This window comes from Microbacterium sp. F2, from assembly GCF_052274505.1.
GTDB lineage: Bacteria > Actinomycetota > Actinomycetes > Actinomycetales > Microbacteriaceae > Microbacterium.
Map to the genome: position 1 here is coordinate 1 of NZ_JBNVBV010000010.1, position 57,209 is coordinate 57,209.

Annotated in this window: 54 protein-coding genes and 1 tRNA gene (1 of these 55 running past the window's edge); 22 read left to right on the forward strand and 33 right to left on the reverse strand. The window is 65.9% G+C overall.

The genetic code is table 11. From position 1 onward, the window contains the following. Positions 1-1,023: 1,023 nt before the first annotated feature. The 7 genes from ACQVDU_RS14125 to ACQVDU_RS14155 all read right to left on the reverse strand — a co-directional run bounded on the left by ACQVDU_RS14125 (position 1,024) and on the right by ACQVDU_RS14155 (position 8,233). Entirely contained in the window at positions 1,024-1,779 is a 756-nt protein-coding gene (locus tag ACQVDU_RS14125) for a PP2C family serine/threonine-protein phosphatase (RefSeq protein WP_366214727.1), read from the reverse strand. A 1-nt stretch (position 1,780) separates the two neighbouring features. After that, positions 1,781-2,467, reverse strand: a complete 687-nt coding sequence (locus ACQVDU_RS14130; protein ID WP_366214726.1) for a vWA domain-containing protein — start codon at positions 2,465-2,467, stop codon at positions 1,781-1,783. Between the two features lie 36 nt (positions 2,468-2,503). Next, complete coding sequence (locus ACQVDU_RS14135) at positions 2,504-5,215, reverse strand: CFI-box-CTERM domain-containing protein (protein WP_443477485.1); 2,712 nt, start codon at positions 5,213-5,215, stop codon at positions 2,504-2,506. A gap of 13 nt (positions 5,216-5,228) precedes the next feature. Beyond that, a complete protein-coding gene (locus ACQVDU_RS14140) occupies positions 5,229-5,516 on the reverse strand; it encodes a hypothetical protein (protein WP_443477486.1) in 288 nt (95 codons plus the stop codon). 408 nt (positions 5,517-5,924) lie between these two features. Further along, positions 5,925-6,542 (reverse strand): hypothetical protein, encoded by a 618-nt coding sequence (locus ACQVDU_RS14145; RefSeq protein WP_443477487.1) that lies wholly within the window; start codon positions 6,540-6,542, stop codon positions 5,925-5,927. A 171-nt stretch (positions 6,543-6,713) separates the two neighbouring features. Then, positions 6,714-7,430, reverse strand: a complete 717-nt coding sequence (locus ACQVDU_RS14150) for a helix-turn-helix domain-containing protein (protein WP_443477488.1) — start codon at positions 7,428-7,430, stop codon at positions 6,714-6,716. Further along, on the reverse strand, positions 7,427-8,233 hold the full coding sequence (locus ACQVDU_RS14155; RefSeq protein WP_443477489.1) for a TIGR04255 family protein: 807 nt from the start codon (positions 8,231-8,233) through the stop codon (positions 7,427-7,429). The genes ACQVDU_RS14150 and ACQVDU_RS14155 overlap by 4 nt, the downstream gene beginning before the upstream one ends. A 140-nt stretch (positions 8,234-8,373) precedes the next feature. Here ACQVDU_RS14155 and ACQVDU_RS14160 point away from each other — a divergent pair, with 140 nt between their 5' ends. Continuing rightward, positions 8,374-8,658 (forward strand): helix-turn-helix transcriptional regulator, encoded by a 285-nt coding sequence (locus tag ACQVDU_RS14160; protein ID WP_443477490.1) that lies wholly within the window; start codon positions 8,374-8,376, stop codon positions 8,656-8,658. Here ACQVDU_RS14160 and ACQVDU_RS14165 read toward each other — a convergent pair. The 4 genes from ACQVDU_RS14165 to ACQVDU_RS14180 are packed head-to-tail and all read right to left on the reverse strand — an operon-like array spanning position 8,612 to position 14,956. Beyond that, positions 8,612-11,005 carry a TniQ family protein gene (locus ACQVDU_RS14165; RefSeq protein ID WP_443477491.1) on the reverse strand — a complete coding sequence of 798 codons (2,394 nt, stop codon included), beginning with the start codon at positions 11,003-11,005 and terminating at the stop codon, positions 8,612-8,614. The genes ACQVDU_RS14160 and ACQVDU_RS14165 overlap by 47 nt on opposite strands. After that, positions 11,002-12,123, reverse strand: a complete 1,122-nt coding sequence (locus ACQVDU_RS14170; RefSeq protein WP_443477492.1) for an AAA family ATPase — start codon at positions 12,121-12,123, stop codon at positions 11,002-11,004. Before ACQVDU_RS14170 ends, ACQVDU_RS14165 begins: the two co-directional genes overlap by 4 nt. Further along, entirely contained in the window at positions 12,120-14,237 is a 2,118-nt protein-coding gene (locus tag ACQVDU_RS14175) for a hypothetical protein (protein WP_443477493.1), read from the reverse strand. The genes ACQVDU_RS14170 and ACQVDU_RS14175 overlap by 4 nt, the downstream gene beginning before the upstream one ends. Beyond that, positions 14,234-14,956: a TnsA-like heteromeric transposase endonuclease subunit gene (locus ACQVDU_RS14180; protein ID WP_443477494.1), complete on the reverse strand. Its 723-nt coding sequence runs from the start codon at positions 14,954-14,956 to the stop codon at positions 14,234-14,236. The genes ACQVDU_RS14175 and ACQVDU_RS14180 overlap by 4 nt, the downstream gene beginning before the upstream one ends. A gap of 252 nt (positions 14,957-15,208) precedes the next feature. On the opposite strand from ACQVDU_RS14180, the gene ACQVDU_RS14185 reads away from it, so the two are divergent. From ACQVDU_RS14185 to ACQVDU_RS14235, 11 genes are all read left to right on the forward strand, one after another. Then, positions 15,209-15,562 carry a MarR family transcriptional regulator gene (locus ACQVDU_RS14185; protein ID WP_347425228.1) on the forward strand — a complete coding sequence of 118 codons (354 nt, stop codon included), beginning with the start codon at positions 15,209-15,211 and terminating at the stop codon, positions 15,560-15,562. A gap of 53 nt (positions 15,563-15,615) precedes the next feature. Then, a complete protein-coding gene (locus ACQVDU_RS14190; RefSeq protein ID WP_347425229.1) occupies positions 15,616-16,011 on the forward strand; it encodes a hypothetical protein in 396 nt (131 codons plus the stop codon). Positions 16,012-16,039: 28 nt separating this feature from the next. Further along, the gene (locus ACQVDU_RS14195) at positions 16,040-16,447 is read left to right on the forward strand and encodes a hypothetical protein (RefSeq protein WP_347425230.1); all 408 of its coding nucleotides are present in this window, start codon (positions 16,040-16,042) and stop codon (positions 16,445-16,447) included. Positions 16,448-16,789: 342 nt separating this feature from the next. Further along, entirely contained in the window at positions 16,790-17,191 is a 402-nt protein-coding gene (locus ACQVDU_RS14200; RefSeq protein WP_443477495.1) for an NYN domain-containing protein, read from the forward strand. Between the two features lie 2 nt (positions 17,192-17,193). Then, positions 17,194-19,146 (forward strand): N-6 DNA methylase, encoded by a 1,953-nt coding sequence (locus ACQVDU_RS14205; RefSeq protein WP_443477496.1) that lies wholly within the window; start codon positions 17,194-17,196, stop codon positions 19,144-19,146. Next, a complete protein-coding gene (locus ACQVDU_RS14210) occupies positions 19,143-20,642 on the forward strand; it encodes a type I restriction-modification system subunit M (RefSeq protein WP_347425233.1) in 1,500 nt (499 codons plus the stop codon). Before ACQVDU_RS14205 ends, ACQVDU_RS14210 begins: the two co-directional genes overlap by 4 nt. Then, positions 20,639-22,132 carry a type I restriction-modification system subunit M gene (locus tag ACQVDU_RS14215; RefSeq protein ID WP_347425234.1) on the forward strand — a complete coding sequence of 498 codons (1,494 nt, stop codon included), beginning with the start codon at positions 20,639-20,641 and terminating at the stop codon, positions 22,130-22,132. The genes ACQVDU_RS14210 and ACQVDU_RS14215 overlap by 4 nt, the downstream gene beginning before the upstream one ends. After that, positions 22,129-23,271 (forward strand): hypothetical protein, encoded by a 1,143-nt coding sequence (locus ACQVDU_RS14220; protein ID WP_347425235.1) that lies wholly within the window; start codon positions 22,129-22,131, stop codon positions 23,269-23,271. The genes ACQVDU_RS14215 and ACQVDU_RS14220 overlap by 4 nt, the downstream gene beginning before the upstream one ends. Continuing rightward, positions 23,271-26,207, forward strand: a complete 2,937-nt coding sequence (locus ACQVDU_RS14225) for a type I restriction endonuclease subunit R (protein ID WP_443477497.1) — start codon at positions 23,271-23,273, stop codon at positions 26,205-26,207. The genes ACQVDU_RS14220 and ACQVDU_RS14225 overlap by 1 nt, the downstream gene beginning before the upstream one ends. 100 nt (positions 26,208-26,307) lie before the next feature. Continuing rightward, positions 26,308-27,123: a hypothetical protein gene (locus tag ACQVDU_RS14230; protein WP_300590734.1), complete on the forward strand. Its 816-nt coding sequence runs from the start codon at positions 26,308-26,310 to the stop codon at positions 27,121-27,123. Positions 27,124-27,496: 373 nt separating this feature from the next. Further along, complete coding sequence (locus ACQVDU_RS14235; RefSeq protein ID WP_443477499.1) at positions 27,497-28,186, forward strand: reverse transcriptase family protein; 690 nt, start codon at positions 27,497-27,499, stop codon at positions 28,184-28,186. A 316-nt stretch (positions 28,187-28,502) separates the two neighbouring features. On the opposite strand, the gene ACQVDU_RS14240 is transcribed toward ACQVDU_RS14235, so the two are convergent. The 3 genes from ACQVDU_RS14240 to ACQVDU_RS14250 are packed head-to-tail and all read right to left on the reverse strand — an operon-like array spanning position 28,503 to position 30,757. Then, on the reverse strand, positions 28,503-29,726 hold the full coding sequence (locus tag ACQVDU_RS14240; protein WP_101305188.1) for an MFS transporter: 1,224 nt from the start codon (positions 29,724-29,726) through the stop codon (positions 28,503-28,505). After that, positions 29,723-30,103 (reverse strand): ArsR/SmtB family transcription factor, encoded by a 381-nt coding sequence (locus ACQVDU_RS14245; RefSeq protein WP_067121069.1) that lies wholly within the window; start codon positions 30,101-30,103, stop codon positions 29,723-29,725. The genes ACQVDU_RS14240 and ACQVDU_RS14245 overlap by 4 nt, the downstream gene beginning before the upstream one ends. A 48-nt stretch (positions 30,104-30,151) precedes the next feature. After that, the gene (locus ACQVDU_RS14250) at positions 30,152-30,757 is read right to left on the reverse strand and encodes a TetR/AcrR family transcriptional regulator C-terminal domain-containing protein (RefSeq protein ID WP_067121071.1); all 606 of its coding nucleotides are present in this window, start codon (positions 30,755-30,757) and stop codon (positions 30,152-30,154) included. Positions 30,758-30,850: 93 nt separating this feature from the next. Between ACQVDU_RS14250 and ACQVDU_RS14255 the strand changes: the two genes are divergently transcribed. Then, positions 30,851-31,792, forward strand: a complete 942-nt coding sequence (locus ACQVDU_RS14255; RefSeq protein WP_067121073.1) for a cation diffusion facilitator family transporter — start codon at positions 30,851-30,853, stop codon at positions 31,790-31,792. Between the two features lie 45 nt (positions 31,793-31,837). Here ACQVDU_RS14255 and ACQVDU_RS14260 read toward each other — a convergent pair whose 3' ends face one another. After that, complete coding sequence (locus ACQVDU_RS14260) at positions 31,838-32,224, reverse strand: four-helix bundle copper-binding protein (RefSeq protein WP_067121088.1); 387 nt, start codon at positions 32,222-32,224, stop codon at positions 31,838-31,840. 129 nt (positions 32,225-32,353) lie between these two features. Between ACQVDU_RS14260 and ACQVDU_RS14265 the strand changes: the two genes are divergently transcribed. The 3 genes from ACQVDU_RS14265 (at position 32,354) to ACQVDU_RS14275 (ending at position 34,381) form a co-directional block, all read left to right on the forward strand. Further along, complete coding sequence (locus ACQVDU_RS14265) at positions 32,354-32,779, forward strand: DUF6153 family protein (protein WP_067121074.1); 426 nt, start codon at positions 32,354-32,356, stop codon at positions 32,777-32,779. Between the two features lie 79 nt (positions 32,780-32,858). Further along, positions 32,859-33,470, forward strand: a complete 612-nt coding sequence (locus ACQVDU_RS14270) for a DUF305 domain-containing protein (protein ID WP_067121076.1) — start codon at positions 32,859-32,861, stop codon at positions 33,468-33,470. A 71-nt stretch (positions 33,471-33,541) separates the two neighbouring features. After that, positions 33,542-34,381, forward strand: a complete 840-nt coding sequence (locus ACQVDU_RS14275) for a F510_1955 family glycosylhydrolase (RefSeq protein WP_082914452.1) — start codon at positions 33,542-33,544, stop codon at positions 34,379-34,381. A gap of 29 nt (positions 34,382-34,410) precedes the next feature. Here ACQVDU_RS14275 and ACQVDU_RS14280 read toward each other — a convergent pair. The 16 genes from ACQVDU_RS14280 to ACQVDU_RS14355 all read right to left on the reverse strand — a co-directional run bounded on the left by ACQVDU_RS14280 (position 34,411) and on the right by ACQVDU_RS14355 (position 51,024). After that, positions 34,411-34,481: transfer RNA gene (locus ACQVDU_RS14280), tRNA-Cys, on the reverse strand. 58 nt (positions 34,482-34,539) lie between these two features. Next, complete coding sequence (locus tag ACQVDU_RS14285; protein ID WP_067121078.1) at positions 34,540-34,854, reverse strand: metal-sensitive transcriptional regulator; 315 nt, start codon at positions 34,852-34,854, stop codon at positions 34,540-34,542. A gap of 18 nt (positions 34,855-34,872) precedes the next feature. Further along, positions 34,873-37,047 (reverse strand): heavy metal translocating P-type ATPase, encoded by a 2,175-nt coding sequence (locus ACQVDU_RS14290; RefSeq protein WP_067121080.1) that lies wholly within the window; start codon positions 37,045-37,047, stop codon positions 34,873-34,875. An 18-nt stretch (positions 37,048-37,065) separates the two neighbouring features. Beyond that, a complete protein-coding gene (locus tag ACQVDU_RS14295) occupies positions 37,066-38,271 on the reverse strand; it encodes an FAD-dependent oxidoreductase (protein WP_067121082.1) in 1,206 nt (401 codons plus the stop codon). Positions 38,272-38,333: 62 nt separating this feature from the next. Then, complete coding sequence (locus tag ACQVDU_RS14300; protein WP_067121084.1) at positions 38,334-38,546, reverse strand: YHS domain-containing protein; 213 nt, start codon at positions 38,544-38,546, stop codon at positions 38,334-38,336. 143 nt (positions 38,547-38,689) lie between these two features. Beyond that, entirely contained in the window at positions 38,690-40,210 is a 1,521-nt protein-coding gene (locus ACQVDU_RS14305; protein ID WP_101305190.1) for a multicopper oxidase family protein, read from the reverse strand. Then, entirely contained in the window at positions 40,207-41,451 is a 1,245-nt protein-coding gene (locus ACQVDU_RS14310) for an MFS transporter (protein ID WP_067119687.1), read from the reverse strand. The genes ACQVDU_RS14305 and ACQVDU_RS14310 overlap by 4 nt, the downstream gene beginning before the upstream one ends. Further along, a complete protein-coding gene (locus ACQVDU_RS14315) occupies positions 41,448-42,599 on the reverse strand; it encodes an FAD-dependent oxidoreductase (protein WP_067119688.1) in 1,152 nt (383 codons plus the stop codon). Before ACQVDU_RS14315 ends, ACQVDU_RS14310 begins: the two co-directional genes overlap by 4 nt. Positions 42,600-42,654: 55 nt before the next feature. After that, positions 42,655-42,951 (reverse strand): metal-sensitive transcriptional regulator, encoded by a 297-nt coding sequence (locus ACQVDU_RS14320; RefSeq protein ID WP_067119691.1) that lies wholly within the window; start codon positions 42,949-42,951, stop codon positions 42,655-42,657. Positions 42,952-43,006: 55 nt separating this feature from the next. Further along, positions 43,007-43,249: a YHS domain-containing protein gene (locus ACQVDU_RS14325; RefSeq protein WP_067119694.1), complete on the reverse strand. Its 243-nt coding sequence runs from the start codon at positions 43,247-43,249 to the stop codon at positions 43,007-43,009. Between the two features lie 49 nt (positions 43,250-43,298). Then, positions 43,299-45,572 carry a heavy metal translocating P-type ATPase gene (locus ACQVDU_RS14330; RefSeq protein WP_067119698.1) on the reverse strand — a complete coding sequence of 758 codons (2,274 nt, stop codon included), beginning with the start codon at positions 45,570-45,572 and terminating at the stop codon, positions 43,299-43,301. Positions 45,573-45,607: 35 nt separating this feature from the next. After that, positions 45,608-46,570, reverse strand: coding sequence for a heavy metal-binding domain-containing protein (locus ACQVDU_RS14335; RefSeq protein WP_067119702.1), 963 nt, complete (start codon positions 46,568-46,570; stop codon positions 45,608-45,610). Further along, positions 46,570-46,779 (reverse strand): heavy-metal-associated domain-containing protein, encoded by a 210-nt coding sequence (locus ACQVDU_RS14340; protein ID WP_067119704.1) that lies wholly within the window; start codon positions 46,777-46,779, stop codon positions 46,570-46,572. The genes ACQVDU_RS14335 and ACQVDU_RS14340 overlap by 1 nt, the downstream gene beginning before the upstream one ends. Before the next feature lie 499 nt (positions 46,780-47,278). Beyond that, positions 47,279-47,995, reverse strand: a complete 717-nt coding sequence (locus ACQVDU_RS14345; protein ID WP_062633823.1) for a class II aldolase/adducin family protein — start codon at positions 47,993-47,995, stop codon at positions 47,279-47,281. Between the two features lie 95 nt (positions 47,996-48,090). Beyond that, complete coding sequence (locus ACQVDU_RS14350; RefSeq protein WP_062633824.1) at positions 48,091-49,296, reverse strand: thiamine pyrophosphate-dependent enzyme; 1,206 nt, start codon at positions 49,294-49,296, stop codon at positions 48,091-48,093. A gap of 273 nt (positions 49,297-49,569) precedes the next feature. Beyond that, on the reverse strand, positions 49,570-51,024 hold the full coding sequence (locus ACQVDU_RS14355) for an aldehyde dehydrogenase family protein (RefSeq protein ID WP_062633835.1): 1,455 nt from the start codon (positions 51,022-51,024) through the stop codon (positions 49,570-49,572). Positions 51,025-51,289: 265 nt separating this feature from the next. Between ACQVDU_RS14355 and ACQVDU_RS14360 the strand changes: the two genes are divergently transcribed. Genes ACQVDU_RS14360 through ACQVDU_RS14385 form a run of 6 tightly spaced genes read left to right on the forward strand, consistent with a single transcriptional unit; the run spans position 51,290 to position 55,920 of the window. Next, positions 51,290-52,732: a Rieske 2Fe-2S domain-containing protein gene (locus ACQVDU_RS14360; protein ID WP_228164524.1), complete on the forward strand. Its 1,443-nt coding sequence runs from the start codon at positions 51,290-51,292 to the stop codon at positions 52,730-52,732. Then, a complete protein-coding gene (locus ACQVDU_RS14365; protein WP_062633826.1) occupies positions 52,729-53,319 on the forward strand; it encodes a 3-phenylpropionate/cinnamic acid dioxygenase subunit beta in 591 nt (196 codons plus the stop codon). Before ACQVDU_RS14360 ends, ACQVDU_RS14365 begins: the two co-directional genes overlap by 4 nt. Further along, entirely contained in the window at positions 53,316-53,660 is a 345-nt protein-coding gene (locus ACQVDU_RS14370) for a hypothetical protein (RefSeq protein ID WP_085603657.1), read from the forward strand. Before ACQVDU_RS14365 ends, ACQVDU_RS14370 begins: the two co-directional genes overlap by 4 nt. After that, positions 53,641-53,835, forward strand: a complete 195-nt coding sequence (locus tag ACQVDU_RS14375) for a ferredoxin (RefSeq protein WP_062633830.1) — start codon at positions 53,641-53,643, stop codon at positions 53,833-53,835. The genes ACQVDU_RS14370 and ACQVDU_RS14375 overlap by 20 nt, the downstream gene beginning before the upstream one ends. 10 nt (positions 53,836-53,845) lie before the next feature. Continuing rightward, entirely contained in the window at positions 53,846-55,084 is a 1,239-nt protein-coding gene (locus ACQVDU_RS14380; protein ID WP_062633832.1) for an NAD(P)/FAD-dependent oxidoreductase, read from the forward strand. Continuing rightward, complete coding sequence (locus ACQVDU_RS14385) at positions 55,081-55,920, forward strand: aldo/keto reductase (protein WP_005050739.1); 840 nt, start codon at positions 55,081-55,083, stop codon at positions 55,918-55,920. The genes ACQVDU_RS14380 and ACQVDU_RS14385 overlap by 4 nt, the downstream gene beginning before the upstream one ends. 99 nt (positions 55,921-56,019) lie before the next feature. Here the strand turns inward: ACQVDU_RS14385 and ACQVDU_RS14390 are convergent, their stop codons facing one another. Both ACQVDU_RS14390 and ACQVDU_RS14395 read right to left on the reverse strand, forming a co-directional pair. Next, positions 56,020-56,802 carry an IclR family transcriptional regulator gene (locus ACQVDU_RS14390; RefSeq protein WP_039712028.1) on the reverse strand — a complete coding sequence of 261 codons (783 nt, stop codon included), beginning with the start codon at positions 56,800-56,802 and terminating at the stop codon, positions 56,020-56,022. Between the two features lie 180 nt (positions 56,803-56,982). Next, positions 56,983-57,209 carry the 3' portion of a hypothetical protein gene (locus ACQVDU_RS14395; RefSeq protein WP_062633834.1) on the reverse strand. The gene runs 139 nt beyond the window's last position, so the window shows 227 of its 366 coding nt (coding positions 140-366); its start codon lies off the right edge, out of view; its stop codon occupies positions 56,983-56,985.

The window sequence follows — 57,209 nt, forward strand, 5'->3', positions numbered from 1 at the left end:
GAGATCACCGCCGCCTAAACTAACGACAGCTGATCATCGCAACGAAGCGAAAGACCACCACTCAAACGGACGCGGCCCTACCGGGAGTCGAAGGTCCGAGTCTCGGAACGGCACCGGCGCCAGGTTGTCGTCGAGATCACGTTCGCTTCCCCCCATGACCTCATCCGGTGGGAGGACAGTAAGGAGCGGCAGGCGCACCTGCAACAGGCCGTGCCGCTCACGATCGGGCAGGCCCGTCCACTGACTCCGGACGCCCTCACCGGTGCAATCCCGACGGCCGGTCCCGCGCGCCCGCGGTGGTGGACGGCGCGATAACGCTGCACCCGAGCGCCCCGCCGAGACGATCCGGCGGGGCGCTCCCGTGTCCACCCCCCGTGTAGGGACCGCTCGGAGATGTCCGCGGACTCCGCGGCGGGATGCGGCAATCCGTCGCGAAATGTCCACCGGTCCCAGCACATCGAACTGACCGAGATGTCCATCGCTGGAGAGCTGTCCTTCGTTGGGACTGGTCGGGTCCGCATCAACGTCCTCGTCGCAAGAAATGAGCTACGCCCCGCTCCGGCACCCAGCGCTGCCTGTGGGCGCAGGCCGAGTGCTTCAGTCCCGGGCGGACGCTGTCAGCTCCATCATCCTCTGTGCATAGGTGTCACTGTCGATCTCCCCCTCGTCGTACTGGCGCATCAGCTCATCAATCTGGGCCTTTAATTCAGCTCGATCCATCCTTGACTCCAAACTCGTCGTTCGTGAAGAAGCTGACCCCAGAAACGTCTACTGAAGAGGGGGACGTACCCGCCGGCCGAAGCTGCACTACTCATCCATCTCGTCCTCGTGTTCGCACCAGTGGTCACCGTCGTGGCCAGCCGGCAGGCGACAGAACACGCCGCCAAACTTCCGTCGGCCGTGCGGGAAATAGAGCGCATTGCACCACTCAACTGAATCTGTCACGGACTCCCCAATCTCACGTCCACTCGATGCTCGACGGTCGCATGGCTCCACGACGGCCATACGTCCGAGACCAACGCCTCATCGGGCCGCCGGCAACTCACGAGCCAGTACCGCCAGGCTGCAGTCATCCTTCGTCGCGTTCCTGATGGTCGTGCCCAACAGGCGCCGAATCTGGAGTCTGGAGACCGGAACGGAGAGCCCCCCGCCGGCGCCAAGCAAGTTGATCATTTTCCGGCACGCGGTCGCTAGCTGCTGCGTCTTCTGGTGGTAGAGGCTGGTCTCGGCTCCGTCGCTCATCAACACGAAGCCGGCTACTTCAGCTGTTGACCCACGGAGGAGCCTCATCGACGCGACAGCGGCTTCGGAGGTCACAAAGGTGGTTTGGTTTGCTATCTCCACGTTGTCAGGAGCGGAGACGACCTTGAGCACTCCGGTTTTCAAGTACCCAATGACGCCATCACCCACGTGCACAGCGATGAACCGATCTCCGCACACCGCTACGGCTAGGAATGTAGAGGCGAGATCCCGAACTTCGCATCGCTGCCGCCTCGCCGTCTGATCCAGTCGTTGGCGTAGCTGGTGGACGATCTCTCGCTTGACCTGTGCGCCGTCGTCTCGAGAGTTGAGTTCGTGGAAGCGTTCAACGAGCAACCTGGAACCTTCACGCACTACCGCTTGAGCTCCATACTCAGACCTGGCAGCCGACCCAGCCCCGTCGGCAAGGCACACAACCTGGACACCGGAGCGCGCTAGGTAGGCCGTCCGGTCCTGGCAGGGCTTTCCTTCGGCGGTGTGTCCACGACCGCGAACCTGATGATGGAACTCGCGGAACAACCTAGAGTTCCGCCCAACCAGCGAGGCCCTCCAGGTCGAGCTTTGGTGCCGCCGCCCCGGGGCTCGACCGGGACACTCGGGACACCGACTTTGATAGCCACTCGAAGAACTCCTTGAAGCTCAGGCCTTGGAGTCGGAGGGGAGGCTTCGACGGACTGAAGCGGGCGAGAACGTTCATGTCGGCGTTCGCGCCGATCCCAATTGGAAAGATCGTCAGCTTCTTGTTCCCGATAAGGTCTGTCACTCGCTGCACTGCCCGCTCAAGCTCTGCTGCGCTTCCGTTTGGTGCGCCATCCGTCATGAGGACGAGCCAAGGCTGGTAGTAGAGAACACCGTTGTCCGAGTAGACCCGCTTGCGTGCGTCGAGGGTGTCGAGGGCGAGATTCACTCCTTCGCCCATTGAGGTGCCACCCGTCGCGCGAATGGAACTGATCCGCTGGACCCGGTCTACGCTCGCGAATTCCTGGATGACCTTCGCACCCGAGTTGAACTCGATGATGGAAACTTCGGCGGCATCGTGTGCATCGTCATCGTCGTTGATGGCGTCGTAGAACTGATTCACGCCATTGATCAGTTCGAGAATCGGAGCGCCGTCCATCGACCCACTCGTGTCTATGCATAGCGCGACAGGCACTCTCGGGGTCGGGTTCTCAATTAGGTCGTCTGTTCCGATGTCGAGCTTCGCCATGAGGGCTCCGTTCTTGTTGCCAGTCGAGGTAGGGGGTTAGTTGTCCGTGTACGGAGTGTCGGAGTAGCCGATCCGCTGCAGGCGACTCACAAGTCTGTTCAGGATTGCTTTCACAGGAACCGCAAACACACGCCTGGTTCCCAACACTGCGACGAGCCTCGGGCTCACGACGTAATAGGCGCGAATGAATGCGCGACCCGAAGCCGATGAACTCAATGCCGAGTCCCGCCACCGACGCAGGACCCAGACGGGCCCACAGTCGTATGAGCCGTAGACGGCGGTCGCAAGATAGCAACCTCCCGACTTCTTCTCATCGGTGGAATCCGAGGATGTGGAACTCGAGGTCGTGGCCGGCGAGTTCCTAGAGGACGTCGGCAACGGAACACACTCGGGCGGATAGGTGTATCCGTAGCCCGGCTTATGGGTTGTTGGGACCGTCTTCCCAAGGCGCTGATGCCACGCGACGTTCCCACGGCTGATGAAGGGCTTGCCGCACCGCGTACAGAGTCGTCCGGGATCGAGTTCGGCGTCATGCTTTGCCTTCGCTGCCGACTCTGCTCTCGCGCGCGCGGCTCGCTCCACGTCTTCCTGGTGGCATTCGGCGCACCGCCCATATGTCAGAGAGGACTTCTTGAACTTGAGGCCACAGTCCTTGCAGGCAACTGGAGCGCATCGGTCGCACAGCCCGTCTGTGAGGTATCGCTTCGGTATGGCTCGGCCGCAGTCATCGCACTCACCCTGATTGCAGTCGTAGCACCGACCCTCGATCAGGGACGACTTCGGCTTCTCCTGCCCACACTGCGCACAGTGGGCGAAGTTGCGCTTTCGGTTACAGTCCCAGCAGACTCCATCCCTGAGGGACGACTTCGGCTTGCCGCAGTCGTTGCACCTGGGAAGCCTTGCGCGGCACTCGTTGCAAAGCTTGGGAGTCGCGTACTTGCCGGTCTCTCCGTTGTATATGCCGACCATCGACTTGCCACACTCGGCGCAGTCGTAGATGGGGGTGGTCCTCGCCATCGCCTTGAAGCGGGTCGGATAGACATCACTCGACATCGGGTCGAAGTTCTCAGGACCTCGAAGCCAGCGCCGGTAGTTTCGGAATGCCTCAAGCCACTCGGCGTCAGTGGGTCGGTCGCGGTAGCGACTGCCTTCACGGTGGAAGGTGTTCCAGAACAGTCCCTTAACCGTCGGCTCGATGTGACTCCACATGTACTTCCAGTTGCCAGCGGGCTGATCCTGATTCGAGTACTCCTTGTATTGGAAGGCGAAGTTGCCGTCCTTGATCAGTCGGACGATGTCGCCGTCTGATCCGGAGCGGGCATAGGGGAACTGGCCCGTGATCAGGATCATGAAGGCCATAGTCGCGATGGCGAAGTTTTCGTGCTCCAGCGTGCGCAGGAAGTCGGGGTAACGCAGCCCTATCACTTCTGGAGCACTAAACATCTCGGTTCCCACCGGGCAGGGGAAGCCTTCGATCTGCCACGAGTCAGCATCAATGATCCAGATCTGCTTGTTGGCGTCGACCTGCAGATTCTTCGGATTGATGTCACCGAGAATGATGTTCAAGGAGTGAAGGTAGGCGACCTTCTCGAGAAACCCGATTGCCACCTCCACGAGATCCGACTTTGTCCACGTTGGGAACTCTGCCTTGAACCGTCGAGGGCTGAAGAGGGCCTTCGAGAATTCTCGACCAGAGGCTCTCGGCATCGCGTAACCGACGAACTCCCCGTGTGTATTGTTGGCGACCGCCTGCGGGAAGCAGATACCTTCTGCAGTCAGATCGCGGGACACCAAGAGTTCGATCTTCGCTCGACGATGTGTGGTTATGTTCGACGCGTCGAAGATCTTCACGACAGCGGTGTCGGATATCGAGTAAACGCTGCCTTCACCGCCCTCTCCAAGCTTCTCGCCGAGGCGAACGACCGTGCTCTCGCCGAGTGTGGTGAGGACTACCTCATCGCCTTCGCCAGGCACATCAATCACAGCGAGCACCTCATCCGGACCCATGAAGGTCGCGGTTGAGGAGAACGGGGCCCCGTGCGGCGCGGCCGCCGCGGGCGCATTCACGGCGGGGATCGATTCGGGCTCGTCGGACGCGATTGCCCCGAAGTACTCCGCGAACTCGCTGAGCGCTACCTCCAGGGTGGCGACCTCGAGGTGGTCCTTCGCGTTCTCCCGCCCTTCGGCGATGCGCTTCTGAATCCGGCGCAACTTTGCGAGTCCCCGCTCATAGAGCGCCTGGGGTGGAGAGCACTCGATCATGCCTTCAGTCGTTAGTCGCCCCGCAACGATCCAAGCGTTGCGTCGGACACCCAATGCATTGATCCTCAGAGAAAGCGTGATGTCGTTGGTGACCAGCGCCATCGCGTACTTGCCTGCGTAAGCGTCAAACAAATCGACGAAGAGATCATCCGCGTAGGGATTCGAGCCGTCGCCGAGGTTTGTCCGAACGAGGCCTCGTTGAGTCGCTGCCTCTAGAAAGTCCAGCGCGTTCGCTGCCTTCTTGATCGCCTCGGCGCGCTCCTCGTCTTCGCCCGACGGATCCGCCTGGCTCTGCTTGGCCAACTCAGACATGACCTTCGTAGGAACAACAACCGGGCTTCCGCCGGATCGAACCCTCTCATCGATGCGCAGAAAAAGCTGCTGTAGCCCGCCCTTTCGTGTTCGGTCGGTGTCCATGAAGACGTTGGTGTCAATGAACAGCCTCGCATCTGGACCGACCAAGTCTGCTGGATCGAATTCGAGCAATTGCTCAGTAGCGCTACTCATCGAACCGAACGCCGCTCTGGAAAGACGGGCTTCGCGATACGGGCGCCTCGTCTCCAAAGGTGACGTTGCTGACGAACCGCACGCTGACCTCTGGATCTCCCGTGTAGTCGCGGCTACGAATCACCTCGGCCTCGAATACGATCCGCGGGGTGCGCGGGTCAGACTCATCCGGAGCAACGTTGAAGGTCACGGCCCGTACCGCATCCTCGCCGGTCGCATCCGCCGACGCGGAGTGCTGTTCCAGGGCGGCTGAGAGAATCGACTGGAGATCGTCAGGCACCCCCAAGAGCTGCGACAGAAATGACGACGGCGAGTACGAAGGCGAAAACCTCGTGGGGTAGGAGTTGCTGTCAGAACCGGCCTGCCTCGGTGATCCGCCAGACGAAGAGCGACCTATCGCTTGACTCGCCCTGCCCATCGAGTAGTACTTGCCGTCGTAGTTGCCATGCGCCTTGAGCGCCGCGATCTGTCGACCCGTGGCCGGACGAGACCAGCGCGCCGAACTTCCTTTGCCCATCTCGCAACCCCAAACCTGTCGGGCAGACCCCATGATGCTTCACTGTAGCGGCGGTGCGGGACGTTGCCCTCTCCCGTGGTTGGCTCCCGCGATCGAGCCTGTTCGCGCACTCCAACCGCCGGCGTGCTGATGTTGGGAATGTCGACGCAACTCTGCAACAAAGCTCATGGATTACTCGATCACAGGGAAGACGGCTTCGTCGCTGTCACGATGACTCAGCGATTCGTAATCCCACCGCGCGTAGATCCGCAGGTGCGCCAGGTTGATGTCTCGTTCCGAGACGGTCTTCAACGACGCCAAGCTGATTCCATCCGCTGAGCCCACGAGCTCGGCGACATCATCACCGGCGCTACTCACCTCTGCGAAGAGCTCTGGCACGTCGAAATCATCGGTCGTCATCGTGAACGCCATCACCACTCGATATGGAGTCCCAGCGGGGAGCTCTTCCAGAGTCGTGGCCACGTAGATCCCGGAGATGTGCTTGCCAGCGACCTTGAGAATCTTTTCGATGCCTCGACGAGCAGGCTCGAGGCGACGATTGAACTCGTCAGCGAATGCCGGTCGTGCATACCTGGCCGCCAACCAGGATGCCAACATCCGGCGCTGCGGTTCGGCGATGGTGAATTCCGGCATCATGCGGGTGAGAATGGTGCGGTCGACGGTGAAGATCTCGCCCACCCGGACCTCGACGCGCTCCGTCCCAAGCTCCATCTGGAGCCGCCGCGGGTTCTTGCCGAAGGTGAGGTTGCCGTCGACGACGTCAACCGTGTGCATCTGGATGAGTTGCACGGACGGATCACGTTCAAGACTCGCGGACACTACCTCGCACGGGTGCGACACCACCATCCCGGAGTCGCCATCCTCAAGCCCGTGAACGCCGACGTCGCCATCAATCCTTAGGACGGAGCCCTGCGTCCAGCCCGCCTCGCGGATCGATTCCACACCACCCACAAGCGAACCTCAAAGCTCGGGAGCCAGGGGGCGGCCCGTGGCGATGTCGAATTCTCCTTCGGGCCTGGCCGCGAGGCCAAGCTCCTCTGCGAGGACAAGCAATCCTTCGGAGCGAGTCTCGTCGACCGGTCCCGCGGCGGCCTGCTCGCGCAAGTTCAAGTCAATTTCCGCGCCCCATAGGTGCGCCTCACGCAGCGCCGACCTGAGATCCACCCCGGGCGCGACTTCGGACGTCAAGGTCGGTGTGTTCCGACCTACGCCGAGCTCACTCCAAGTGTCGGCCAAAGCTAGAACCTGCTGTACTCGCGCCAGTCGAGCGGGCGCAGGAGTGGAGCCGTCCTTGAGCCAGGAGTAGATCGTCGGTCGCTCGACACCCAACACCGCAGCCAGATCAGTAACCGACAGGCCGAATGCCAACCTGATCCTGTTCACCATTGACGAGATCGGGGCATTCGGCTTGACCACCGGGCTCTCAACGCCCCCAACCACGACCCTCACGCGAGAGCCCGTGCGCCGCGAGCTGACCATTTTGATCAAATGATCAGTAAGGAAGCCGCCGGTCCCGTTCACGCATCCGACGTAGTACTGGCTCTCGACAAACGGCGACCAGTCGCATTCGACGAACCGTGCTCGAACTGGCTCGCTCCATGGAGTAGTAGCAGGCACGACCGATTCGGGGACAACGCTTCGCGGCTGGGAAGGGCGGGTAGCGAGAGCGTTGGTCACTCTGATGCTCCAGTCTGCTCGCCCCAAGCATTGAGCGCTTCGGGTGTAACGGATTTCCAGAACGCTGTGCCGGCATGCTTGTGAACGCCCCACAGCCTGGCCTCTAGCGTGGCCCAGTCAAAGTCGGTGCGACGCTCGTCGGCGCTATCGATGTCCAAAATCGCATGAACGCCTGGGCGCGATGACCCCACCGAAGCGAGCTCTGGCGAGTTGAGATCGGGAGGAAGAAGCGGAGCGTTCTCGACTTGATTCAGTCGAATCTGCAGATGCCCGCGCTCAGTGGTGGCGACGATGTGCTGGTTCAGCAACAACGACTGCACCTCAAGATCCGCAGCGGAGAAGGTCAGCACTGTCTCGTTGAAGTAGCGCGACATCTGTTCGCCGACATTTGGGATGGCATCGACGTACCGAAGGCCAACTCGGTCGGCAAAGCTTGGCTCCGCGATCGAGGCCACGACGTTCACAGCGCCACTCACGAACTCCAAGAACCCCTCGAAGTCGTCGTAGGCGGTTGTCTGAAACGAGACACCTTCTGTCGTCAGCGTGATGGTGTGATGTCGATTCGTCGAGGTGAAGACCCACCTGGAGGCGGTCTGCAAGGTCGGTTCTCCACCAGCCAGAGACAGTTGGAACTGTTGGACCACGGAAGTAGCGAATCCTGGGAACCCTTTGCGTCTCAGAGACTCTTGAATCTCAGGGATGAGATTCCCCATCGCGAGGATGGGCGCGAACCTTATCTCCGTGAGGACAACAATCAGTGGCGAGTTGACCAACTTTCGCTTGTTCCGCGGATCCCTCGACATACGTGGAGTTTACACATCGCTTTACAGCGTCGGCCAACAATCGGATGGGTGTTGACGCCGCAGCGCGCCCGCGCCCCGGCAGGGCAAGCTGCCATACCAATTAGGCCATACCGAGATGCGTTCCCAGGAACGCTGTATCGGTGGCGAAGCGCACTAGACCCGAGGATGCGGCCTGGAGGGAGTACGCCGGCCAGCTCGCCGCGAACCTCCGCCGCCTCCGCGCCGAAGCTGGTCTCAGCCAGGAGGATGTCGCCTACCGCTCGGGGCTGACCCGCTACACGTACCAGAAGTACGAGAAGGGCGAATCGAAGCCCGGAACACCAGCGAATCCGACGATCCGCACCCTTATCGCGATGTCGCAGACCCTGGGCGTCGCGCTCACGGACATTCTTCCGACGGAAGCTCCCGACCTTCGGCTCCGCTGACGCCGAACGCCGCGGCCAGCTCGCGCCGCACCTCGACCCCCCGTTCCGTCAGGGTGAGCGGCTGTCCCCGCTGGGCTCGCGTGATCAACGCACCACCCGCATCCGACCCAATGCGCTTCATCTGATTCGCCAGGATGCTGAGCGTCACGCCAATCTCATGGGCGGCCGCCGTCATGGTGTCGTGGCGAGCGACGATGAGGAACCGCTCTGCTCGCTGCGCGGCATCCTGACCGACGAGGATCCTGCGCAAGAGCCGCGAGTCGCCAGCGCGCGGGTCGACGCGGATCGCTGTCGCTCGGCTCGCGCTCCCGCGGGCACGACGCGGGATGCCGGCGGCCTCGAGGTGGCGATTGATGGTGGTCATCGTCACTCCCACCTCGGCCGCGATCTCGGGGATCGTGTGGCGCTCGACGATGTACCGCTCGCGCAACCACACCGGGTCGATCGCCGCGCTCCTGCGACCGCGGTGCGTCTCTACCCCCTCAGCAGCGAGCACGCGACCGACAGTCTGACGGGCGACACCGTGGTCGAACGCGATCTCGCCGACCGAGCGCCCGGCGGAGTACGCCGCGACCGCACGCACCGAGTTCACGGCAGCCCGAGCGGGGCGGGCTTGCGGCCACTGTCCTTCGTTGGGGCCGGCGGCCTCGTCTGAGACCCCGACGACCTCCAGCTCCGGCATCCACGAGACGGGCTCGTCGACGCCTTGCAGCCTCAGGAAGTCAGCGCCAGCCGTGTCGAGTGCCGCCGCGACGGCAGCCGGCATACTGGCTCGAAGTTCCCGTACCGCCGCGTAAGGAGGGAACCCGAGCTCGTCGGCGAACGGTGCCCGCGCCAGCCTGTTGCCGCTGAGCAGCACGTAGAGGTGTGCTCGAGCGACCTGCCAACGGCGAACCCCACCCGGCAGCACATTCTTGCTCCGGCAGATCTCGCGCCACTCGTCACGAGGCAGAATGCCGGAGTAGTCGATCGTCCGGCGGCGTGCGAAGTCGATCGGCGTCGGAGTTTCGTCGAGGAACGCAGCGAGCCGTGCGATCGCGCGGATCGTGTCGGCCTCGGGCGCATTGCGGCCAAGGGAGCGCATGACGTGGCTGACCTGACGTCCCTTGGCCTCCTGATCGAGGAGCTTGATCGCTGAACCGTGAGTGAGTCGTGTCCCAACGAAGACCACCGCCGCCGCCAAAGCGCCGCCGGCGATCTCAGCGTCGAGCCGCCGTGGTGCGAGCCGGGCGGTCCATTCCGGCCAGAGAACCGCTGGGAGCTTCGCCGCGCGAACTTCCGGGTCGGTCAGCCACACCTTCACGGCTTGAAGGGTCGCGGTCGGGCGTCTCGTTCGTCCGAGCGCACGACTCACGTGGTCGCGCAGGGATGGGGAGTAGTGGTCGAGTGCCGTGTGGATGCTGACGCGTCCGCGCAGCAGGTCGGTGATTCGTTCGCCGGCCTGCAGCGCCTCGAAGGCGATGGTGTTGCCGAGCGCAACCTCTCGGGCGGTATTTGGCCGCAGATCTACCTTTCCGGTACGTCGGTGGGACGTGATCGGGCTCGCGTCAGCCTGGCCTTCCGGCATCCACTCGAATCGCTCTCCGTCGACGAGCGCCTGTCGTCCCGCCCGAGACAGCAGCAGCGTGTCGGACAGGACCTGGATCGTGCTCGGTCGGCCGTCTTCGTAGATGCCGAACTCGCCGACGCCGGTGGCTATGACCCTCAAGATCAGTCGTTGCGCTTCGCGCGTCTCGGAGTGCGCCGCCACGAACTCCTCGCTCGAGGCCAGGTCCGCACCGCAGCGCGCGCGGAGCACCGTCGTTTCGGTTGCTGGTCGGTTGTGGCAGCGTCCCGGCTCCGGGACAAGCGTGAGGGGATGTCCGATGAGCCGCGGAGGCTGGCCGCAGCCCGGGCACGCGTCGACGAGCAGACGCTTGTGGCGGAGGCAGGCGAACCCGAATGGGAACTGCCACGACAGGCGCCATCGACCCCCGGAGTCGGCGAGGCACTCCGGGCAATAGCGGGCGGCTACTCCCGTGGCCGGGCAGGACGCGCTGATGCGTCCCTGAGGTGTGAGGCGGATGGCGTTCGCGGCGAACGTGGTGCGGGTCATGGCACGGAACTCGTCGCCCGACCGCCCGGTCGTCAGCTCGAGGTTGCGGAGCTGCTGGGGCTCGAGCGCGGTGGACCAGGTCCGTGAAGATTGAGATCCCGCGCCAGGCACACCCTCGCTGTCGCTGAGCCCCAGCGCTCGAGCCATCTCGCCGACAGTGGCCCCGTAGCTGTGGGCCATGAACTCGACCCACGAGTCGAAAGGTTCATCCGGGAGCGGCATAGCCACGTGCAGCAGGCGTCGAAGGCTCATGCGACGGACCGAGGCTTGCTCCGCTTGGCGGCGGCAAGCTTCTTCTCCTCGAGCTCCATCGCAACGACCTCCCGTGCATCCTCCGCCGCCACGTCGATGTCGATCTCATCGAGCACGTCACGGGTCAGCTCCTCAGTGCCGTCACGCATGGCGTGCACGGCACCGAGAGTGATCAGCTTGAAGAGCGACCCGATCATCCCTGTTGAGCGTTCGTAGAGGTAGTCCGCTTGCTCACGGAGCATGTGCGGTCGTGCGTTGGCCAGCACGAGGCGCGAGTCGATCGCGCCCAGCAGAGTCATCCAGGTCTTTCGGTGCTCACCGACCGGGTGCGCGAATGGCGGGAGGGTCAGGCGTGTCCAACGCCGCGCGATCTGCGACATCGCGAGCTTCTTGTCGGTCTTGCTTTCGCTCAGCAGCCCTGTGCTGCTCATGTTGACGCCGGTGAAGAGGAAGGTTGCCGGGTACTCGTTGGCGAGCCACTTCAGCTCGTTGGCCAGCGCGACTCCCTCGTCGGTGTGGATCTTCAGGAAGTGCACGTCGTCGACGATGATCAACCGTGTGCCGTGACGGCGAACCGACTCGGCTGCCAGCGCAGCCAGGTTTCGGTTGCGCAGGTATCGGCTCCTCGAGGCATCGGCGGAAGGATGGTTGTAGAAGTTCAGGATGGACTCGTTCAACGCGCGCGTCGTCGTGTTCCCGGAAAACGCCACCCTGCAGACGGGGATGTGGAGCGTCTGCCCGTCGTCGAAGTCACGCCCGTGCCGCAGGATCTGCCGTTGGTGAAACGCCCGCCCGAACGCGTCGACTGCGGTGGTCTTGCCCAGTCCGGGTGGCGAGTCGATGACTGCGGCGCCCTTCACCCGAGACGGGCCCTGTTGGTTCGCATCGAGCAGGTCCCAGAGGCGTCCGTTCAGCCTCACGATCTGCGGAGTCTTCACCAGGAAGTTCGCGTGGTAACGCTCGCGGTGATAGTCGTAGGCGACACGCGCGTCCTCGCTGAGCGCCTCGATCTGTTTCACCGACAGCCGCTCGGGCTGCTCAAGGGCCGGCGCTTCGGCGAAGTCCCGCCATCCCTCCCAGCGAGAGAGGAGTTCGTCGCGCTCGAGCGGAAGGATCACAGGTCCTCCAGGAGGTCGATATCGTCGAGGTCCTCTTCGATGAGCTCGTCAGCGGTGAGCGCGAGAGGATCGTCGTTCTCGCTCGCCGGTGCTGGTGAGAGAGAGACCATGCCCAGCTCCTCGCTCAGATCCGGTCCAGCCATCTGCTGCGCGATCTGCTTGGCGATGTGCGGGAAGAACGGGCTGTCCGGGCCGTCGGCGGTCTCGGCAAGCTGGGCGGCAAGTCGCGCGCTGATGCGCTTCTCGGCGGGCGTGCTCGCACGGCCTGCACCCCAGCGTTCGAGGAGTTCACCGAGCACTTCGGACACATTCACACCGTTGCGACGGTCGAGAGCGATGCCCTTGGCGTACTCGAGGGCGTCGAAGCTGAACGGCACCGGGACCTTCGGCGCGTGCTCCCACCGCAGCACGTGCCAAGAGTTGTCGTCGGGGTCGTTGAAGTAGATCTGCGAGAAGTCGTCCGGGTTCACCGAGAACTGCCACTTCCGCTTGCGCTTCGCCATCGCCCGCGATCGGTCGTAGTACTTCCCGACGATGTCACCGTTGTAGCGGAGAGTGCCGACTTCGACGCCGTAGTGGTTGAACTTGCGCTTCACGACGGGGAGCATCTCGAGCAGCAGGTTCGGGTTGGACGGGACACGGATGCGGCCTGCCACCGCGATCCCCTGCTCGAACTTCTGAGCGGGGCTCATCTTGGCCGCGGGCAGCTGCGAGTCGACAAGTCCGTCGTGTGGGCGCACGTGGTAGATCGTCGCGATCCACTCCCGCAGGATCTGCTCCAGTTGCGGGATCGTGTAGACGGCTTCCACCTCGGGCGCCTCACCCCTCGACGCGATGTCTGAGCCCTTGTAGCCGGGTAGCTCTTGCAGTACCTCGTTGATGGTGCGGAACCACCGTTCCACCCACGCCTTGTCGGTGCCGGTATAGACGTGCGCGGGCTGGATGGAGATCCCGAGTCGCTGGCACACGCTCGCCACGTGGATCGACATGAACGGCTTACCGTGATCGATGATGATCGTGTCGGGAAGGATGCCGGGACGCCGGAACCGCAGCGCCTTGAGGTTCTCGACATCGATGACGATGTTCTCGGGTACGCCGTGGAACGGCCAGGTCGCTCGGTCGCCCCACTCCGCCGGCATCTCGCGCGGCATGAGCGCCTCCATCAGCACTCCCGCGACATCCACCGCCTTGGTCGAGACGGGCGCAAGGCGAAGCCCGAGGATCGACCGGTCGTAGAGGTCGAGGGCAACGGTCAGCTCGGCGCGAATCCACTTGCCGGTGACCGGCGCGACGCCGAAGACATTGAGGGGTGTGGTGTCGAGGACGACGTACTCACCGGGTCTTGTCGCGACCAACCGTCCGTACGGCACGGGCGGCCGGGTGTCGATGGATCGTTGCGCGCGCATGCTCGCGCCGAACGTCCCCTTGCCACGGGTGAGTTCGGCGACCGCGTCGCGAGCGGTCGAATCGGAGGGGATCCGCACATCGGCATCCGGGTACTCCCGGTTGACCCTTGCCAGCACGATCGCGAGGGTGGTCGTGACGCTGCGCTTGGCGCCGCGCACGTTCTCCTCAACGACGCGCCGGCACATGTCGACCCAGCGCGGATCGAGGCCGGAGAGCGCCGGCGTCCACGATGTCTTCCGGAAGTCGAGCAGCGCGAGATCTTCGCCCTCGTCGAACCGATCGTCCCAGCGCTTCAACGTCTTCGGACTGACTCCGAGCTCTGCAGCCTTGGTACGGCGACGCTGGTGGATGGTTGTGAGCTTCGGGTTGTACTCCGGTCGAGGCTCGTGCGGCTGAGCGAGCGTCGGCAGCCCCGACGCGAAGCCCGTGCGCATCTCGCGGATGTGCGCGGCCTTTGTCCGTGCCTCATCGCGTTGCGCTTCCGTCGCGTCCGCCCAGATCAGCGCGAGCGGTGTGAGTGCGGCCTCCTCCGACGGCAGTCCGAATGCGTCCATCGCGTCGCGAAGGAGCTCGACGAGTCGAACCCGTCGGGTTCTCTTGGCGCCGTCGACGAGGACGACGGCATCGCCGGCGATCTCGATGACGGTGCAGAGGCAGCCGTCGTACGAGACGGTGCTGCCGACCCGGATATCAAAGCTATGGCTCATGGCATCTCCAATTGGGTGTGGTTGGCAAGGGCGGAGGTGAGGTCGCAGAGAATCGAGCGGCGCCACAGCAGGTGCAACACGACCGCTCGCGCATAGGGAGCGTCAGTCAAGGCGGCGCCAGCACTCCGCAGACCCGCGCCGAGTGTGGGTGCCTCGCGAGTGGCTTCCTCGACCAGGTCGACGTCTCGCTGAGGGAACTGCCAGGGACGCCTGTAGCCCGCGAGGAACCGGATGTTGGAGAGCAGTGCAGGGGCGGGTTCTGTGGCGATCCGGTATGCCCACCCGCGCGACTGGATGATGTCGCCCGCCCACCGGAGAGCACCCGCGATCTCAGGGTCCTCGAGCCGGCGCTTGGGCTTGACTTCGATGACCGTGAATCGATGGTCGTCGTGCTCAATCAGGTAGTCGGGCACGTAGCTTCGCTCGACACCGTCGCGGTCAGCGATCAGCTCGAACGGCTGCGAGGCGATGCGAACGGCCCGGTGGTCGAAGTCCTCCAGGAGTAGCGCCGCGAGTTCAAGGCGGCTCTCGTACCCGACGAAGCCCTCCGTCGTTGCCGACCAGTAGCGCCCCGGGTAGTGGCGCTGTCCGCGATGCCAGCGGAACGTCCGCCGAGGCTCGGCCTCGAAGACATGGGGAGCGTCCAGGTCCGATAGCTCGCCCCGTTCGAGGTCATCCCGATCGAATCTCAGCGTGTAACGCGGCGACGACATGGCCATGTTCATCTCCCAAAAATCACGAACAGAGAGTCATAACTCTTGAGTCGTAAACGTACGGACATCACCGACGATCCGCAGCTTCGACACGCGGGCCGAGGTACTCGTGTTTGGGGCTTCTCGCACGGCGGAGGAGGCGAGTAGTGAATGTGACATTTACGCTTGGGGGCGTCAGATACACAACATGCGCCACGCCGTTGGATACCGTCCTGCGATGCTCCTGCTGCGTTGAGCGCCTCATGCGAAAATGAGGCGGTGGAGACCGTGCCGAGCGAACAGAGCGAGGAGCTCTCGAAGCTTGCCTTTGGCAGCAACCACATGCTCGCGCTCATGGCCGAGATCGCGCGTTCCTCCGACGGGAAGTTCTCCACTCCGTCCGTGGCGAGTGCCACTGGACTGTCAACCAGCACGATCCACGCCCTGCTGAAGCGCCTCAAGCAGCTGGGACTTGTCCGACGCACCGATGAGGTCACCCCTGAGCGGATCAGGATCTACCAGCGTGCGGTGCATCCAACTTGGGACTACGCACTGCGACTCGAGGCCGAGGCTGACGCGCGAGCAGCCGGAACCTTCACGATCCAATGGGAGCCGACGCCCGCGGGACGGTAGCTCCCGCATCGACCGAGCACCTGGATGCCTAATCGGTATGGCATTCTTCCTCTATGAGCGTCGGCGAAGATCGCTACGAGTCGTTCGCGACCGCAGTTGAGGACCCGTACTTCGGCGCGCTCCTGGGAACGATCGACGAGCCAGGTGGCGCCTTTACCGCGAATCGCGCTGGACTCGCGACGATCGAGTGGTGGGACGCGCACGGAACGGGACCAACCTGCGCCGAGCTCATCGACGCTGTCTTCGAGATCGATGACTGGGACGCCACGATCGCCGATCCGGGCAGGACTGCTTTCGAGCGCCACGAACAACTCGAACTCCTGCACCGCTGGCTCATCAGCTACTGGACGAGGGTGGGAACAATCTCGTTCGTCCCCGGACACGATGACATCGTCAGGCCCGGCCGCATCGACATCACGACCGACGCGGGTCGCACGGAAGCCGAGTAGGTGGCTCATTTCGGATCAAGGAGGGCGCGTGCGAAAGGTCATGATCGGTGACCGCTCCGTCGTCGTCACCCATGCCGGCACAGAGGCAACCGAGTTCGGCGACATCCAGCGATTCCGCGTCGAGATGCCTGAGTCGGATGCCGTCACGCACCTGTCGATCCTGCGCTCATCCGCTGAGGTCGATGAGCGTGTGATGGCATCGGCGATCGACGCCGAGCTACTGCTCGGATCCGACGGAAGCACCGAGTCGGGCCTCCTCCGTGACCCCGGCGTCCGCGCCTGGCGCGATGAGAACCGATTCGCGATCGAGGCTGCTCTCGGCGAGCTTCGTGACGTGATCGCCGGGATGCCGCCCGAGCAGGTGAGCGACATCGAGCAAACGCTGCTACGCGCATTCGGGAAGGATGCTGACGCCGAGGAGCCTCGCCCTGCGTGAGGCCCCGCGGTTCGCGCTCGCTCGGGTCGACTTAGCATCGCGAGCACACGGGTAGCGGGTGAGACAGCCACTGTCCGATGTCACTAACAGGCGCGGCATCGACCCGTACCACCACAGCCTGAACCAGCGCCTACGCGTGAACCGAATGCATTCTGCGAGCACTGTGAATCCGATTTACTTGCATTAGTCCGAGGACTGCTCTACAGTGAGTTCAGCCCCGAGCAGAAAGTGGGGATCCGATTCACAAGCAGATTGGCTGGTAGCATGTACACACCCAGGGAGGCGCGCAACCGTCGTCTCGTCCTCGTAGATATCGAGAACATCGTGGGAGGTGGAATTTCCATGGCAACCCAAGTTCGTGCAGCCCAGATCGCGATCGAGGTGGTCGTCAGCCCTCGCCTCGATGACCAACTGGTGCTGGCATGCGGGCGCTTCAGCGTCGACATCGTCGGCTTCGAGTGGACGGGCCCCCACCGCCTCAAGTTCCGAAGCGGAATCGACGGCGCCGATCTGGAACTCCTCGATGTCCTCGAGAGCGAACGCGTCGGGGAGAGGTTCGCTGAGCTTGTTCTCGTGTCGGGCGATGGGATCTTCACCGACGCCATCTCGCGGTTGGCCATGACGAGTGGCATCGACGTCACGGTGGCGTCGCGACCAGATGCCTGTTCGCGCCGCCTTCGAATGGCGGCCAAGAGCGTTCTTCACATCGAATTCGACCCGAGTGCATTCATGGAGGCAGCATGAACATGCCGGCGCACGAAGGGCTTCTCGCCCCCAGCGACATCGCCGACCTTGCCGGCGTCTCGCGCGCCGCTGTCAGCAATTGGCGCAAGCGAATGAGCGACTTTCCGGAACCTACGGAGGGCACTGCTAGCAAGCCGCTCTTCGCCGCAAAGGATATTGAGGCCTGGCTCACGGCTCATCCCGACAAGCGGAAGCCGGATAACTCCGCGGACTCGAGCACGAGGGCGTGGGAGGCACGCCTCTGGGGAGTCGCGAACCTCTTCCGGGGGCATGTCGACGTGCATGACTTCGGCGAACTCTTCCTCCGTACCGCGGGCGAGTTCGTCGACGGACGACCCTCGCTCGCGTCACGCAACGTCAGTCAACGATCACTGGACGAGCTGCGCGATGCGCTCGAGACTATCCCGAGAGCGGATCTTCCCGCGGCGATCGACGGACTCCTCGAACGCACGTCCCGCGCTCTCGGCAAGGCGGGTGGCGAGACCGGATTCGTGGGATCACGCACCAGCACTTTGCTCGCATCCCTGGCGGCTGACGTCGATGGTGGAACCTTGTATGACCCCGCGTGCGGCATCGGCGTCGCACTGTTGCAAGCCCTCGACATGGGGGCAACGCCAAATCGCCTCGTCGGCAACGAGATCAACGCCACCGCCGCGGAGATCGCCCTCGGCCGCGCGGCGTTGCGTGGCGTAGACCTCGAGCTGCGAATCACCGATGTGCTCCGGAACGACCCCGATCCCGACCTGCGCGCGGACGTGATCATCGCCGAGCCTCCGTATGGGTTGCGTGTGGACCCCGAGACCACCCTGCTCGACCCGCGCCTGCGATTCGGGATCCCGCCGCGGTCCAGTGGCGACTCGTACTGGCTGCAGCATGTGGTAGCGCACCTGGCGCCGGGCGGTGTCGGCTACGTCCTCACGTCGCCCGGAACACTATTCCGCGGCGGCGCAGAGGCGAAGATCCGGAGGAACCTTCTGCTCGGGGGATGGGTACGAGCTGTCGTGGCCCTCACCGGCAAGATGCTGCCGCAGACGTCCATCGCACCGGTGCTGTGGGTTCTTGGCGAGTCGGAGCCATCTGCTCGCGGGAGCGTGCTCCTCGTCGATGCGTCGAAGGTCGAAGCGCCCGAGGCAGACGTCGCCGAGTGGCTCACAGACGAATCTTCGCTCGTTGGCGTGCCTCACGCGCGCGTGTCCGTTGACGAACTGGCAGCCGGAAACGCCGATCTCAGCCCCGCGCGATGGATGCTGGCAGAAGAGGTCGACAGCGCGCGACTGGTCGAGGACTTCGATCGGGCGTCCGCCCTGCTGCTCCAGGCGTCCACCGATCTGCCCACCACAGTGCGGTACTTGGAGCCGCCGCACATCCCCGGCGAACCTCCGGTGCTGACTGTCGCAGCGCTCGTCGAGGCGGGCGCGATCGAAGTCGCCCCAGCACGGCCGCCGCGGCAGGGAGACCCCGAGTTCGAGGATCGACGCGTCGACGCCACCGCGGTACGGACTCGCAACTTGGTGCCCGTCGCGCCCAGAGCGATTGACGAGCACGGGGCGCTGACCCAGCCCGGGGATGTGCTGCTGACAACCGTGGACAATGTCCGAGCGATCGTCGATGACGAAGGCGGCCACCTTCCTGTCGGGAGCATCTCCCGCATTCGGATCGTCGATCACACGAAGCTGGACCCCAATTATCTTGCCGACGTTCTCGCCGGCGAGTGGAACTCGCGGTTCGCCGCAGGCACCGCCATCCAGCGCATCCCAGTGCGAGAGATTGAGATCCCAGTCCCACCGCTGGCTCAGCAGCGGGCAATTCACGCCACCATCGACAAAGCACGCGAAGCGAAGCGACTCGCGAAGCAGGCCTCCGAGGCCGCCGATAGCCTGACGACAGCGATCCTCAATGCTGTACGTCATGGCGCTTCCCTGGCCAGCAACACCACCGAAGGAACCACCCGATGACGGAACAGCTCACGTTGACCGAGCTGGAGCAGTACCTCGCCCGCGCTGCCGACCTCCTTCGCGGCAGCATCGACCAGGCCGACTTCAAGGCGTACATCTTTCCGCTCATGTTCTTCAAGCGGATCAGTGACGTCTATCTCGAGGAGTTCGAGCAGGCACTCGACGAGTCCGGCGGTGACCACGAGTTCGCTGCGTTCGCCGAGAACCACCGATTCGCGATCCCCGCCGGCAATCTCTGGTCGGACGTCCGGGAGAAGACCGAGAACATCGGCACCGCGCTGCAGACCGCGTTCCGCGAGATCGAGAAGGTGAACCCCGAGACCCTCTACGGCATCTTTGGCAACGCGAACTGGACCAACAAAGACAAGCTGCCCGACCGCAAACTCGCTGACCTCATCGAGCACTTCTCGACCAAGACGCTCAGCAACGCGACCGTCGCACCAGATGTCTTCGGCAACGCCTACGAATACCTCATCAAGCGGTTCGCTGACCAGTCGAACAAGAAGGCCGGCGAGTACTACACCCCGCGCACAGTGGTCGGTCTGCTGGTGAACATCCTCGCTCCGCAGGAGGGTGAGAGCGTCTACGATCCCGCATGCGGTACGGGCGGAATGCTCATCGAGGTCATCGAGCATGTGAGGAATGCCGGCGGGAGCCCGAAGACGCTCTGGGGCAAGCTCTACGGTCAGGAGAAGGTGCTCGCAACGTCGGCGATCGCGCGCATGAACCTTCTCCTTCACGGCGTTGAGGACTTCAAGATCGTCCGCGAAGACACCCTGCGCAATCCCGCGTTCTACACAGGCAACCGGCTCGCGCGATTCGACAATGTCGTAGCCAACCCCCCGTTCTCGCTCAAGGCATGGGGCGACGTCGAATGGGCATCCGACCGGTGGGGCCGCAACCAGCTCGGCGGAGTCCCGCCGAAGGGCTACGCCGATTGGGCGTGGGTGCAGCACATGCTCACCTCGGCCGACCCGAACACGGGCCGGGTCGCGGTCGTGCTGCCACAGGGTGCGCTGTTCAGGCAGGGCGCCGAGGCGCGCATCCGCACGCACATCCTGAAGGCGAAGAAGGTCGAAGCCGTCATTGGTCTCGCACCGAACCTCTTCTACGGCACGGGCCTCGCAGCCTGTGTGCTGATCCTGCGTCATCAGCGACCCGTCGACCAACAGGACAAGGTGCTGTTCATCAACGGCGAGGACCTGATGAAGAAGGGCCGCAACCAGAACACCCTCGAATCCGAGCACGCGAGGGCGCTGTTCGACGCCTACCGTGGATTCGCAGACATCGAAGGCCGTGCCTACGTCGCCGACCTGGCCGAGATCGAGGGCAACGAGTTCAACCTCAACATCCCGCTCTACGTCGCACCCGCTGACACCGGCGAGAAGATCACTCTCGCCGACGCCCTGGCGAACCTCGAAGCCGCGCACGCGCGCACGCTGGAGACTAGAGCAGCGTTGGAAGCGGAGCTCGCGAAGTGGGGGTTGAGCGCATGACCGGCCGGATAAGCCAGCGTGAGCTGGAGAACTACCTCTGGGGCGCCGCCGTCATCCTGCGCGGACTCATCGACGCCGGCGACTACAAGCAGTACATCTTCCCGCTGGTGTTCCTCAAGCGCATCTCGGATGTCTACGACGAAGAGCACGCGACGGCGCTTGACACCTATGGCGACGAAGAACTGGCCGACCTGCCCGAGAACCACCGCTTCGCGATCCCGAACGGATGCCACTGGCGCGACGTTCGCGCGGTTACCGAGAACATCGGCGCGACCGTCCTGCGGGCCATGCGGGCCATCGAGTCCGCCAATCCCGACACGCTGCCCGGAGTGTTCGGCGATGGAGACTGGGGCAACAAGAACCTGCTGCCGGACTCGACGCTCGCCGACCTGATCGAGCACTTCTCGACGCAGACTCTGTCGATTGCGAACCTGCCCGAAGACGAGCTCGGCAACGGGTACGAATACCTCATCAAGAAGTTCGCCGACGACTCCGGCCACACCGCGCAGGAGTTCTACACGAACCGCACGCTGGTGCACCTCATGACCCTCATGCTCGAACCTCAGCCAGGAGAGTCGGTCTACGACCCGACCTGCGGCACCGGCGGAATGCTCATCTCGGCGACGGCCGAGGTGAAGCGCCAGGGCACGGAGTGGCGCAACCTCAAGCTCTACGGCCAAGAGCTCAACTACGGAACCTCGGCCATCGCCCGCATGAACCTCTTTCTGCACGGCATCGCCGACGGCCAGATCGCCCATGGCGACACCCTCGCGAGGCCTGCGTTCCTGAACGGCAAAGGCGGGCTGCGCACGTTCGACGTCGTGCTCGCAAACCCGCCGTACTCGATCAAAGCCTGGAATCGGGATGCCTTCGCGAAAGACCCGTACGGACGGAACCTGTGGGGCGTGCCACCGCAGGGCCGCGCCGACTACGCGTTCTTCCAGCACATCGCCAGGAGCCTCGACCCGACGACGGGGCGCGCCGCGATCCTCTTCCCACACGGCGTGCTGTTCCGCCGCGAAGAGGCAGCACTCCGCGAAGCGCTCGTGAAGTCCGACCTCGTCGAATGCGTGCTCGGACTCGGTGCGGGACTCTTCTACAACTCGCCGATGGAGGCCGTCGTCATCACGCTCCGCACCACCAAGCGCGCTGCGCACCGCGGCAAGGTGCTATTCATCAACGCTGTCAACGAGGTCGCGCGCGAACAGGCGCAGTCGTTCCTGCGCGCCTCACACCAGACCAGAATCCTCGACGCGTATCGAGGCTTTGCCGACGTTCCGCAGTTCGCGGCGGTCGCCACGCTCGGCGAGATTGCCGACAAGAGTTACAACCTCGCGATTCCGCAGTATGTGGCCGGCGTAGGTGCGACGAACGCAGGCAAGCAGGTCAACGTGGTCGGCGCACTCGCAAGCTGGCGTCACGCTACCGAGGCTACGGACGATGCGATCGTTGACGTACTCTCACTACTTCGCGAGGAGGTGAAGCCGTGAGCCTCGGCACTACCACTTCGCCCGGGAGCCGCGTTCGGTTCGGCGACCTCGTCGCGAACATCAACGACTACTTCTCGGCCAACGGCGACGGAGTCATGCCGTATGTGGCCGGCCCGCACATAGTCGCACGCCAGCCAAGTGTGGCGACATACGGCTCGACCGCCGACGAAGACTTCCCGCCGACCTTCAAGCGGAAGTTTCAGAGCGGTGATGTGCTCCTTCACTCGCGCGGAGTTGACAAGCTCGGATCAGTCGATCGAGGAGGAGTCACGGGCGAGAAGCTCTTTGTCCTTCGGTCCACGGACGAAGCTCGTCTTCGCCAACGCTTCATACTGTGGCTGCTGATGAGTACGCGGGCGCAGCAGCACATGGCGGACCATTTCACTGGCTCGGTGAATAAGTTCCTGAACTGGCGACCACTTGCGGACTTCGAGTTCGATCTCCCGACGCCCGACGAACAAGATCGGATCTCTGACCTGTTCTGGGCAATAGAGCGACACCGCCTCAGCCTGACATGCCTGGCTGATGCGCTCACGACCGCGGCCGACGTCCAGCTCGCTCAGTTGTGGGATGAGAAGGGGAACAAGCAGTCGATCGCCTCGATCGCCAGTTGCGTGACGGGATCTACCCCTTCAAAGGCGACCACCGAGTACTGGAACAGTCAAGACGTGCCGTTCTACACGCCTTCAGAGATCGAAGGCGACACCGTGCGACCCGCACGCCAGCAGGTGAGCCGAGCCGGTGCCGCCGTTGGAAGAACGCTCCCGAAGTACGCCGTCGCCGTCGCGTGCATCGGGGGCGACATGGGTAAGTCAGCCGTCGTTCTACAGCCGGGAATCTCCAATCAGCAGATCACCGCCATCGTCGGACTCCCCGAGGCGGACGCATATGCGATGCAGTCGTTGCTTGCGCATCCTCATGGCCGCCAAGCGATGGAGGCGCGCGAGACGACCACAATCGTGCGCAAGCTCAACAAGAGCGACCTGATGAAGGTGAAAGTCCCATGGCCTGTCGATCGTGCACCGTTGCAGCGACTGGTCGCCAACCGACGGCGGGCGGCGGCTGAGCTAACGGCGGAGATCGACGCGCTCGGTCAACTAAGGTCCGCCATGCTCGTGGATCTTTTCGGAGGAGACTGATGGCGCAGTTCAATGAGGCGAACTCCGTTCGTGACTTCGTCCGCGATCTGATCGCGTCACCTGACGTGGACTTCCTGCCAGGAAACCAGCTCCCGCGTCGCACCGACGAGGTGCTGCTCGAAGGCCTCGTAACGGGCGCGTTGATCCGCCTGAACCCCGAGATCTCGGCTGATCCGCGCAAAGCGGACGAGGTCATCCATGTGCTGCGAGCGATCCTGATCTCGGCGCGCAACAGCCCGCATCCCGTGGTCGCGAACGAAGAGTTAATGGCGTGGCTGACGGGCCAGAAGTCCATGCCGTTCGGTCCGAATGGCGAGCACACGACGGTGCGCCTCATCGACTTCGACCACGCCGAGAACGACTCATCGAACCAGTGGATCGTGTCGACCGAGGTGACGTTCCAACTGGGGCGTCTGGGTAAGCGGTTCGACGTGGTCCTCTGGTGCAACGGCTTTCCTCTGGTTGTCGGCGAGGCGAAGACGCCGATCCGGGCGGCCTACTCCTGGATCGACGCGGCCGCGCAGATCCACGACGACTACGAGGCGAGCGTTCCGCAGTTCTTCGTACCGAACGTGCTGTCGTTCGCGACCGAGGGTAAGGACTTCCGTTACGGCTCCGTTGGGATGCCGGTCGAGCTCTGGGGCCCGTGGCGCGAGGAAGGCGCCGCCCCCGACGCGCCGGCGAAGGTTGGCCTCGAGGTCATGAAGGACGCGGTGAAAGGCGTGCTGGCGCCGGCATCCGTTCTCGACTTCTTGCGGTTCTTCACGGTGTTCGCGACCGATGCGAAGCATCGCAAGATCAAGGTGATTGCGCGGTACCAGCAGTTCCAGGCGACGAACCTCATCGTGGAACGTGTGCTGCACGGGCGGATCAAGCAGGGGCTCATCTGGCACTTCCAGGGGTCGGGCAAGTCGCTGCTGATGGTGTTCTCAGCGCTGAAACTGCGCGCGATGGCCGAGCTGACGAACCCGACGATCCTGATCGTCGTGGACCGGATCGACCTCGACACGCAGATCACGGGCACGTTCAACGCCTCAGATGTTCCTGGTCTGGTCTCTACAGACTCGCGCAAGGAGCTGCAGACGCTGCTGACCCAGGGTGCTCGGAAGATCATCATCACGACGATCCATAAGTTCGGTGAGATCGACGGTGTGCTCGATGACCGGCACAACATCATCGCGATGGTCGACGAGGCCCATCGATCGCAAGAGGGCGACTACGGGCAGCGGATGCGCGAGGCGCTGCCGAACGCGTTCCTGTTTGGCCTTTCGGGCACGCCGATCAACAAGCGCGACCACAACACGTTCATGTGGTTCGGGTCGCCCGAGGACGAAGGCGGGTACCTGTCGCGGTACTCGTTCCAGGACTCGATCCGCGACGGCGCGACACTTCCGCTGCACTTCGAGCCCAGGCTGAGCGAGATCCACCTCGACCAGGAGAAGATCGACGCCGCCTTCGAGGAACTCGCCGCGGAGCGCAACCTGACAGAGGCCGAGAAGATCACGCTGTCCAAGAAGGCCGCTTCCATCGAAGTTCTCATCAAGGCGCCCGAGCGCATCCGCCAGATCGCCGACGACGTGGTCACGCACTTCACGGAGAAGGTCGAGCCGGAGGGGTTCAAGGCGCAGCTGGTCGCCTACGACAAGGCATCCTGCGTCGCATACAAGGAGGCGCTCGACACGATGCTGCCGCCCGAGGCATCCACCATCGTCATGTCGAAGGCGCGCACAGACCCCGCGTCATGGGCGCAGTGGACCCCGGGGGCCGACGAACTGGAGCAGGTCGTCGCACGGTTCAATGACCCGGCCGACCCGCTGAAGATCATCATCGTGACAGCGAAGCTGCTCACCGGGTTCGATGCACCGATCCTGCAGACCCAGTACCTCGACAAGCCGCTCAAGGAGCACACGCTCCTCCAGGCGATCACTCGTACCAACCGGGTGTACCCGCCGAGCAAGACGCACGGGCTGATCGTCGACTACCTCGGCATCTTCGACGATGTCGCCAAGTCGCTCGCCTTCGACGAGGCCGCCGTTCAACGGGTCATCTCGAACATCGAGGAGCTGAAGGCGGAACTCGCGCCCGCCATGGCCGCAGCCCTCTCGTTCTTCCCCGGCGTGGATCGCTCGATCGGCGGCTATGAGGGCCTGATTCAAGCGCAAGCTGCAATCGCCGACGACGGAGCCAGGGATGCGTTCGGGCTCGCCTACAGCGTCGTCTCGCAGCTGTGGGAGGCTCTGAGCCCGGACCCGATGCTCAAGGGATTCCGGGACGACTACAAGTGGCTTACGGATGTCTACGAGTCCGTGCGGCCTGCCGATATCACCGGCCGCCTCGTGTGGCACGCGCTGGGCGCGAAGACGATCGAGTTGATCAACGAGAGCGTGCACGTGGAGATCCCGCAGGGCGACGAGACGATTGTCCTCGACGCGCAGACGATCGAAGACCTGATGACAGGCAAGCGCAAGGACGTCTCCACCGAGGAGATCGAGAAGCAGATCACCGCGCGTATCGCCCGGCACCTCAATAACCCGGTCTTCATCGAACTCGGTCAGCGCCTCAACGCCCTCCGTGAGAAGTACGCCGACATCCAGCAGTCGAGCCTCGACTTCCTTCGCGACCTCCTCGAGCTCGCGAAGGACACGGTCGCTGCCGAGAAGGCCGAGAAGGAGATCCCGCGTGAGGAGCGCGGGAAAGCTGCGCTCACCGAGCTGTTCGAAGCACTCAAGGGCGACGAGACGCCGATCATCGTCGCCAACGTTGTCGATCGGATCGACGAGGTCGTTCGGGCCGTGCGGTTCGACGGCTGGCAGTCCACCATCGCCGGCGACCAGGAGGTGCGCAAGGCGCTCCGCCAGACGCTGTACATGCAGTTCAAGATCCGCGACAACGACGTGTTCGAGAAGGCACTGGGGTACGTGCGGGAGTACTACTGAGTGAGTGTTCGCCACGCGCCGCATTGCATGGCCGCGTCGAGCGAGAGGAGCACGCAGAGGCGTCGCAACCAGGTCAATGGGAGGGAGAAGCATGTCAGTCGTGTCCATGAAGCTCGACGAGTCCGTCGTCAACGTTTGCCTCGCCCATCAACGCTGCCCTCAGATTGGCAGAACGCCGTCTGTCGACTGTGACTGGCGTTGGATCTACGGGGTTGGGGTCGCGGTATACGAGTCGATCGAGGACCTGCTGGAACTTCGACAGCGCCTCTCGGTGGTGCGCGAGGGGATTCTGGCGCGCACCGGCATCGAAGACGCGCCTCGCATGCCTGGGTTCAGGGCGCATGGGTGGCATGCCACGAAGGACGGACCGGAGTTCGCCGAGCCTCTACTCAACGAGCTCGACCGGGGCGCCACCTTCAAGGGCCATGTCCGCTTCATCGTCACAGCGATCGCTTTGACATCGACGCAGAAGGACCAGGTCTTCGACTCGCTCTTCATCGAGTTGCTGCGAGTGCTGATGCCGCGGTACCGAGCGCATGAACTGATCGACATCGTCTTTGAAGCAGATCAGAGTCCGCTCTCGCGGTACGAAGCGATCATCGCCCAGACGCGACCTGGCACCGACGTGGCAGTGGGCACCGAGCCCAAGGGCGACTCTGGCCTAGCCATGGCCGACTACCTTCTATACGCAACGCTGAAGTATGTGGCGCGCGTGATGGAGTGCTGCCAATTGGAGGGCTGCGAAGTGCCGCACAACCCGCCCGAGGCGAACTCTGTCGATTACAGCCCCGAAGGCGGCGTCGAGCTTGCAGGCCATCTGACTGGTGGGGACCACGCACTCCGCATGTACAAGACGTTCGTTCGCAACATGTCCTCAGTCATCGAGCTGCCGGGCGTGGTTGGCCGTATCAAGTAATGGCGCTAGCGTTGGTTCCGCCCTTCGGGGAAGACGATTCGGTTGTATTCAACCGTCGAAACGTCCGCCCACAAGCGGGCGTCGGGCTACCGACAAGGTGCGATGCCTCGAAAGAGGTATCTGCCGTGGTATATATGCTTCCCCGGAGGGCACCTTGATTTCGTGGGAGTTGTTCTCCGTCCGAGCCCAGCTTTGGGGTCTGGAGCCCCGCTCGGTTGCCGAGTGGGGCACGTGGGCACGCAGCAACGAGCGATCCGTGTCGTTCCGGGCGAAGGGACGCTGGAGGCAAGCGCACCGTGCAGTAGGCCGCTTGGACACTGCCCATAAGCAGGCGCGCGCGATACTCGCGACCGGGTGGACGCCGTCTGAGGCAGTGCACGGGTTTGTTCGCGGAAAGAGCACCAAGTCCGCCGCCTCGGTGCATGCGGGATCGAGATCTGCATTGGCGCTCGATCTTGAGGACTTCTTTGGGCAGGTCACGTTCGACCGTGTCGCGGACGCTCTGCGGGCCCAGTTCGACGAGCGTTTATGTGACTGGATCGAAGGCGCTTGCTTCCGGGAAGGTGCTATCCCGCTGGGCTACCGCACAAGTCCCGTGCTATCGAACCTTGCGTTCCACAGGATGGACGACGAGATCCAAGACGTTGCCGACCGGTACGGCGTCCGCTACACACGGTGGGTAGACGACCTCACATTCTCTGGCACAGGTGTTTCCGATCAGTTGCTCGCTGACATCAAGGGGGTGCTTGCCTCCGGAGGATGGACGGTCAATGATCGCAAGACCAGATTCATGCGACGATCACCCTATGTCCTTGGGCTTTACGTCGGCCACGACGTTGACAAGCCCCGATTACCTCGCCGGATGAAGCAGCGGATACTGATCGAGACGTATCACTTCTCGCGGCTCGGCTTTGAGCACTTCGCTCACGAAGGTGTCATGTCGCCCAGTCGCCTGTTCGGTCGCGTCGCCTACGCAAGCGTGATTGAGCCAGAGCTCGCGAAGCTGCTCAACGAACGAGTGAGCGCAGGTCACAGGATCGGTCGTCCTCCGACAACGCCTTAGGCCGCGTCTGCGGCGGAGCATTGCAGACGCGCCGTCGATCACTCTCACGGACAAAGTGCCGACGCGGAACCGCACGCGCAATCTGAAATGTCCATATGGACACACCGTGGACATTTCATCTGCGAAATGGACAACTTCAAAAAAAACCTACACCTACAAGCTGTAGGAACCGCTCAGAGATGTCCACGACGACTCGACGAGACCGAGGAATCGCGGCTAAAGTGTCCGCGTCCAACGCGTGTGTCTACTCCTCGAGTTGTCCATCGCGGTTCGAGCTGACGACACCCGCCAGAAACATGTGCTCGCAGCTCATCGTTTACAGAGTGGTGACGACGGTACCTGCTGGTTTGTACAGCACAGCCAAGGCGGTAACGCCGACGATGGCGAATCCGAGCAGCGCGCTAGCCGCGATGGGCAGTCCAATGACACCGAGCCAGCCCGCGATCGGGTAGCTAACCAGAAAGCAGCCGTGCGAAAGTGCGAATTGTGCGGTGTATACCAGGTTGCGGTTAGCGGGGGTGGACGCGTCGGCTAGAAGCCGTGACGAAGGGGTGTTAATCAGCGAGGTACTGGCACCGAGCAACGCCCAGGTGGCAAGCAGCATCCACCAGCCCTCTCCCGTGGTCGTGGCGATAATCGTCATCGCGATGGCCGCGATCAGACCCGAAACAAGCGTCCAGGCACCGATGCTCATGGCGCACAAGACACCGATGCGGTCGACGATCCACGGGACGTTGAGGGCAATGATCAGGGAGCCGACCCCATACGCGCCGAGGGCGAGGGCGAGGGCGGTGTCATCCAGGTCGAACACGCCTTTGGTGTAGACGACGGAGTTGACCAGGACGATAGCGGTGCCGGCCGCGACGACCACGTTGGCGGCCATCAGGAAGCGGAGGCTGGGCGTGCGGGCGAACACGCGCAGCCCGGTTGGCAGCCGCTCCCAGAACGTGCCGGTGGACGCATCGGGTACGTGTGCGGGAAGGCGGGCGATGAGGACGAGGGTGGCGGAGGCGGCGAAGCCGACGGCGGTGCCCACGAACAGGTTGTTGTAGCTGATCACGGCAAGTAGGGCTGCGGCGATGACGGGGCTGAGGATCGAGTCGAGATCGTAGGCGAGGCGTGACAGCGCGAGGGCACGAGTGTACTGCTGGGGGTCGGGCAGCACGCTCGGGATGAGTGATTGGAAGGCGGGGGTGAAGGTCGCGGACGCGGACTGCAGCACGAACACGAGCACGTAGATCTGCCAGGTGTCCTGGACGAAGGGCAGGGTGAACGCGATCGCGAGTCGAACGGCGTCGGCGCCGACCAGAACGGCCTTCTTGGGGAGCCTGTCCACGAGCGCTGCAACCAGGGGTGCGACGCCGACGTAGGCGACCATCTTGATCGTCAACGCGGTGCCGAGCACCGATCCGGCGGCATCTCCGGCGATCTCGAACGCGAGCAGTCCGAGGGCAACGGTGAGCAGGCCGGTGCCGACAAGGGCGATGACCTGGGCGAAGAACAGCGCCCGGTAGGTGCCGTTGCGTAAGACGGTGATCATGGCGCCACAGGGCGGCTGGCGTCGGCTCCGGCGTGGTGGTGCGGGGCGGCGCCACCGAGGGAGTGCTCGGCTTGGAAGATCGCGTCCGTGACCAGCTGGCGCGCGTGTTCGTCGGCGAGGGCGTAGAACACGCGGGTGCCGTCTTGTCGGGTGGTGACCATACGGGCCAGGCGCAGCTTGGCGAGATGCTGGGAGACGGCGGCGGGTGACTTGTCGACGATGTCGGCGATGTGGTTCACGGACAACTCCCCGGCTCCCTCGAGCGCGAGGATGATCCGCACGCGGGTGGCGTCAGCGAGCATCGCGAAGACCTCGACGGCGAGCTCTACGTAGAGGCTGTCGGGGTCGCGGCCGCATGTCACGTTATCTGCATTCATACGCAGATTCTTCCATATGGAGGGATGGCTCGCCGCTGACGATGATGCTCAGTCGAGGTGGCGGGCGCGGTGCAGGAGCGCGTCCATGCCGAATTCAAGGTGTGCGGCGGCGTTGTCGTCGAGGAAGAGATCGCGGACGCTGGTGAGTGCGGGGAACGAATGTGCGGCGAGTTCCTGCTCGAAGCGGTGGGCGCCGTCCTCGGGGGTGGTCTGTTCTTCGTGGACGAGTCCGACCACGAGGTAGTTGAGGCTCCAGAAGGTGGTGACGGCGAGGTCGGGGTCGACGCCGGCATCGAGCAGCGCGGCAATCACCGCCTCCCCTAGCCGCAGGGTGTTGGTTTCGGAGACCCTCGTACCCGAGACGAGATGTGCGCCGTCGCGGTGGTTCAGAAGGACCTGGCGGTAGCGGCGGAAGATCTCTTTGACCCGGTCGATCGGCGGGTGTGGGAGGTCGTCGAAGGAGAGCTCGCCGAGAATGGCGTCTGCCATCAGGTCGAAGAGGCGCGCTTTGCTCCCCACCTGCAGCGACACCGAGTTGAGGTGAACGTCGAGATGTCGGGCGATCCCACGGAGGGTGATGGCGTCCGCCCCGCCGCGATCGAGCAGGGCCAAGGCGGCGTGGATGACGTCGCGGCGGGATAGTCGGTCGGCCACAGGTCTCTCCTCCGAGCTTGGTCAGTGACCAACACTGTAGTAGCTTGGTCACCGATCAAGGAAATTGGTCACTGACCAAGTAAGGAGTGGGACATGGGTGCGGGTCACAACCACGGTGCACCGACTACCGAGGCAGGAGCGCCCGGGGATCACCGAGCACGACTGTGGATCGCGTTCGGCCTGACGGCGACGATCGTGATCGCGCAGGCGATCGGTTCCATCGTCACCGGCAGCCTGGCGCTGCTGACGGACACCGCACACGCGATCACCGACGCGTCCGGTCTGCTGGTCGCGCTGATCGCGGCGACGCTGATGCTGCGGCCGGCTAATCCGAAGCGGACCTGGGGATTCCGACGCATCGAGGTGATCGCCGCACTCGGGCAGGCCGCACTGCTGCTGGTGGTGGGCACTTACGCCGCCGTCGAAGGTATCCGACGCCTGTTCGAGCCGCCGGAGGTCGCCGCGGGAGAGATGCTCGTGTTCGGCATCGTCGGCCTCGCGGCGAATGTGATCGCGATCGTGATCCTCTCCTCGAGCCGCGGCGCGAACTTCAATATGCGGGCAGCGTTCCTGGAGGTGATCAACGATGCACTCGGCTCGCTCGGGGTGATCGTGGCCGCGATTGTGATCGCCACGACCGGGTTCCAGCAGGCCGACGCGATTGCAGGGCTCCTGATCGCGGGACTGATCGTGCCGCGCGCGATCATTTTGATGCGCGACACCACCCGGGTGCTCATGGAGTTCACCCCTGCCGGGCTCGACTTGGACGAGGTACGCCGGCACATCCTTGAGCTCGAACACGTCACCGACGTGCACGACCTGCACGCATCGACGGTCGCCACTGGCCTGCCCACCCTGACCGCGCATGTGGTGGTCGAGGATGAGTGCTTCACCGACGGGCATGCCGCGGAGGTGTTGCACGAGGTACGCGAATGCGTGGCCGGTCACTTCCCGGTGTCGATTCAGCACTCGACCTTCCAGATCGAGACCGCGCACCTCACCGAGGACGAGCCAGCCCTTGTCCGCCACCGCTGAGCCGGGCCCCCCAGCGCCGCGGTAGCGGTCGGCGGAGGAAGGGTGTCAGAGCGTCGCGAGCAGGTTAGTGCAGGCCTGTTCACAGCGGCGGCAGGCGTCGGCGCAGACCCGGCAGTGCTCGTGCATGTCCGCGTGGGTGTCGCACTCGGCGGCGCATGCGGCGCACGCTGCGCGCAACGCCTCCAGCGCGGCACGAAGCACGGTGGTGTCCGTGCCGGTGTGGCGAGAGAGCAGGCGCGCGGTGGTGTCGCAGAGGTCGGCGCAATCCTGGTTCAGACGGATGCAGGTGGTCAGATCGGCGACCATCTCCTCGCTGAGACAGGCGTCGGCGCAGGTCGTACAAGCCTGGCCGCACTCGAGGCACGCGTCGATACAGGCCAGGAGCGCGTCTCGGTTGGCGATGTCGTTGGCTCGGGGGTGGGTGTCGAACATTTGGGCGGTGACGGTCACGGCCTTCTCCTTTGAATCGGTGAGGGGGTTACGTTACGTCGCTGTTCCGGATGCCGGCGACCCCCTTGGGTTACGGTGCGGGGGTATGGTACGGACGGTAGGCTGGACGGGATGATCGGCCTGTCCGCGTTGCGCCTGCGGCTGCCGCACCCGGTGCGGTGGCTGGTTGCCGTGTGCTTCGCTGCAGCGGTCATCGTCGGGTTGATGGGGATGCACACGATCTCCTCGGGACACACCGCCCCTACGACCTCGGAGAATGTCGAGATGCCGGGCGGGGCACCTCACCACTCGTCGGCGCCCGCGACCGGCGATGAGGATGCGGAGGCGTGCGCGTCGTGCAGCCCGAGCGGGGGCCATGACGTTCTGATGATGATGTGCGTGCTGGCGTTGCTGGCAGCCGCCCTCGTGCTGCTGGTCCCCCGCGCCGCATGGTCGTCTGTGTGGGAGCGGCATGCATTGCGTCCGCCGGTGACGCGGTGCCGGCCGGCCCCGGACCGGCCTCCCTCACTCCTGGAGCTGTCGATCAGCCGAACGTGACACGCACTGTCCCTGCCCTCTGGGGCGGGGGTGAGGTTCATTGCCCGTACGCGGGTTTCACGAGTGTTTGAGAGGACTGATGATGAACAAGAAGATGCGTTTGGCAGCGGTCGCGGCCGTACCGCTGGCAGCGGTGCTGTTCCTGGCCGGCTGCGCGGACAACGGAGGCAGCATGCCTGGAATGGATCATGGTGGGTCGTCGTCGGCCCCGTCGGAATCGGCGGAGGCGGACTTCAACATGGCGGATTCGATGTTCGCGATGATGATGATCCCGCATCACGAGCAGGCCGTCGAGATGAGCGACATGATCCTCGCCAAGAGCGACGTTGATCAGCGGGTGCTGGATCTGGCTCAGCAGATCAAGGACGCCCAGCAGCCGGAGATCGAGACGATGCAGGGATGGCTCGCCGAGTGGGGCGTGTCCAGTGACGACATGGACATGGGTGAGATGGAGCACGGCGGCGGGATGATGTCTGACGAGGACATGGCGGCGCTGGAGTCGGCGTCCGGGGCCGAGGCGGCACCCCTGTTCCTGGAGCAGATGATCGCCCACCACCAGGGGGCGATCGAGATGGCCGAGACCGAACTCGCCAACGGGAAGAACGCGGACGCGTTGGCGCTCGCGCAAGCCGTGGTCGATACACAGTCCGCGGAGATCGAGACCATGCAGGATCTGCTCGGCCAGCTCTGAGCCCGATCCGTCGAGTGGGGGCGCCGCTGCCATGCGCGGTGCCCCCACTCTTCGAACGCGGAGGTACGCGTATGCACGTCCATACGAAGACACTGGCGGCGGGCGCCGCTGCTTCCGCCCTCCTGATGCTGGCGGGGTGCGCGGACACTCCGACGTCGCCGCCGGCTGGGGACGGGCGCACCGGGGTACCGAGCCATGTCCACGCGGTGGTCGTCGCCCCGGACACTGACCAGCTTCTCCTGGGAACGCATGAAGGCATCTACGAGGTCACCGACACCGGGGAGTGGGGTGGCCGGGTCAGCACGGACAGCTTCGACGCGATGGGACTCACCGCCACTTCGCAGACACTGATCGCGTCCGGTCACCCCGGCCCCGGAAGCCCCGCCGAGTGGGGGGCACCGAACCTGGGCGTGATGCGCAGCACCGACGCAGGGGTGAGTTGGGAGTCGGTGGTGTTCGGTGGGGAGAAAGACTTCCACGCCCTCGCCGCCGGCGCCGATGACACGGTGTACGCCATCGCCACGGACGTCAGCGACGTGATCCGCAGCGACGACGCCGGGCTGACCTGGGAACCTACCGGTGCGGATCTGGTAGCGGCCAGTCTCGCCGTCGACGGTCGCGGACGGGTGATCGCGGCCACCGAAGAGGGTGTGCAGATCAGCACGGACGGCGGTGCGTCCTTCGCGGCGTGGCCCGAAGCGCCGCTGCTGTACACGTTGGGGGCTGCGGCCGACCGGACTCAGGTGGTCGGTGTCGGCACCGATGGGCAGATTTGGGTGACCGGAGCCGGTGCCGCGAGCTGGGAGCCGGCAGGTCGCGTGGACGGCCGGGTGCAGGCGGTCGGTATGGACGCCGCGGGCCGCATCGTGATCGTCGACGAGACCAGCGGCATCACGATTCTGCCCGGATAGCCCGCCGGGCACGCGACGGGCCGTATGCGAGGTGCCTACGGGAGTCGAACCCGTCTAGACGGCTTTGCAGGCCGTTGCCTGACCGCTCGGCCAAGGCACCGAGTGTCCCCTTACCGGGGACGTGGACGCAGCAGCGTGGGATCGCCCGTCTGGTCCGGTTAGGACCGGACCAGACGGGCGATCGCGTCGCTGGCTTCCTTGATCTTCTGCTCCGCCTGGTCACCCTCCATGCGCGCCGCGTCGAGCACGCAGTGTTTCAGGTGGTCGTCAAGCAGCCCGACGGCCACGGCCTGCAGGGCGCTGGTCAGAGCGCTGATCTGGGTGAGGATGTCGATGCAGTACTTCTCTTCATCGACCATCTTCGAGATGCCCCGCGCTTGACCTTCGATCCGCTTGAGCCGGTTCAGGTATCGGTCTTTGTCGGTGATGTACCCGTGGGGGGCGTGAGCGGTGTCGGGTGCGGGTGTGGTCATGGCCGGGTTCCTTCGGGTTTAGCTGTCCAGCGCTGCGCGGGTGCTGGCTTCGGGGCTGAGGTCGATGCGGCGCAGCAGCTGCGCGTTCAGGGCGACCACGACGGTGGACAGGGACATCAGGATCGCACCGATCGACATCGGCAGGACGAACCCGATGGGGGCGAGCACGCCGGCGGCGAGCGGCACGGAGATCAGGTTGTACCCGGCAGCCCACCACAGATTCTGCTTCATCTTCCGGTACGCCGCACGCGACAGCTGGATCACCGACAGCACACTGCGCGGGTCGGAGCTCGCGAGGATGACCCCGGCGGACGCGATCGCGACGTCGGTGCCGGCGCCGATCGCGATGCCGACGTCGGCCTGCGCGAGGGCGGGGGCGTCGTTGACGCCGTCGCCCACCATCGCGACCTTGCGGCCCTCCTTCTGCAGCTCGGCGACCTTGCTGGACTTGTCCTCCGGGCGCACGTGCGCGAAGACCCGGTCGATGCCCAGCTCGGCGCCGACGGCGTTCGCGACGGCTTCGGCGTCGCCGGTGATCATGACCACCTGGACACCCAGCTTGTGCAGGGCATCGACGGCTTCACGGGACTCGGGGCGGATCTCGTCGGCGAGCTTGAGCCCGCCGATGACTTTTCCGTCCCGGGTCACGTGCAGGATGATCGCGCCCTCGCTACGCCACGCGTCCGCCGTGTCGACCTCGCTGGCACCGACGTCCTCGAGCAGACGGGGACCGCCGACACGGATCTCCGCACCGTCGACGGTCGCGGTGACACCGACCGCCGGGGAAGAGGAAAACCCGGTCGCCTTCGGCAGGGTCAGGTTCTTGTCCTTCGCGGCGCGAACGATGGCCCTAGCGAGCGGGTGCTCACTGTCGGCCTCGGCCGCCGCGGCGATCGCGAGCACCTGGTCAGCGTCCAGGTCACCGACCGGTTCCACGGCGGAGACGGTGGGCTCGCCCTTGGTGAGGGTGCCGGTCTTGTCGAACAGCACGGTGTCGACGGTGCGCATGCTCTCGAGCGCGAGCCGGTCCTTCACCAACACCCCGCCACGGGCGGCGCGCTCAGTGGCGATGGACACCACCAGCGGGATCGCCAGGCCCAGCGCGTGCGGGCAGGCGATGACCAGCACGGTGATGGTGCGCACGACCGCCGCATCGGGATTGCCGACGACAGTCCACACCACCGCGGTGATCGCGGCGGCGCCCAGCGCGAACCAGAACAGCAGCGCCGCCGCCTTGTCGGCGATCCGCTGCGCCCGAGAGGACGAGTTCTGTGCCTCCGTGACCAGCCGCTGAATACCCGCGAGGGTGGTCTCATCCCCCGTGGCGGTGACCTCCACGCGAAGGCCGGAGTCTGTGGCGACGGTGCCCGCGGTAACGGGGTCGCCAGTGCCGCGGGCGACGGGGCGGGATTCACCGGTGACCATGGACTCGTCCATGTCGGCGCGGCCGTCGACGATCTTCCCGTCGGCGGGGACGCTGCCGCCGGGGCGGACCACCACCACGTCCCCGACCTGCAGGTCGGCGGGTGAGACCTTGACGATCTGGTCCCCTTCGACGCGCTCTGCCTCATCCGGGAGCAGCGCCGCGAGGGTGTCCAGCGCGGAGCTGGTCTGGGCGAGGGAGCGCATCTCGATCCAGTGACCGAGCAGCATGATCACGATCAGCAGCGCCAGCTCCCACCAGAACTCCAGCTCGTGGTGCAGCAGGCCCAGGGTGGCGCCCCAGGACGCGAAGAACGCGACCGTGATGGCCAGACCGATCAGCAGCATCATGCCGGGTTTGCGGGAGCGGAGTTCGCTGACCGCACCGGTCAGGAACGGCCACCCGCCCCACGCGTACATGACGGTGCCGAGGACGGGGGCGATGAACAGTGCCCAGTCGGGGACGGTGTAGCCGAGGATCATCGCGAACATCGGGGAGAACGCCACGACCGGGACGGCGATGATCAGGTTGATCCAGAACAGTCGCCGGAACTGGCCGACGTGATCCCCGTGCCCACCGTGCCCGCCGCCGTGGCCACCACCATCGTGACCTGCGTGGTCCCCGTGGCTGGCCTGCGTGCCGTGGCCGGTGTGGGTGTCGTGCTGGGTGGGCGGCTCGGGGGTGTGGTCGCCGTGGCGGGTGTCTCCCCCGGTGGCGGTGGCGGCCTTGCCGGTGGGGTGGTCGGTGTGGTGTGCGTGCGGGTCAGTCATCGGTTCACTTCCCTGTGCCTAGCGTTGGTGTGAGTCTGCCGTCGCGGTTCCCGCGGAGGCGAGGTCCTGCGGATCGGTCGCGGCAGGAGTATGAAGGTTCGGCATCCACCCGAACACCGCGGGCACGGCGTCCAGCCCGAGCACCCCGACGGGGACACCGTCATGCTCGTGGACGACCAGGAGCGGGTCGGTAGTGTCGATGCGTGCGGAGGTGTGACCCCCGGTGATCCCGGCACCGGCGACCATCATGCCGTGCACGGTTGCCGTGAAGGGGGCGCGGGGCTGGTAGTCGCCCGGGTGGGTGCCGGCGCCGAGGTCGGCGAGCATGGTGCGTGCGGCATGTTCACCCTGCGCGGCCGCGTCCGACCAGTGATCGATGCGCCAGGCGCCCAGGGTGGTGTCATAGTGTGCGGCGACCCCGCCGGCGCTGTAGACGCCGGGGGTGGCGGTGCGCAGCTTCCCGTCCACGATGACCCCGTCTTCCCAAGGGGCGGGGCCGGTCGGGGTGGTTCCGTGGGCGATGATCAGCAGATCCGCCGTCAGCTGTGTGGTGTCGTCCAAGGCGAGCTCGAGCTGTGTGCCGGTGTCAGTGACGGCGGTGAGGGTGCGGCCGAACGCGACGTCCACGTGCTCCCGGTGCGCGGCGGCGAGGCGCTCCGCGGCGCCGGCGCCGAACACGCTGACCCCGGGGGTGGTCGCGCGGGCGAGGAGGGTGACCTGATGTCCACGGTCGCGGAGCAGCGTGGCGGTCTCGGCCGCGACCAGACCGGCACCGGAGATGACGATCTGCGCGGGGCGGCCAAGCGTGCCCAGGAGGTCGCGGACGGCGACCGCGTCTTCCAGGGAGTGCAGGGTGGTGACCCGTCCTGCCTCCGTGGCGGCGGTCAGGCCGGGCAGCGTGTCCGGCAGCAAGCGGGGGGTGCTGCCGGTGGCGAGGAGGAGCGCGTCGTACGGTTCGATCCGGCCGGATGCGAGCCGCACGGTCTTTCCCTGTGGGTCGACCTCGACCGCGGTGTCACTGATGACCTCCACCCCGGGGGTGACGACCTGTTCCGGGGTGAGCAGCCCGATCGCGACCCCCTTGTTGACCAGGGTGCGGTTGTACGGGGCCTGTCCGGTGCGGTCGACGAGGGTGACGCTCACCGTGCCGGAACCGTGAAGAACGCGCGCCGCGGCCGCGCCGGCGGCGCCGGCTCCCAGGATGAGGACCTTCTGGGGTGACAATGTTGCTCCTTGCGTCTCGCGAATGTGGGGGCTGGTGACCGGTATCCCCGGCCTGTGGTCGGTTAGGCGGCCGTGGCGTACTTGGCGGGGTCGGCGTCGAAGAGGGGGCCGCAGGCGGAGCAGCAGAACCAGTACCGCTGCCCGTCGTAGTCCCGGTAGAGGCCTTGGGCTTCCGCGGTGCTCTTGCTGACGGTGCTGCCGGGCATCACCGGGCAGGTGACGATGTCATCGGCGGGGGTGCCGGCGGGTGCTTCGTGGTGATGGTCGTGGCTCATATCCGTTGCTCTCCGTGATGTGGGTCCGGGGCGGCAGCCGTCGTCGCTGCCTCGTTTGTCTGCGTCCGAACCCCTCCAGGCTATACCCCGTACGGGTATGACAACAGGTGGGGTGTGGCGTGTATTCCCTGGACTGCTGGTGCTCAGGGGCGGTAGGCGAGCACGGTCATCATCCCGGCTTCGCCGTGGTAGATGTTGTGGCAGTGGGTCATCCATTGGCCGGGGTTGTCGGCGTCGAACTCGAGGTCGAGGGTTTGGTTCGGCAGCACGATGGAGGTGTCTTTGCGGGGGCCGCCACCGGCGTGCTGATAGGTGTGGCCGTGCAGGTGGAAGGGGTGCCACATGTCGGTGTCGTTCGTCACCCGCAGCCGCACCCGTTCCCCCGCGACCAGTGCGTGCGCGCCGCGCAACGGGTTGTGCATGTCGAACTGGGTGCCGTTGAACCCCCAGTCGTAATTGGCCATGCTGCCGGTGAGGGTGAGGTCGAGGGTGCGGTCCACGTCACGACGGTCGAGGGTGACCTCGGGTGCGGCGAAGAGCATGCTCGCCACCGCGACGACGCGGCCTTCGCCCAGTTCGGCGATGTCCGCGTCCGGGGTGGGCGCCTGTCCGCTGCCGGTGCGGATGATGGCGAAGCCGCGTTCCCGCTTGCCTTCGGCCTCCGCCACCAGGGGGAACGCACCGTCGCCCAGGGTGACGATCACGTCGTAGCGTTCCCCCATTCCCACCAGGACGCTATCGGCAGCGACCGGGTCGACGGGGAACCCGTCGGTGTGGGTGACGGTCAGCCGGTGCCCGCCGATGGCGACGCGGAACGCGGTGTCGCCGCCGGCGTTGATCAGCCGGATCCGTACCCGCGTGCCGGGCGTGCCGGTGAATTGGGCGGGGTCGGCGGCGGGTTTGCCGTTGATCAGGTAGTGCGGGTAGTACACGTCGCCGGCGTCGCCGCCGAGTAGGTCGGAGTCGGCGCCCATCAGCATGTTCCCCATCCGCATGAACATGTCGCCGTGCCCGCCCATGTCGCCCATTCCTTCTCGCAGCTGCTCGAGCACCGCGTCGGGGGTGGCGGTGACCCCGTCCAGCCAGTCGTCGAGGACGATGACCCATTCGTCGTCGTAGCGCAGCGGCTCATTCGGGTCTTCGACGATGAGCACCCCGTATAGGCCGGTGTCCAGCTGGGCGCCGACGTGCGGGTGGAACCAGTGCGTACCGGGGTCGGGGGCGATGAACTCGTATTGGAACGACTCGCCGGGGCGGGTCGCGGTCTGGGTGAGTGGGGGGACGCCGTCCATGTCGTTGCGGAGTGCCAGGCCGTGCCAGTGCACGGACGTGTCGACGGGGAGGGTGTTGCGCAGGGTGGCCTGCAGGGTGTCTCCTGCCTGGACGCGCAGGACAGGCCCGGGGATGCTGCCGTAGGAGAACGTGGACGCGGGTGTTCCTGCCAGATCGAGGGTCGCCGCCGCCGCCGTCAGCGTCGCGGTGACCACGCGGCCGGTGCCGCCACGGCCCCGTTCGGTGCGGTCGACGGCCGCTCCCGTCGGGCTGACCCAGGCGGGGGTGGGGGTGCAGGCGGCCAGAGCTCCAACCGCGGCGGCGGTGGCGCCGAGGGCGAGGAAGCGTCGCCGGGTGAGGTGGGGGGAACGGCGGGGCGCGGGGGCGGTCATGGTCGGCGGGTCCCTTTCGGTCGATGTTGCGTGGCGGGCGGTGTGAGCTCCGTGGGGGTGCGCAGGTGGGTGAGGGTGGCGGTGATGCTGAGCAGCACCACCACTCCCCCCAACACGGCCGCGGCTCCAGGGAGGGTGAGAGCGGGGACGAGGAAGCCGGCCAGCACGACGGGGACGGACATCGCGAGGTAGGAGATCGTGTAGATCACGGCCATAACGGTGGCGCGCTGCCCGGGGTCGACGTGCGGCAGCAGGGTGCGCATCGCGCCCATGAAGGCAGTCCCGAACCCGGCACCCACGACCGCGACACTGGCGAGGTACCCGGGCAGAGTTGGCACGGCCAGCGCGGCGAGGCTGAGCACGGTGCCTGCGCCGAGAGACACGGCCCCGAACACGCTGATCCGCCGGGCGGTGGCCCCCTGCAGTGCGGTGGCGGCGACCACCCCGGCCGCGGCGAGGATGATGATGGACCCGGCCTGGTGCAGGTAGGTGTCGGCGTGGAACCGGGTGGCGATGATCCCCGGTCCCAGGGCGAGGAACAGACCGTTGGTGACCCACCCGGCGATGATGGCGGGGGCGACCGAGACGATGATCCGCCGCGTCGCCGCCGAGACCCGCCGGGCCCGTGGGTCCGGTCCCGCGTCCCCGGGAAGGACGGGTGGGGTGGGAATGGTCCAGGCGGTGGCGGCGAGGAGAGGGAACACCGCGGCGAGGAGCAGAAAGATGGTGCCCGCGTCGATGCCGGGTAGGTCCAGCAGTCCAGCGGCGGTGAGCGCCCCGAGCCCGAGACCGGCCATGGGGGCCACGGTGTTGGCCAGCGCGGCCGCCCCCAGCCAGCGGGAGGGTTCGTGGTCGACCATCATGGCGTTCAGAACCGGGACCAGCAGTCCCGCCGCCAGGCCTTGCAGGGCGCGGGCGGCGAGCAGCAGCAGGAAGGAATCGGCGGCCCAGAACATCAGCAGGCTCACCGACAGGGCCACCGATCCGACGGTGAGGATGCCGCGACGCCCGACCCGGTCAGAAAGCGACCCGAGCGTCAGCAGTGCGAGCAGCAGCGGGATGGCGTAGATCGCGAAGATAAGAGTGGTGGCCACCGGGGGCAGCTGGAGCTGCTCGGTGAGTTGCGGGTAGAACGGGGAAGGCGCCGACGCGGCCGCCATTAGCACGACGGTGCCGGTCACGGCGAGACAGAACCCGCCGCGGGCACGAGTGGCCGGGGTCACAGGGGTGGCGGCGGTCATGCGGCGCTCTCGTGCAGGTGCTGGGCGGTTTCGTGGACGGTGGCGACCGCGTCGACACCGCTCACCCCCACCAGAGCACCGTTGAGCGTGTGCGTGACGAGGGTGCCGGGTCCTGGGCCCTGTCCTTCGGTGGCGGGCGTCATGGTGTACCCGATGCCGGTGATGGCGGTGCCGTGGATCAGTGACGTGTAGGAGCTACGAGGACGGTAGGGTCCCGGGTCGGCGGCGCCGGTGCGGTCGTGGAGCACCGCGGCGGCGGCGTGCTGTCCTTGCGCGGCCGCGTCGGCCCAGTGATCCAGGCGCCAGATCCCGAGGTGGTCGTCGCGGTGTATGGCGGTGCTGCCGGCCGCGTACACGTGCGGGGCAGTGCTCCGCAGCCGGTCATCGACAGGCACCCCGGAAGAGAACGGTCCCGGTGCGGTGGGGGCGTTGCCGAGGGCGGTGATGAGCAGGTCGGCGGAGAGCGTGGTGGTGTCATCCAGGGTGATCCCCAGCAGCGGGCTCCTGTCACGGACGGCGGTGATCGTGCGGCCCAGGAATGTGGTGATTTTGCCGCGATGGATGCCGGTGATGTGGGCGGCGATCTGCGCGCCGAAGGAGGCCCGCCCGGGGATGCGGGAGCGGCTGATGAGGGCGACGTGATGTCCGGCGGCGTGGAGTGCGGACGCGGTCTCCGCGCCGGTGAATCCGCCGCCGTAGATCGCGACCCGGGACGGCCCGGCGGTGCGGGTGAGGTGTTCTCGGATCTGTTGGGCGTCCTGGATGCTGTGCAGGGTGACGACCTGGTGCCGTGCAGCGGGAGTGTGCCGCCCGGGCAGGCCCGGGGTGAGGGTGTCCGGGCGGCTGCCGGTGGCGATGATGACCGCGTCGTAGCGCAACTGTGCGCCGGAGGCGAGGTGCACGATGCGGCTGATCGGGTCGAGGTGGGTGGCGGTGTCTGCCAGCACGGTGACGGGCGGGAGCGGCGCGTGGATGGTCTCGGGCAAGGTGGGACCGAACGCGACGCCGGTGATGTGCATCCGGATGTACGGGGTCTCGTGGGTTCTGCCGACCAGGGTGACGTGGATGTCCTCGTGGCGGGCGAGGGCTGTTGCGGCGGCGACGCCGGCTGCTCCTGCCCCGAGGATGAGGACATGGTGGGTGGGCATGAGGTGCAGTTCGCTTCCGGGGTACGGGGGTCGCGGCGCTGCGAGGAGGGCAGGGTCAGGACCGGATCAGCTGGGTGATCGCGGTCGAGGCGGCATCAAGGACGGTGTCGTCGGTGAGGGTGCCGGTGGCGTGCGCGTGGCGCAGGTAGTCCGTCAGCAGGGCGAGACCGACACCCTGGAGCGCGCGTTGGGTGGCGGAGATCTGGGTGAGGGTATCGATGCAGGGGCGTTCCTGCTCGATCATCCCGGTGAGCCCGCGAATCTGCCCTTCCAGACGGCGCAGCCGGTTCCGGTAGGTGCGGGGGTCGGTGATGTAGCCCGGTTCGCGGGCGGCCGCGATGGTGGAGGTCATGAAGGGTCCGGTCTCCCGGTGCCCGCACGGGGTGTGTGGGCACCGGGAGTGAGGCTCAGGCCATGGCGGCGGCGTAGCGGGCCGGGTCCGCGTCGAACGCGGGACCGCAGCCGGCGCAGCAGAAGTAGTACCGCTCGCCCTCGTAGTCGCGGAACAGGCCGGCCGCCACGGCGGTGGCCTTGTTGACCGGGGTGCCCTCCATCACGGGGCAGGTGGTCATGTCGGCGCCACCGGCGGCGTCGAGGAGGTTCTCACGGCCGCCGGGGGCGGGGGCGCTGGTGCTGCAACAGCTGGACATGGGTGGTGTTCCTTCCGATGTGGGTGGTAGGTGCTGCCGGGTTGCCCGGTCAGCGGGCGATGCTCTTGAATCCGCGCAGACGCAGGCTGTTGCCCACGACGAACACGCTGGACAGTGCCATGGCGGCACCGGCGAGCATCGGGTTGAGGAGACCGAGGGCTGCGACCGGGATCGCGGCCGTGTTGTAGGCGAAGGCCCAGAACAGGTTGGTCTTGATAGTGCCGAGGGTCTTGCGGGACAGCCGGATCGCGTCAGCGGCGCTGCGCAGGTCGCCGCGGACCAGGGTGATGTCCGAGGCCTCGATCGCGACGTCGGTGCCGGTTCCCATCGCCAAGCCGAGGTCGGCCTGCGCGAGCGCGGGGGCGTCGTTGACACCGTCTCCGACCATCGCGACGACCTTTCCCTCGCCTTGGAGGCGGGTGACGACATCGACCTTGTCCTTCGGGAGGACTTCGGCGATGACCTGGTCGATACCGACCTCGGCGGCGATCTGGCGGGCGACCGCCTCGTTGTCGCCGGTGAGCAGCACCGGAGTCAGGCCGAGTGCCTTGAGCTGGGCGATGGCCTCCTTGCTGGTCGGCTTGACGGTGTCGGCGACGATGAGGATGCCGCGAGCGGCACCATCCCATCCGACGGCGACGACGGTCTTGCCTTCGCTTTCGGCCTGCGCCTTCGCGGCGGCAACCTCGGCGCTCAGGCGCAGCGACCACTCGGCCAGCAGCGATTCCCGGCCGACGATGAGTGCGTGTCCGTCGACGACACCCTGCACGCCCTTGCCTTCCAGGTTCGTGAACCCTTCCACGGTGGGGAGGGTGCCGGTCTGCTGGGTGGCGCCCTTCGCGATCGCCTGCGCGATGGGGTGCTCGGAGGCGTCTTCGAGTGCACCGGCGAGGCGGAGTAGCTCGTCCGCATCGGTGCCCGGCTCGGTGACGACGTTGACCAGGGTCATCTTGCCGGTGGTGACGGTGCCGGTCTTATCGAGCACGACGGTGTCGACCTTGCGGGTGGATTCCAGCACTTCCGGGCCCTTGATCAGGATGCCCATCTGCGCGCCGCGGCCGGTGCCGACCAGCAGCGCGGTCGGCGTGGCAAGACCCAGGGCGCACGGGCACGCGATGACCAGCACGGCGACGGCGGCGGTGAACGCGGCAGCGACAGGGAACCCGGCACCCAACCATGCCCCCATCGCGACGACGGCGATGAGGATCGCAATCGGGACGAACACGCCGGAGATCTTGTCGGCCAGGCGCTGCACCTCAGCCTTTCCGGTCTGGGCGTCCTCGACGAGCTTGGCCATCTGCGCCAGCTGCGTGTCCGAGCCGACCCGAGTGGCGCGAACTACCAAGCGTCCGCCGGCGTTCACCGTGGCTCCGGTGACGGGGTCGCCTTCGGCGACCTCGACCGGGACGGATTCGCCGGTGAGCATGGAGGCGTCCACGGCGGACGTGCCGGAAACCACGACACCGTCGGTGGCGATCTTCTCGCCCGGGCGGACGATGAACTCGTCCCCCGCCTGCAGGTCCTCGACCGGGATCTTCGTCTCCACCCCGTCGCGCAGCACGGATACTTCCTTCGCGCCGAGCTCGAGCAGCGCGCGCAGCGCGGCGCCGGCCTGACGCTTGGACCGCTTCTCGAAGTAGCGGCCGGCGAGGATGAACATCGTCACCCCGGCGGCGACTTCGAGGTAGATGTTCGCGGCTCCTTCCGAGGGGGCGAGGGTGAGCTCGAACGGGTGCGTCATCCCGGGGGTGCCGGCGGTGCCGAAGAACAGCGCGTACAGCGACCACAGGAACGCGGCGGTCGTGCCCATCGAGATGAGCGTGTCCATCGTCGCGGTGCCGTGCTTGAGGTTCGCCCACGCCGCCTTGTGGAACGGGAACGCCGCCCACACGATGACCGGCGCCGCCAGCGCCAACGACGCCCACTGCCAGTAGGTGAACTGCAGGGCGGGGACCATCGCCATCGCGATGACCGGGACGCTCAGGACGATGGAGACGATGAGCCGATTGCGGAGGCTGGTCAGCTCCGGGTCGGCATCGTCCGCGTCCCCGCCCTCGGCGGTGTCGTTCTTGGCCTTCTTCGGGGCCGGAAGCGCCGCGCTGTAGCCGGTCTTCTCGACCTCGGCGATCAGCAGGGCCGGGTCGTATCCGGCGGGGATGGTGACCTTCGCCTTCTCGGTGGCGTAGTTGACCGTGGCGGCGACGCCGTCGAGCTTGTTCAGCTTTTTCTCGATCCGCATCGCGCAGGAGGCGCAGGTCATCCCGCCGATCTGGAGTTCGACGGCGGAGTCCGCGGTCTGTTCTGCGGGGGCTGTGGTGCTCATGGTGTTCCTTCTTCTCTCAGATCACCGCGGGGCGGTCAGTGACCGTCGCCCGTGTCGCTGTGTGTGTCGTCCGTGTCCGTGTCGCCGGTGCCGTGCCCGGCGTCCACGACGAACTCGGCGGTGTGGACCTGCCCGTCGACCTGGAAGTCGAGGTAGAGCAGGTACCGGCCGGTGGTAGGCGCCTCGGCCGCGAATCGGATGTCGGGTCCGGCGGTGTCGCCGTCCTGCGGGTCGTCGCCTTCGGCGTGCACGTGCAGGTAGGCCAGGTCCCCATCGCGCAGCGCGACGAGGTGCCCGAAGGCCCCAAGGTACGGCTGCAGGGTGGTGACTGGCTGCCCGTCACGGGTGACCGACAAGGTTAGCTCGGAGCTCTCCCCCGCGGTCAGGTCCCCATCGAGGGTGACCGTGTACCCGTCGACCTCGCTTGTCGTCGACGTGGCGGTCGCCGGGTTCGGGGTGAACGCGCCCGCGACGTCGACCGTGCGGGTCAGGGTGACCTTGTCGGGGCCGTCGGCGACGTCCGGCACGAAGTCGGCATAGATCCGGTAGCTGCCGGCTTCGGTCCACTCCCAGGAGGTCGTCCAGGTGCCGGTGGCCTCGTCGAGCGTGGGGTGCACGTGCCGGAACTGGGTTCCATCGGTGCGCACCACGATCAGGTGCAGGTCCTTCTCATGCGAGGACTCGTACGCGGTCAGCGCAGTCCCGTCAGCGTCGAGGATCTGGAAGCTCAACTCGCCTGACTCGCCCGTTCCGGTGGGCGCGGCGATCGGGCTGAGTTCGTATCCGTAACCGGAGAGGGAGACGCCGGGGATGGTGGCGGTCTCGGCGGTGTCCTCGCCGGTCATGCCGGCGTGATCGGCCATCGAGCTGTCGTCAGCCGCGGCCGTCCAGTTGGCGACGGCGCTGTCCGGGACGACAGCTGCCGCGATGCCGAACGCCCCGCCGAAAGCCACGACGACGCCGGCGCCATACAGGCTGAGTCGTCCCGCAGCGTTCATCAGGCGCGCACCGCGGAGTAACCAGCCTCGTCGACCGCGGCCAGCACGGCGGCGTCATCCAGAGCACTGGTGGAAGACACGACGAGCTTGCCGGTCTGGGCGCTCACCTGGATCTCGTCCACGCCGGGGATCTGGGAGACCTCTTCACGGATGGACATCTCGCAGTGTCCGCACGTCATGCCGGTGACCTGGTACTCGCTGGTGGCCATGATGGTTTCCTTCCGTCGGTGATGCGCCAGAATCGGCGACACCCACCCTAACACCCCTACCCCCCTAGGGTATTCCGGAGTACTGAGGAAATCGTGGTGTCCATGCTCAGATTTGTTTGTGGCATCGCGTGAGACCTACCGCCTCGAACCGGCCGCCTGTGCGTGAATTACGTCTCCCGCCCAGCAGCTATCCCCTTGCTGCAGGAGAGATCACCCGAACCACCCGACCGAAATGTCCATATGGACACCACGTGGACACTTCATCTGCGAAATGGACATTTTAGAAAAATCCCTACACCCCGGCCCGTCAAATGTCCGACCCCCCCTACTACTGTTGTGTGTGTCAGATACACAACATGGCGCGAGCCGTTAGGCGCGGGCGGCGTGTGCCGGCATGCCGGACCGCCCCACCAGGGGCGAACGGCCGGCTTCGCCGACGCGATGACGCGCCGGCCGCGAGCGGGCGGATTTGCTCAGCGCGCCTGGAGGAGGCGCGCTTTCAGACGCTCTCCCCGCGCCTGGCGTTGGCTCTCCAGATCTCCCAGGCCCTCGTGAGCTGCCCGTTGTTGGATTCCGCGGCCGCGGCGCCCTCTTCTGCGGTGAGGGCGGTGTAGCCGCCGAGCTGACCGGCCGTCACCTGTGCTCGGGCGTTGAGGTCCGCGTAGACCGCGCGGGCGACCGCCTGCGGGATCGAGTCGCCCACGGCGACGAATCCGTGTCCTCGCATGAGTGCGACCGCCGCGCCCCCGAGGGTCGCAGCAAGGTCCGCGCCGAGCGAACCGCTGCGGATCAGCAGGTCGCTGGAGGACCCGACGCTGTCACGGATCTCGAAGACCGGGACCGCTTCGCCGAGGAAGCCCGCCATGTGCCACACCGCCTGCAGAGGCGTCCTGGAGATGCTGAAGGGCACCATCGACGCGGAGTGGCTGTGGACAACGGCCTGGACATCGGCGCGTGCCCGGTAGATCTCGCCGTGGATGAATCGTTCGAGATAGCTCGGTCTGTCGTCCGCGGTCGTCCCGTCCAATCCGATCACCTGAATGTCGTCGGGCGTGACGAGGCCGGGGGCCAGGTTTCTGGAGATGAGGAACCTGCTCGGGTCGTCGGGGTCACGGACGCTCACGTGGCCGAAAGCATCGAGGATGCCGTGGCGGACGAGAATGCGATTCGCATCGACGAGATCCTCTCGAACCCCTAGTCGATCACCAGTTGACATCCTTCATCGCTCCCTACTGCAGACGTACGTGTCGCTGTCAGCCCGAACACGCGGCTCACTCACCGTATACGGCGCTGTCACTCCTGCTCGACATCTCACGCGAACGCCTGCCCGAAGACCCGGACATCGCCCATCGCAGACGCGACCTGGATCAGCGTCGGCCCATCCTCGGCGAACGCGGCGGCGAACGCGCTCTCGAGCTCCTCCGGGTTGGACGCCCGCCAAGACTTCAGTCCCAGGCTTCGGGCGTACGATGCGTGGTCGATCGGGGGCCGGAAGGTCCAGCGCATCGCATCCTCTGCGCCGGGCTCTCCGAGCGAGCTGCCCATCGCTCCCGTCACGGTCGCGACGTCCCGCCAGCCCCCGTTGTCGAGGACGAGGTAGACGACCGGAACGTCGTACGCGGCAGCGGTGTGGATCGCTGTGGAGTTGAACATGAACCCGCCATCGCCGAGGACGGCGATCACTCGACGATCGGGACGAGCCATCTGGATGCCGACCGCCGCCGGCGCGCCCCAACCCTGAGCACTCGCCTTCCCCGAGAGGCCGAAATACGTCCACGGTGCGCCATAGTCGACGAGTGTGTCGATGAAGCCCTCCGCGGATCCGCACTGGTTGACGACGATCGTCTCGGAGCCGCCGAGGCGATGGATGAGGTCCGCGATGTGGGCCGCCGATACCGCGCCATCAGCCTCGCCGAGCAGGCGCGACCGCAAGGCTTCGCGGCCCGCTTCCCAGCGCTCTCTGAGCCCTCGCACCCGCCCGCCCGAGCTCACGGGTACCGCTCCGCCTTCAGCGAGGCGATCGGCGACCGCATCGAGCAGGCGCCCGGGGTGGCTGAGGATGCCGACCTGACCTGCGTACTGCCGGCGCAGAGCGAGCGGGTCCACGGTGACCTGCACCACGAGGCTGTCACCGAAATCCGGCAGGGGCATCGCCAGCCCCTCGGTGAGCTCGGCGCCGAGGAGGACGACGACGTCTGCGCCCTCCAGTGCAGGGCTCGATGCGGTCAGCTTGCCGACGTACCTCGGATTGGTGTTCGGGAAGGCGAGGTCGGCGCCCTTGATCTCCCCGAGCACGGACGCGTCCACCAGGTCGGAGAGCCTTTCCAGCGCGGCAATCGCACCGTACCGCGCGACCTCTGTCCCCACCACGATGACCGGACTGGCCGCCGTCCTGAGAATCTGGGCGAGACGCTCTACCGCATCCGGATCGAGCGCCTCATGCAGATACTCGGTCACCGGTCCCGGGGTGAACTCGATCTCCTCTTCCAGAAAGTCCATCGGAATGCCGAGGTGCACCGGACCGTAGGGAGGGGTGGAAGCGATCTGGAACGCTCGCTCGAGGAACTCCGGAAGCCGCTCCGCCCGGGGGATCTCAGCCGACCACTTCGTGTACTGCTGTGTCGCCTCTGTGATGGCCCGGGGAACGTTTTCGGCGCCCAGGCATCCCTGCAGGCGGCCTTCGCCTCGACGGGGTTTGCCCGAGGCTGACGGGAACAGCGCCTCCCAGCACCGCCGGCATGGATCGCGCCGCGCTTGCTGCGACGACGTACAGCGCGCAGCGCTGCCCCCCTACGAGAGCAGAACGGTCACGGTCTTCGTCTCGGTGTACGAGATCAGTTCGTCGAGGGACTCCTCGCGGCCGATCCCCGAAGCCTTCACCCCTCCGAACGGCAGTCCCCAGAAGTGCCGGCTGCCACTGTTGACGAGGATGTAGCCGGCCTCGATCTGCCGGGCGACGACGTGGGCGCGCGTGACGTCGCGCGTCCAGATGCTCGAGGTGAGCCCGTACTGGACGCCGTTGGCGATCCGTACGGCCTCCTCGTCGGCGTCGAAGGTGGTGACGGAGAGGACGGGGCCGAAGATCTCGTTCTGCTCGACGAACGACCCGGGGCTGACACCGGTGAGCAGCGTCGGCTCGACGAACCACCCCTCATCGAGGCCGGCGGGACGGCCGCCGCCCGTCGCCACGGTGGCACCCGCCTTCCTGCCTTCGGCGATGGCGCTGATGGACTTCTGGAACTGTGCCTCCGACACGAGCGGGCCCATGTCCACGGACGGGTCCAGCGGGTCTCCCACCCGGATCGCGGCCATGCGCTCGGCGACCCGGCCGATCACTTCGTCGGCCACCGAGGAGTGCACGAGCAGGCGGCTCGTCGAGCCGCAGCTCTGTCCGGCGACCCACGTGAAGTTCATACCCGCGACGGCACCGGCCGCAGCCGCCTCCAAATCGGCGTCGGCGAAGACGATCTGAGCGTTCTTTCCGCCCAGTTCGAGCGACACGTGCTTGACTCCGGTCTCGGCTGCATCCCGCTGGATCGATTGCCCCGTCGCGGTGGACCCGATGAAACCGATCCGGCGGACCTCGGGATGACGCACCAGCGCGCGTCCGGTCACCGCGCCGCGACCGCTGACGGTGATCAACAGATTGTCCGGGAGGATCCCGACCGCGAGCTCGGCCAGGCGCAACGAAGACAGCGGCGTCTGGTCCGGGGCCTTGAGGACCACGGCGTTGCCGGCGACGAGGGGCGCGGCGACCTTCGCCGCCGCGAAGAAGAAGGGATGGTTGAACGCACCGATACGCGCGACCACTCCGTAGGGCACCTGCATGGTGTAGTGGAGGTTCGTGCTCACCGGAATCGTCCGGCCACCGAGGTCGAGCGCCATGTCGGCGAAGATCTCCATGAGTTCCGCCGCCGCGTCCACATCGCCCCTCATCATCGAGAGGGTGAACCCGCCGTCCAGTGCGTCGAGAGTGGCGAGCTCCTCACGGTGCTCTCGGATCGTCGCAGCGAGTTGCCGGATCACGGCGGCCCGGGCTCGGGGCGGCATCGCGCCCCAGGCCGGCTGCGCAGCCTGCGCCGCCGCCACCGCGCGCCCGACCTCCTCCTCGGAGAGGTCGGGGGCGGAGGTCAGGGGACGCCCGGTCGTGGGGTTCTCGACCTCGTAGCGCGCGGCACTGGCCCACGGCTTGCCATCGAGAGTGACGGTCCATTCCCGGTCTGCGACATCGGTCGACGGGCTCATCATTGACTCCTCGTTTCCAGCAGAAGCGGTTTCTGTGTTCCAGAGGAGCATGCCCACCCTCTGGGACGGGAGGATGGTCCTCGCAGCCGCGACGCATCGCCTCCTCCTCCGAGCGCGGCCGCGAAGGCCTTCCTCGGGCCCACTTGACGTAAGGCGCGCGTGTGTGGCAGAATCAATTTCTGCACATCAGAAACTATGCCTCGGCCCGCTTCGACGTGCGACGTCGGAGCGGTGTCGAAGCATTACACTACGGATAGGCGCGACGATGAGCACTTCCAGCATGACGATCTACGACGAGATCCGTCGCGGAATGATACCGGCGTACATCTACAACGACGCGGAGATCTTCGCGCGCGAACGAAAGAACCTTTTCAGCCGCGCCTGGCTGTTCGTGGGCCACGAGTCCGAGATTCCTCAGGCCGGCGACTACGTCGTCCGGCGAATACTCGACGACTCGTTCATCATCGTCCGCGACGAGAAGGGTGAGATCCGCGCCCACTTCAACATGTGCCTGCATCGCGGCATGCAGGTCTGCCGGGCCGAGATGGGGAACGCCTCGCACTTCCGCTGCCCGTACCACGGGTGGTCCTACCGCAACGACGGACGCATCGTCGGACTCCCCTTCCACGAGGAGGCCTACGGCGGCGAGGCCGGGTTCAGCCGAAAGGGCGCACGGCTCCTGCCGGCGCCGAACCTCGGTATGTACAACGGCCTGATCTTCATCAGCATGGACCCGGATGCGCCGAGCCTCGAGGACTACATCGGCGACTTCAAGTTCTATCTCGACTACTACACCCGGCAGAGCCCCAGCGGCATCGAGCTCCGGGGCCCGCAGCGGTGGCGCGTCAAGGCGAACTGGAAGATCGGCGCCGAGAACTTCGCCGGCGACATGTACCACACGCCCCAGACGCACACCTCGGTCGTCGAGATCGGGCTGTTCCGCGAGCCGAAGGCCGAGAAGCGCAAGGACGGCAACACATACTGGGCCGGCAACGGAGGCGGCACGACCTACAAGCTCCCGCCGGGCACGCTCGAGGAGCGGCTGCGGTACGTCGGCTACCCGGACGAGATGGTCGAGCGGATGAAGGCGACCTGGTCTCAGGAGCAGCTCGATGTCATCGGCCGCGACGGGTTCATGATCTCCGCGGCCTCGCTCTTCCCGAACATGTCCTTCGTCCACAACTGGCCCAAGGTCGAGGAGGGTTCGGACGAGGACGTGCTCCCGTTCATCTCCATCCGGACGTGGCTTCCGATCAGCGAGGACGAGACCGAGGTGTACTCCTGGTTCGCGGTCGACGCTGAGGCTCCGGAGGAGTTCAAGGCACTGTCGTACAAGGCCTACCTGATGTGCTTCGGGTCGACGGGCATGTTCGAGCAGGACGACGTGGAGAACTGGGTCTCGCTCACGAACACGGCGAAGGGATCAATGGCGCGGCGCCTGCTCCTGAACAGCCGCATGGGCATCCTCAAGGATGGATCGCCGGTCGTCGAGCCGCTCGGCCCCGACCAGTTCGCCGGCCCCGGCGTCGCGCACGTGGGCTACGGCGAGTACAACCAGCGCCATCTGCTCCACCGCTGGGCGGACTACCTGGAGTCGGAGTACGAGGGCGTCGACTTCCGTGCCCTGTCGATCGGCGGCGAGCCGCCACTGGATGTCGAGCCCCGACCTGCGGGCATCACGAACAATGGTCAGAAGGTGGTCCGATGATCGAGGAGACCGGCAAGGCAGTTTCCGAAGTCTCCCGGCTTCGCAAGTCGTCAACCCTCGCCGACCGGGTGGGCTCGTCCCTGCCCTTCACGAGCGAGCTGCACGCCACGATCCATCGCTGGCTCGTCGAAGAGGCCTACACTCTCGACCAGCAGCGGTATGAGAGCTGGCTGGACATGCTGACGGAAGACATCCACTACGTCATGCCCGTCCGCGTGACCACCGCACTCGGCACGCCCTTCAGCACGTCCCCCGGGATGGCGCACTGGGACGAGAACAAGTACTCGCTCAGCCGGCGCGTCGCACGGTTCCTTACCGAGCATGCCTGGACCGAGGACCCTCCGTCCCGGCTGCGTCACTTCGTGACCAACGTGCGGGTGTTCGAGACCGACGTGCCCGGCGAGGTGCTCGCCGACTCCGCGATGCTGCTGTTCCGCAGCCGAGGAGACGTGAACGAGCCGTCGATCATCTCCGCCCACCGGGAGGATGTGTTCCGTGACGTCGGAGGCGAGTACAAGCTCGCGCGCCGCGTCATCCTCGTCGACGAGTCGGTGCTGCGCACCCAGAACCTGGCGATCTTCCTGTGACCCTGGAGTGGGAAGGCGCCGACGTCGATCGGGCCGCCGCGATCGCCGCCGCCGAGGAGCGCGCACGTTTGGTCGCGCGCACCGTCGGCGAGCCGCTCACGATCGCCAACGAGTTCTCTGAGATCACGGTGAGCCGGGTCGAGACCCGCAACGGGACGCGTCTGCTCATCGACTCTCCGAAATCCGGACAATGGATCGCACTCGACCCGCTCGAGCTGGAGGCGCTCACCTGGCAGACCGTCCAGACGTTCTCAGCGATGATCGGGTCGCCGTACGCGCCCGTGTTCCCCGACCCCGACCCATCATCAACGAGGAATGACCATGGCCACGGTGAAGGCTGACCTCTCCCTCTGCCAGGGCTACGCGAACTGCGTCGTGGCCGCGGGAGACTACTTCGACATCGACGACGACGGCAAGGTCGTGCTCTTGCAGCTCGAGGTGCCGGACGCGGAGCGCACTCGCGTCGAGGAAGCCGCCCGAAGCTGCCCGGTCTCGGCGCTGTCTGTCGAGGGTTGAGCCGATTCGCATGTCTCACGTCGTCGTCGTCGGTGCTTCCGTCGCCGGAGTCAAGCTCGTACAGAATCTTCGTTCGGAGGGGTTCACCGGCGCGATCACGCTGGTGGACCAGGAGAGCCATCCCCTCTACGACCGTCCCCCGCTGTCGAAGAAGTACCTCAGCGGCGCCGCATCCGACCCGGAGATCGCGCTGACGACGGCGGAAGCGCTCGAAGGCCTGCGGGTCGAGACCCGTTTCGGCGTCGCCGCGACCGAGCTGGATCCTGCCGGCAAGACGCTGACGCTCGCCGACGGCAGCGAGCTGACCTACGACATCCTCGTCATCGCGACGGGTGCCCGAGCTCGCCGAACCCCGTGGGCTTCCACTCCCGGCGTCCACGTGCTGCGTACCCGCGCCGATGCCGACGAGCTGCGCAAGGAGCTCGTTCCGGGCCGCCACCTCGCGGTGGTCGGCGCCGGATTCATCGGCGCCGAGGCGGCCGCCACAGCGCTTGCGGCCGGTGTCAAGGTCACCATCATCGAACCGATCGGTGCTCCGATGGGCCGGGCGATGAATATGGAAGTGGGCGGTATCTTCGCGGAGAAGTACCGCAGGGAGGGTGCTGAGCTACGCTTCGGCGTCTCCGTCGAGAACGTCGAGCGCACGGGTGACCGCGTCCAGGTCACGCTCACCGATGGCGCGACGCTGGATGTCGACGCTGTCCTGCTCGGTATCGGAGCGGTCGTCAACACGGAGTGGCTCGAGTCGTCGGGCCTCGCGCTGGATAACGGTGTCGTCTGCGAAGGCACGCTTGCCGCCGTCGGCGTCTCCCACGTGTATGCGATCGGCGACGTGGCACGATTCATGAACCGACGGCATCCCGACCCGATCCGGTTGGAGCACTGGACGAGCGCGACGGATCAGGCGCTGATTGTCGCGCATAACATCGCTCACCCGGATGACCTGCGCAGCTACGACCCGACGGAGTATGTGTGGAGCGACCAGTACGACTGGAAGATCCAGATCGTCGGGCATACCGGATCTGATCACTGGACGATGGTGGGCGACCCTGCGCAGGACCGCTTCGCCGTCGTGTACGGCGAGAGCCAAGGGCAGGCCGAAGGTGCCGTCATCGTGAACTGGCCGCGTGCCCTCGTCGACGCCCGCCGCTCGGTCGCCTCGCGAGCGAAGGCGGACGAGCTGATACATCGGCTGCGCGCCCTCCTCGAGCCCTCGAGCACGGCTCCGGCGAAGGCGGCCGCCCGATGAGAGCTGACGACACCACCCTCCCCCTCCTGCACGGTCACCGCATCCCGCGAATCGGGGTGGGCACGTGGCCACTCACGGGAGACGAGTGCGCAACGATGGTCGAGAAGGCGGTCGGCTACGGTTACCGCCTGTTCGATACGGCGTACAAGTACGCGAATGAGGAGGCCGTCGGTGCCGGTCTGCGTGCATCGGGCATCCCTCGTGACGAGGTCTTCATCACGAGCAAGTTCAACAAGGAGGACCACAGCGTCGAGGGAGTGCAGCGCGCGTACGACCGATCGCTGAAGACCCTTCGCGTCGACTACCTCGATCTGTTCCTGATCCATTGGCCGGTTCCGGCCCTCGACCGATACGTCGAAGCGTGGAAGGGTCTGGTGAGACTGCTCGAAGAGGGACGAGTGAAGGCGATCGGCGTCTCCAACTTCAAGTCTCACCACCTTCAGCGCGTCGTCGACGCGACCGGTGTCGTCCCCGACGTCGATCAGATCCAGCTCAGCGTCGACATCGCCCGTGTCGAACAGCGCAGCTTCCAGCGCGCTCACGGCATCCTGACCGAGGCGTGGAGCCCGCTCGGACGCGGAGGAGCCCTGCTGTCCGATCCCGCGGTGACCGCGATCGCGTCGAAGTATGACAAGTCGCCCGCACAGGTCCTACTGCGCTGGCACATCGAGGAAGGGATCGTTCCCGTCCCGCGCGCCGGCGATGAGAAGCATCTCGCGCAGAACATCGACGTCTTCGATTTCACGCTCAGCTCGGAGGATATGGCGACGCTGAGTGGGCTGGATCAAGGCGAAGAAGCCGCCCGCGACCCGGACGATCCGGCCAACGGGCACTGAGGCCCACGGCGGCGGGTCGGTCGCTCCCGCAGCCACGCTCATCAGCGGCGTGTTCGCGTGCGCAGCGCATCCATGGGCGCTACGACGACCCGGGCCGGTTCACCCCAACAGTTCGGCGAGGCGGATCGCGGCGTCCTGCAGTGACCGCGCTAGGGACTTGACCTTGCCCGGCGGTAACCGCTGCACGGGCGCGGAGGCGTTGATCGCCAGTCGCAGTCCCGACGAGACGTGGACCGGGACCGCGACGCTCGCCACGCCGTCCTCGCTTTCCTGCCGATTCACGGCATAACCGTCCAGTCGTGTCCGAACCAGTTCGGCGACGAGTTCGTCTCGGGAACGTATGGAGTTCGGTGTGACGATCTCGAGCTGCTCGTCCGGGTACAGCCGGAAGAGCTGCTCGTCGCTCAGCTCGGCAAGCAGCGCCTTGCCGGTCGAGGTGCAATGCGCCGGCAGGGTCTTGCCCAGTCTCGAAACCACGCGCACGGCCACATCGGGCTCGGCAACGGCGAGGAATCGGACATGGTTGCCCTCGAGCGTGCCCAGGTGGCAGGTCTCACCGAGGGCGGCGCTGAGGTCCTCGAGGATCGGCTGCGCCAGTCTCGGGACATCCATCCTGCGCAGCACCGAGAAGGCCACCGTCGTCAGCGCCGGGCCAGGGCCGTAAGCCTTGGTCACCGGGTTCTGCCGCACGAAGCCGCGCCATGCCAGCATCGCGAGAAGTCGGTGCGCGGTCGAGGTCGCCACCCCGAGGAGGGCACCGGCGTCCGTGAGCCGCAGCTCGTGCTCCTCACCCAGCAGCAGGATCAGCTTCAGCGCGTTGTCGACCGACTCGATCGGATACTGGGGTGGATCGCCCGGCGACCCGAGCTGTCGATTCTGCACGGCAGAAAGCTTACTTGCAACGTGGGCGCGCTCCTCCTGCACCGCGCGCTCCGATGCCGACCCGACAGGCGGGAGGATCGTCTCCGCGGTGCCACTGCAGCCCGCGCCACCCCACGCCGCCCGCGTGGCTCCCTGTGACGGCCCCGACGGCCCAGGCGCTCTACGGTCGGAGCAGGACCTTCAGGCTGCTGGACGCGTCGCGGGACTGCTCGAAGGCGGCGGCGGCATCGTCGAAGGCGAACTCGTGGGTCGCCAGCGGCGACAGATCGATCCCCTGGGCGTCGGACGCCTGACGATCGACTCGAGGACGGCCTCGTACTCGCGATGAGCGATGGCGAACGACTGCGGGTGCCACAACTGATAGATGTGTAAGCAGCGTTCCGGGTAGGAGTCCACTACCCGCCCCA

Coding starts and splice junctions, on each gene's coding strand:
- ACQVDU_RS14335 (WP_067119702.1), bottom strand. CDS start 46,570: ATGAACGCTGCGGGACGACTCAGCCTGTATGGCGCCGGCGTCGTCGTG.
- ACQVDU_RS14300 (WP_067121084.1), bottom strand. CDS start 38,546: ATGAGCCACGACCATCACCACGAAGCACCCGCCGGCACCCCCGCCGAT.
- ACQVDU_RS14305 (WP_101305190.1), bottom strand. CDS start 40,210: ATGACCGCCCCCGCGCCCCGCCGTTCCCCCCACCTCACCCGGCGACGC.
- ACQVDU_RS14340 (WP_067119704.1), bottom strand. CDS start 46,779: ATGGCCACCAGCGAGTACCAGGTCACCGGCATGACGTGCGGACACTGC.
- ACQVDU_RS14360 (WP_228164524.1), top strand. CDS start 51,290: ATGAGCACTTCCAGCATGACGATCTACGACGAGATCCGTCGCGGAATG.
- ACQVDU_RS14380 (WP_062633832.1), top strand. CDS start 53,846: ATGTCTCACGTCGTCGTCGTCGGTGCTTCCGTCGCCGGAGTCAAGCTC.
- ACQVDU_RS14355 (WP_062633835.1), bottom strand. CDS start 51,024: ATGAGCCCGTCGACCGATGTCGCAGACCGGGAATGGACCGTCACTCTC.
- ACQVDU_RS14205 (WP_443477496.1), top strand. CDS start 17,194: ATGCCGGCGCACGAAGGGCTTCTCGCCCCCAGCGACATCGCCGACCTT.
- ACQVDU_RS14375 (WP_062633830.1), top strand. CDS start 53,641: ATGGCCACGGTGAAGGCTGACCTCTCCCTCTGCCAGGGCTACGCGAAC.
- ACQVDU_RS14210 (WP_347425233.1), top strand. CDS start 19,143: ATGACGGAACAGCTCACGTTGACCGAGCTGGAGCAGTACCTCGCCCGC.
- ACQVDU_RS14345 (WP_062633823.1), bottom strand. CDS start 47,995: ATGTCAACTGGTGATCGACTAGGGGTTCGAGAGGATCTCGTCGATGCG.
- ACQVDU_RS14330 (WP_067119698.1), bottom strand. CDS start 45,572: ATGAGCACCACAGCCCCCGCAGAACAGACCGCGGACTCCGCCGTCGAA.
- ACQVDU_RS14285 (WP_067121078.1), bottom strand. CDS start 34,854: ATGACCACACCCGCACCCGACACCGCTCACGCCCCCCACGGGTACATC.
- ACQVDU_RS14325 (WP_067119694.1), bottom strand. CDS start 43,249: ATGTCCAGCTGTTGCAGCACCAGCGCCCCCGCCCCCGGCGGCCGTGAG.
- ACQVDU_RS14260 (WP_067121088.1), bottom strand. CDS start 32,224: ATGTTCGACACCCACCCCCGAGCCAACGACATCGCCAACCGAGACGCG.
- ACQVDU_RS14275 (WP_082914452.1), top strand. CDS start 33,542: ATGCACGTCCATACGAAGACACTGGCGGCGGGCGCCGCTGCTTCCGCC.
- ACQVDU_RS14255 (WP_067121073.1), top strand. CDS start 30,851: ATGGGTGCGGGTCACAACCACGGTGCACCGACTACCGAGGCAGGAGCG.
- ACQVDU_RS14365 (WP_062633826.1), top strand. CDS start 52,729: ATGATCGAGGAGACCGGCAAGGCAGTTTCCGAAGTCTCCCGGCTTCGC.
- ACQVDU_RS14240 (WP_101305188.1), bottom strand. CDS start 29,726: ATGATCACCGTCTTACGCAACGGCACCTACCGGGCGCTGTTCTTCGCC.
- ACQVDU_RS14155 (WP_443477489.1), bottom strand. CDS start 8,233: ATGTCGAGGGATCCGCGGAACAAGCGAAAGTTGGTCAACTCGCCACTG.
- ACQVDU_RS14180 (WP_443477494.1), bottom strand. CDS start 14,956: ATGGCCATGTCGTCGCCGCGTTACACGCTGAGATTCGATCGGGATGAC.
- ACQVDU_RS14245 (WP_067121069.1), bottom strand. CDS start 30,103: ATGAATGCAGATAACGTGACATGCGGCCGCGACCCCGACAGCCTCTAC.
- ACQVDU_RS14200 (WP_443477495.1), top strand. CDS start 16,790: ATGGCAACCCAAGTTCGTGCAGCCCAGATCGCGATCGAGGTGGTCGTC.
- ACQVDU_RS14190 (WP_347425229.1), top strand. CDS start 15,616: ATGAGCGTCGGCGAAGATCGCTACGAGTCGTTCGCGACCGCAGTTGAG.
- ACQVDU_RS14310 (WP_067119687.1), bottom strand. CDS start 41,451: ATGACCGCCGCCACCCCTGTGACCCCGGCCACTCGTGCCCGCGGCGGG.
- ACQVDU_RS14175 (WP_443477493.1), bottom strand. CDS start 14,237: ATGAGCCATAGCTTTGATATCCGGGTCGGCAGCACCGTCTCGTACGAC.
- ACQVDU_RS14130 (WP_366214726.1), bottom strand. CDS start 2,467: ATGGCGAAGCTCGACATCGGAACAGACGACCTAATTGAGAACCCGACC.
- ACQVDU_RS14215 (WP_347425234.1), top strand. CDS start 20,639: ATGACCGGCCGGATAAGCCAGCGTGAGCTGGAGAACTACCTCTGGGGC.
- ACQVDU_RS14315 (WP_067119688.1), bottom strand. CDS start 42,599: ATGCCCACCCACCATGTCCTCATCCTCGGGGCAGGAGCAGCCGGCGTC.
- ACQVDU_RS14265 (WP_067121074.1), top strand. CDS start 32,354: ATGATCGGCCTGTCCGCGTTGCGCCTGCGGCTGCCGCACCCGGTGCGG.
- ACQVDU_RS14270 (WP_067121076.1), top strand. CDS start 32,859: ATGATGAACAAGAAGATGCGTTTGGCAGCGGTCGCGGCCGTACCGCTG.
- ACQVDU_RS14385 (WP_005050739.1), top strand. CDS start 55,081: ATGAGAGCTGACGACACCACCCTCCCCCTCCTGCACGGTCACCGCATC.
- ACQVDU_RS14320 (WP_067119691.1), bottom strand. CDS start 42,951: ATGACCTCCACCATCGCGGCCGCCCGCGAACCGGGCTACATCACCGAC.
- ACQVDU_RS14225 (WP_443477497.1), top strand. CDS start 23,271: ATGGCGCAGTTCAATGAGGCGAACTCCGTTCGTGACTTCGTCCGCGAT.
- ACQVDU_RS14165 (WP_443477491.1), bottom strand. CDS start 11,005: ATGAGCCTTCGACGCCTGCTGCACGTGGCTATGCCGCTCCCGGATGAA.
- ACQVDU_RS14290 (WP_067121080.1), bottom strand. CDS start 37,047: ATGACTGACCCGCACGCACACCACACCGACCACCCCACCGGCAAGGCC.